The 54329-nt window shown below is 66.9% G+C and carries 55 protein-coding genes and 1 tRNA gene (1 of these 56 only partly in view); 27 read left to right on the plus strand and 29 right to left on the minus strand.

Annotation, left to right across the window (positions count from 1 at the left end):
- A protein-coding gene (locus QQZ18_RS22100; protein WP_284543160.1) for an ABC transporter permease crosses the window boundary here: on the minus strand, positions 1–769 show its 5' portion. Its footprint begins 11 nt before the window's first position; 769 of the gene's 780 nt are visible here — the first part of the coding sequence; its start codon is at positions 767–769; its stop codon lies beyond the left edge, outside the window.
- Positions 770–784: 15 nt separating this feature from the next.
- Here QQZ18_RS22100 and QQZ18_RS22105 point away from each other — a divergent pair, with 15 nt between their 5' ends.
- Positions 785–1120, plus strand: coding sequence for a hypothetical protein (locus QQZ18_RS22105; protein WP_284543161.1), 336 nt, complete (start codon positions 785–787; stop codon positions 1118–1120).
- Between the two features lie 263 nt (positions 1121–1383).
- Positions 1384–1710, plus strand: coding sequence for a hypothetical protein (locus QQZ18_RS22110; protein ID WP_284543162.1), 327 nt, complete (start codon positions 1384–1386; stop codon positions 1708–1710).
- A gap of 134 nt (positions 1711–1844) precedes the next feature.
- On the opposite strand, the gene darG is transcribed toward QQZ18_RS22110, so the two are convergent.
- The 8 genes from darG to uxaC form a co-directional block, all read right to left on the minus strand.
- Positions 1845–2879 (minus strand): type II toxin-antitoxin system antitoxin DNA ADP-ribosyl glycohydrolase DarG, encoded by a 1035-nt coding sequence (darG, locus tag QQZ18_RS22115; protein WP_284543163.1) that lies wholly within the window; start codon positions 2877–2879, stop codon positions 1845–1847.
- Between the two features lie 12 nt (positions 2880–2891).
- Positions 2892–3533 (minus strand): type II toxin-antitoxin system toxin DNA ADP-ribosyl transferase DarT, encoded by a 642-nt coding sequence (gene darT / locus QQZ18_RS22120; protein WP_342398942.1) that lies wholly within the window; start codon positions 3531–3533, stop codon positions 2892–2894.
- A 329-nt stretch (positions 3534–3862) separates the two neighbouring features.
- Entirely contained in the window at positions 3863–4555 is a 693-nt protein-coding gene (locus tag QQZ18_RS22125) for a GntR family transcriptional regulator (protein WP_284543164.1), read from the minus strand.
- A 205-nt stretch (positions 4556–4760) separates the two neighbouring features.
- Positions 4761–5672 carry an SRPBCC family protein gene (locus QQZ18_RS22130; protein WP_284543165.1) on the minus strand — a complete coding sequence of 304 codons (912 nt, stop codon included), beginning with the start codon at positions 5670–5672 and terminating at the stop codon, positions 4761–4763.
- Positions 5669–6010, minus strand: coding sequence for an ArsR/SmtB family transcription factor (locus tag QQZ18_RS22135; protein ID WP_284543166.1), 342 nt, complete (start codon positions 6008–6010; stop codon positions 5669–5671). The genes QQZ18_RS22130 and QQZ18_RS22135 overlap by 4 nt, the downstream gene beginning before the upstream one ends.
- A 149-nt stretch (positions 6011–6159) precedes the next feature.
- Positions 6160–7350, minus strand: coding sequence for a mannonate dehydratase (gene uxuA / locus QQZ18_RS22140; protein ID WP_284543167.1), 1191 nt, complete (start codon positions 7348–7350; stop codon positions 6160–6162).
- A gap of 34 nt (positions 7351–7384) precedes the next feature.
- The gene (locus QQZ18_RS22145; protein ID WP_284543168.1) at positions 7385–8884 is read right to left on the minus strand and encodes a mannitol dehydrogenase family protein; all 1500 of its coding nucleotides are present in this window, start codon (positions 8882–8884) and stop codon (positions 7385–7387) included.
- A gap of 17 nt (positions 8885–8901) precedes the next feature.
- Complete coding sequence (gene uxaC, locus QQZ18_RS22150; protein ID WP_284543169.1) at positions 8902–10329, minus strand: glucuronate isomerase; 1428 nt, start codon at positions 10327–10329, stop codon at positions 8902–8904.
- 281 nt (positions 10330–10610) lie between these two features.
- Between uxaC and QQZ18_RS22155 the strand changes: the two genes are divergently transcribed.
- The 3 genes from QQZ18_RS22155 (at position 10611) to QQZ18_RS22165 (ending at position 13540) form a co-directional block, all read left to right on the plus strand.
- The gene (locus QQZ18_RS22155) at positions 10611–11597 is read left to right on the plus strand and encodes a C4-dicarboxylate TRAP transporter substrate-binding protein (RefSeq protein ID WP_284543170.1); all 987 of its coding nucleotides are present in this window, start codon (positions 10611–10613) and stop codon (positions 11595–11597) included.
- A gap of 126 nt (positions 11598–11723) precedes the next feature.
- Entirely contained in the window at positions 11724–12254 is a 531-nt protein-coding gene (locus QQZ18_RS22160) for a TRAP transporter small permease (protein ID WP_284543171.1), read from the plus strand.
- On the plus strand, positions 12251–13540 hold the full coding sequence (locus tag QQZ18_RS22165; protein WP_284543172.1) for a TRAP transporter large permease: 1290 nt from the start codon (positions 12251–12253) through the stop codon (positions 13538–13540). Before QQZ18_RS22160 ends, QQZ18_RS22165 begins: the two co-directional genes overlap by 4 nt.
- A gap of 158 nt (positions 13541–13698) precedes the next feature.
- Here QQZ18_RS22165 and QQZ18_RS22170 read toward each other — a convergent pair whose 3' ends face one another.
- Positions 13699–15162: a sodium:proton antiporter gene (locus QQZ18_RS22170; RefSeq protein WP_284543173.1), complete on the minus strand. Its 1464-nt coding sequence runs from the start codon at positions 15160–15162 to the stop codon at positions 13699–13701.
- A gap of 266 nt (positions 15163–15428) precedes the next feature.
- Between QQZ18_RS22170 and QQZ18_RS22175 the strand changes: the two genes are divergently transcribed.
- Positions 15429–16448: a nucleotidyltransferase family protein gene (locus tag QQZ18_RS22175; protein ID WP_284543174.1), complete on the plus strand. Its 1020-nt coding sequence runs from the start codon at positions 15429–15431 to the stop codon at positions 16446–16448.
- Positions 16449–16504: 56 nt separating this feature from the next.
- On the opposite strand, the gene QQZ18_RS22180 is transcribed toward QQZ18_RS22175, so the two are convergent.
- Positions 16505–16795 carry a PepSY domain-containing protein gene (locus tag QQZ18_RS22180; RefSeq protein WP_284543175.1) on the minus strand — a complete coding sequence of 97 codons (291 nt, stop codon included), beginning with the start codon at positions 16793–16795 and terminating at the stop codon, positions 16505–16507.
- A 234-nt stretch (positions 16796–17029) separates the two neighbouring features.
- On the opposite strand from QQZ18_RS22180, the gene QQZ18_RS22185 reads away from it, so the two are divergent.
- The 7 genes from QQZ18_RS22185 to queF all read left to right on the plus strand — a co-directional run bounded on the left by QQZ18_RS22185 (position 17030) and on the right by queF (position 25159).
- On the plus strand, positions 17030–17701 hold the full coding sequence (locus tag QQZ18_RS22185) for a response regulator transcription factor (RefSeq protein ID WP_284543176.1): 672 nt from the start codon (positions 17030–17032) through the stop codon (positions 17699–17701).
- A complete protein-coding gene (locus QQZ18_RS22190; RefSeq protein WP_284543177.1) occupies positions 17701–19047 on the plus strand; it encodes a sensor histidine kinase in 1347 nt (448 codons plus the stop codon). The genes QQZ18_RS22185 and QQZ18_RS22190 overlap by 1 nt, the downstream gene beginning before the upstream one ends.
- 101 nt (positions 19048–19148) lie before the next feature.
- Positions 19149–19613: a DUF2271 domain-containing protein gene (locus tag QQZ18_RS22195; protein ID WP_284543178.1), complete on the plus strand. Its 465-nt coding sequence runs from the start codon at positions 19149–19151 to the stop codon at positions 19611–19613.
- 26 nt (positions 19614–19639) lie between these two features.
- Positions 19640–21814: a PepSY domain-containing protein gene (locus QQZ18_RS22200; RefSeq protein WP_284543179.1), complete on the plus strand. Its 2175-nt coding sequence runs from the start codon at positions 19640–19642 to the stop codon at positions 21812–21814.
- On the plus strand, positions 21795–22721 hold the full coding sequence (locus QQZ18_RS22205; RefSeq protein WP_284543180.1) for an FAD:protein FMN transferase: 927 nt from the start codon (positions 21795–21797) through the stop codon (positions 22719–22721). Before QQZ18_RS22200 ends, QQZ18_RS22205 begins: the two co-directional genes overlap by 20 nt.
- 248 nt (positions 22722–22969) lie before the next feature.
- Complete coding sequence (locus tag QQZ18_RS22210; protein ID WP_284543181.1) at positions 22970–24559, plus strand: diguanylate cyclase domain-containing protein; 1590 nt, start codon at positions 22970–22972, stop codon at positions 24557–24559.
- A 138-nt stretch (positions 24560–24697) separates the two neighbouring features.
- Positions 24698–25159, plus strand: a complete 462-nt coding sequence (queF, locus tag QQZ18_RS22215) for a preQ(1) synthase (RefSeq protein WP_284543182.1) — start codon at positions 24698–24700, stop codon at positions 25157–25159.
- Between the two features lie 7 nt (positions 25160–25166).
- Here the strand turns inward: queF and QQZ18_RS22220 are convergent, their stop codons facing one another.
- Both QQZ18_RS22220 and QQZ18_RS22225 read right to left on the minus strand, forming a co-directional pair.
- Positions 25167–25649: a group III truncated hemoglobin gene (locus QQZ18_RS22220; protein ID WP_284543183.1), complete on the minus strand. Its 483-nt coding sequence runs from the start codon at positions 25647–25649 to the stop codon at positions 25167–25169.
- 95 nt (positions 25650–25744) lie between these two features.
- A complete protein-coding gene (locus tag QQZ18_RS22225) occupies positions 25745–26338 on the minus strand; it encodes a TetR/AcrR family transcriptional regulator (RefSeq protein WP_284543184.1) in 594 nt (197 codons plus the stop codon).
- A 99-nt stretch (positions 26339–26437) separates the two neighbouring features.
- Here QQZ18_RS22225 and QQZ18_RS22230 point away from each other — a divergent pair, with 99 nt between their 5' ends.
- The 4 genes from QQZ18_RS22230 to QQZ18_RS22245 are packed head-to-tail and all read left to right on the plus strand — an operon-like array spanning position 26438 to position 30891.
- Positions 26438–27886 carry an efflux transporter outer membrane subunit gene (locus QQZ18_RS22230; protein WP_284543185.1) on the plus strand — a complete coding sequence of 483 codons (1449 nt, stop codon included), beginning with the start codon at positions 26438–26440 and terminating at the stop codon, positions 27884–27886.
- A gap of 5 nt (positions 27887–27891) precedes the next feature.
- Positions 27892–29037: an HlyD family secretion protein gene (locus QQZ18_RS22235; RefSeq protein WP_284543298.1), complete on the plus strand. Its 1146-nt coding sequence runs from the start codon at positions 27892–27894 to the stop codon at positions 29035–29037.
- A 4-nt stretch (positions 29038–29041) separates the two neighbouring features.
- Positions 29042–30577 carry a DHA2 family efflux MFS transporter permease subunit gene (locus tag QQZ18_RS22240; protein WP_284543186.1) on the plus strand — a complete coding sequence of 512 codons (1536 nt, stop codon included), beginning with the start codon at positions 29042–29044 and terminating at the stop codon, positions 30575–30577.
- Positions 30577–30891, plus strand: a complete 315-nt coding sequence (locus tag QQZ18_RS22245; RefSeq protein WP_284543187.1) for a hypothetical protein — start codon at positions 30577–30579, stop codon at positions 30889–30891. The genes QQZ18_RS22240 and QQZ18_RS22245 overlap by 1 nt, the downstream gene beginning before the upstream one ends.
- 57 nt (positions 30892–30948) lie before the next feature.
- Here the strand turns inward: QQZ18_RS22245 and QQZ18_RS22250 are convergent, their stop codons facing one another.
- Positions 30949–31134, minus strand: coding sequence for a hypothetical protein (locus QQZ18_RS22250; protein WP_284543188.1), 186 nt, complete (start codon positions 31132–31134; stop codon positions 30949–30951).
- Between the two features lie 196 nt (positions 31135–31330).
- Here QQZ18_RS22250 and QQZ18_RS22255 point away from each other — a divergent pair, with 196 nt between their 5' ends.
- Together QQZ18_RS22255 and QQZ18_RS22260 are read left to right on the plus strand one after the other, a co-directional pair.
- Entirely contained in the window at positions 31331–32131 is an 801-nt protein-coding gene (locus tag QQZ18_RS22255; protein WP_284543189.1) for an SDR family NAD(P)-dependent oxidoreductase, read from the plus strand.
- A 61-nt stretch (positions 32132–32192) separates the two neighbouring features.
- Positions 32193–32597, plus strand: a complete 405-nt coding sequence (locus tag QQZ18_RS22260; protein ID WP_284543190.1) for a DUF2177 family protein — start codon at positions 32193–32195, stop codon at positions 32595–32597.
- Here the strand turns inward: QQZ18_RS22260 and QQZ18_RS22265 are convergent.
- The 3 genes from QQZ18_RS22265 to QQZ18_RS22275 are packed head-to-tail and all read right to left on the minus strand — an operon-like array spanning position 32564 to position 34598.
- A complete protein-coding gene (locus QQZ18_RS22265; protein ID WP_284543191.1) occupies positions 32564–33373 on the minus strand; it encodes a DUF1295 domain-containing protein in 810 nt (269 codons plus the stop codon). The two genes, QQZ18_RS22260 and QQZ18_RS22265, sit on opposite strands and share 34 nt — an antisense overlap.
- A gap of 2 nt (positions 33374–33375) precedes the next feature.
- Positions 33376–34026: a ChrR family anti-sigma-E factor gene (locus tag QQZ18_RS22270; protein ID WP_284543192.1), complete on the minus strand. Its 651-nt coding sequence runs from the start codon at positions 34024–34026 to the stop codon at positions 33376–33378.
- A complete protein-coding gene (locus QQZ18_RS22275; RefSeq protein WP_284543193.1) occupies positions 34023–34598 on the minus strand; it encodes a sigma-70 family RNA polymerase sigma factor in 576 nt (191 codons plus the stop codon). The genes QQZ18_RS22270 and QQZ18_RS22275 overlap by 4 nt, the downstream gene beginning before the upstream one ends.
- Before the next feature lie 207 nt (positions 34599–34805).
- Here QQZ18_RS22275 and QQZ18_RS22280 point away from each other — a divergent pair, with 207 nt between their 5' ends.
- The 4 genes from QQZ18_RS22280 to QQZ18_RS22295 are packed head-to-tail and all read left to right on the plus strand — an operon-like array spanning position 34806 to position 38331.
- On the plus strand, positions 34806–36146 hold the full coding sequence (locus QQZ18_RS22280) for an NAD(P)/FAD-dependent oxidoreductase (protein WP_284543194.1): 1341 nt from the start codon (positions 34806–34808) through the stop codon (positions 36144–36146).
- Positions 36143–36919, plus strand: coding sequence for a DUF1365 domain-containing protein (locus QQZ18_RS22285; protein WP_284543195.1), 777 nt, complete (start codon positions 36143–36145; stop codon positions 36917–36919). Before QQZ18_RS22280 ends, QQZ18_RS22285 begins: the two co-directional genes overlap by 4 nt.
- Complete coding sequence (locus QQZ18_RS22290; RefSeq protein WP_284543196.1) at positions 36916–38151, plus strand: SAM-dependent methyltransferase; 1236 nt, start codon at positions 36916–36918, stop codon at positions 38149–38151. Before QQZ18_RS22285 ends, QQZ18_RS22290 begins: the two co-directional genes overlap by 4 nt.
- Positions 38152–38175: 24 nt before the next feature.
- Positions 38176–38331 carry a hypothetical protein gene (locus QQZ18_RS22295; RefSeq protein WP_284543197.1) on the plus strand — a complete coding sequence of 52 codons (156 nt, stop codon included), beginning with the start codon at positions 38176–38178 and terminating at the stop codon, positions 38329–38331.
- 11 nt (positions 38332–38342) lie between these two features.
- On the opposite strand, the gene QQZ18_RS22300 is transcribed toward QQZ18_RS22295, so the two are convergent.
- From QQZ18_RS22300 to QQZ18_RS22310, 3 genes are all read right to left on the minus strand, one after another.
- Positions 38343–38522: a hypothetical protein gene (locus tag QQZ18_RS22300; RefSeq protein WP_284543198.1), complete on the minus strand. Its 180-nt coding sequence runs from the start codon at positions 38520–38522 to the stop codon at positions 38343–38345.
- Between the two features lie 13 nt (positions 38523–38535).
- A complete protein-coding gene (locus tag QQZ18_RS22305) occupies positions 38536–39315 on the minus strand; it encodes a class I SAM-dependent methyltransferase (protein WP_284543199.1) in 780 nt (259 codons plus the stop codon).
- Positions 39316–39436: 121 nt separating this feature from the next.
- Positions 39437–39709: a hypothetical protein gene (locus QQZ18_RS22310; RefSeq protein ID WP_284543200.1), complete on the minus strand. Its 273-nt coding sequence runs from the start codon at positions 39707–39709 to the stop codon at positions 39437–39439.
- A gap of 366 nt (positions 39710–40075) precedes the next feature.
- Between QQZ18_RS22310 and QQZ18_RS22315 the strand changes: the two genes are divergently transcribed.
- The 3 genes from QQZ18_RS22315 to QQZ18_RS22325 all read left to right on the plus strand — a co-directional run bounded on the left by QQZ18_RS22315 (position 40076) and on the right by QQZ18_RS22325 (position 44886).
- Positions 40076–41932: an ABC transporter ATP-binding protein gene (locus QQZ18_RS22315; protein ID WP_284543201.1), complete on the plus strand. Its 1857-nt coding sequence runs from the start codon at positions 40076–40078 to the stop codon at positions 41930–41932.
- A complete protein-coding gene (locus QQZ18_RS22320) occupies positions 41929–43728 on the plus strand; it encodes an ABC transporter ATP-binding protein (protein WP_284543202.1) in 1800 nt (599 codons plus the stop codon). The genes QQZ18_RS22315 and QQZ18_RS22320 overlap by 4 nt, the downstream gene beginning before the upstream one ends.
- A 477-nt stretch (positions 43729–44205) precedes the next feature.
- Positions 44206–44886 carry a TetR/AcrR family transcriptional regulator gene (locus QQZ18_RS22325; protein WP_284543203.1) on the plus strand — a complete coding sequence of 227 codons (681 nt, stop codon included), beginning with the start codon at positions 44206–44208 and terminating at the stop codon, positions 44884–44886.
- A gap of 97 nt (positions 44887–44983) precedes the next feature.
- Here QQZ18_RS22325 and QQZ18_RS22330 read toward each other — a convergent pair.
- Positions 44984–45060, minus strand: a tRNA-Met gene (locus QQZ18_RS22330).
- A 183-nt stretch (positions 45061–45243) separates the two neighbouring features.
- Between QQZ18_RS22330 and QQZ18_RS22335 the strand changes: the two genes are divergently transcribed.
- Positions 45244–46449, plus strand: a complete 1206-nt coding sequence (locus QQZ18_RS22335) for a lytic murein transglycosylase (protein WP_284543204.1) — start codon at positions 45244–45246, stop codon at positions 46447–46449.
- Positions 46450–46529: 80 nt separating this feature from the next.
- On the opposite strand, the gene QQZ18_RS22340 is transcribed toward QQZ18_RS22335, so the two are convergent.
- From QQZ18_RS22340 to QQZ18_RS22375, 8 genes are all read right to left on the minus strand, one after another.
- Positions 46530–47027 (minus strand): Hsp20/alpha crystallin family protein, encoded by a 498-nt coding sequence (locus QQZ18_RS22340; RefSeq protein ID WP_284543205.1) that lies wholly within the window; start codon positions 47025–47027, stop codon positions 46530–46532.
- A 146-nt stretch (positions 47028–47173) separates the two neighbouring features.
- Entirely contained in the window at positions 47174–47644 is a 471-nt protein-coding gene (locus QQZ18_RS22345) for a RidA family protein (RefSeq protein ID WP_284543206.1), read from the minus strand.
- Positions 47645–47718: 74 nt separating this feature from the next.
- Positions 47719–49119 carry an amino acid permease gene (locus tag QQZ18_RS22350; RefSeq protein ID WP_284543207.1) on the minus strand — a complete coding sequence of 467 codons (1401 nt, stop codon included), beginning with the start codon at positions 49117–49119 and terminating at the stop codon, positions 47719–47721.
- 171 nt (positions 49120–49290) lie between these two features.
- Positions 49291–50670 (minus strand): tyrosine phenol-lyase, encoded by a 1380-nt coding sequence (locus tag QQZ18_RS22355; RefSeq protein WP_284543208.1) that lies wholly within the window; start codon positions 50668–50670, stop codon positions 49291–49293.
- Between the two features lie 131 nt (positions 50671–50801).
- Positions 50802–51488 carry a Crp/Fnr family transcriptional regulator gene (locus QQZ18_RS22360; RefSeq protein ID WP_284543209.1) on the minus strand — a complete coding sequence of 229 codons (687 nt, stop codon included), beginning with the start codon at positions 51486–51488 and terminating at the stop codon, positions 50802–50804.
- Between the two features lie 364 nt (positions 51489–51852).
- A complete protein-coding gene (locus QQZ18_RS22365; RefSeq protein WP_284543210.1) occupies positions 51853–53115 on the minus strand; it encodes a multidrug effflux MFS transporter in 1263 nt (420 codons plus the stop codon).
- Positions 53116–53327: 212 nt separating this feature from the next.
- The gene (locus QQZ18_RS22370) at positions 53328–53552 is read right to left on the minus strand and encodes a hypothetical protein (protein ID WP_284543211.1); all 225 of its coding nucleotides are present in this window, start codon (positions 53550–53552) and stop codon (positions 53328–53330) included.
- A 51-nt stretch (positions 53553–53603) separates the two neighbouring features.
- Positions 53604–54146 carry a T4SS efffector SepA family protein gene (locus QQZ18_RS22375; RefSeq protein ID WP_284543212.1) on the minus strand — a complete coding sequence of 181 codons (543 nt, stop codon included), beginning with the start codon at positions 54144–54146 and terminating at the stop codon, positions 53604–53606.
- Between the last annotated feature and the right edge of the window lie 183 nt (positions 54147–54329).

Genomic DNA, 54329 nt, shown 5'->3' on the forward strand with positions numbered 1-54329 from the left:
GTCCGCTGACGCGGCCGGCGTCGGCGCGCCAGGGCATCAGCCGGGCGGCGGCGCGGCGGAACAGCCAGTCGGTCAGGGCGCCGAGCGCGGCGATGGCGAAGATGCCGACGAAGACGCGGTCGGTGCGGGCCATTTCGCTGGCGTCGATGATCAGGTAGCCGAGGCCGGCCGAGGCGGCGACCAGTTCGGCGCCGACCAGCGCCCGCCAGCTGTAGCCGAAGCCGAGCCGGAGACCGTTGACGATGCCGGGCAGCGCCGACGGCAGCAGCACGTGCAGCGCCGTCTCGCGGCGGGTGAGGTCGAGGGTACGGGCAAGTTCGATCAGCTTGCCGTCGGCCTCGCGGATGCCGGCGAGGGCGTTCATGTAAACGGGGAAGAAGCTCGCCAGCACGACGATGGTCAGCTTCGACGCCTCGCCGATGCCGAGCCAGAGAATCAGGAGCGGCACCAGCGCCAAGGGCGGCGTGACGCGCAGCGCCTCGAGAATCCAGCTGAGATAGCCGCCGAGTGGCGCGAAGATGCCGGTGAGAAAGGCCAGCGGCAGCGCGAGGAGGGCGGTGAGGGCAAAGCCGAACAGCACGCGCCACAGGCTGGCGGCAATGTGCCGGAGCAGCTCGCCGTCGGCCAGAAGCTCGCCGGCCGCCTCGGCGATACGCCCCGGCGAGGGCAGCAGGTAGGCGTTGGTCAAACCGGCCGAGGAGGCGATCAGCCAGACCGCCAGAACAGACAACGGCAGGATGGCCGGCCGCAGATCATTTTTGCATCTCATTCGCATGTTCAATGCATGGTGGATGGCGGGCAGGCGAGTCAACTACGCGCTTACGCGGATGACGCGCCGATAACCGTTTGGGAAGTCTGGTTTCTCGACGTCGGTTCCCATGATGAGCCGTCGCATCGGCCGCAATGCGGCCTTTCGTCCTCATGCAATACCACCGTCGTCCACGAAGCGGAGCAGCTTGGCTGCAGCACCATCACCCTTTCGATCATCCTCACCAACAGCGGCGCGCCGCCGTTGCCCCAGATCGCCAACGTCGTCCCGTGTTTCACCGCGCGGGGCTCGCCGCCGATTGGCGAGAGCGCCGCCGCCTGGCTGGTGTCGACGCCCGAAAGCGAGCGCTGACGAAGGGTCCAAGTGGCGCTTGCCCGCCTTGGGTGGCGGGGTAGGGGCACCTTGCAGTGCCGACCGAAATTTACCGCATCCCCTCGCTCACCGGCCTTGGCGTGCTACTATATCCGCCCGGTCGCTTGAGCCGTGGCGGCGCTTGCCCTGGCTTTCATGGCGGTCCTCCGGTATCCGAACGACCAACCCGCCAGACTCCTGCTCGACCGCACTCGCGCCGAATGGGCGCGGCACCAAGCCGGCGACAGCCAGGAAGACAGAGCATGCCCGTTTACGAGAGCCAGCTGACCGAGGGGAACCTCAAGAATTTCCACATCTACATCACGGCCGTTCTCGGGCGTTTGACGGAGGAGGTGGAGGGCGTGCCGGCCAAGCCGCCGAGGGCGATCCGCCTCGACTACAAGAGCCTCAAGGTCACGGCGGAGATTCCCAAGTCGCGCCATGGGCGCCCGCGCAAGTTCATTCGCGAACGGGACTTCGTGAAGAGCTTCTTCGAGAGCACCGGCGCCGCCGTCGGCGATACCGTGCTGTTCGACGAGGTCGGCCCGGGGCATTTCCGCCTGGACCTCAGGAAAGCCGTCGCCGCGTAGCCGGCGCCAGTCGTGCATCCGGCGAGCGGCTCTGGCTTATTGGGGAAATCTCGTGGCCATGCAGTCCCCGCCCAGCGGTTCGTCATCATCGGCGATGATTAAGGTCTCAGGGCCCTTTTCCGAGGCGCCGCTGCTCACGCGGCGGCAATCCAGCCCTTGGCGCTGAGGGTGTCGAAGGCGATGCCGATCTGGCGGGGCGAGAACCGCTTTTTGCGGTCGTTCCAGGCGTGGACCCGAATCGTCGCCTCGTCGGCGGTGGCAGCTTGCTCGTTCTTCACCACCCAATGAACTGTCGCGAGCAGTTCGAGGCCGAATGGCGTTTCGAAGCCCTCGACAAGGTCGGCGACGCGGTCGAACCGGGCAACCGTCTCGCCTTTGTCGGCGAGGAAGGCTTCCGCATCCTTTACCGCTCCGGGCACCAGTTCGATCTGCTTGTCGGGAGCATCTCCGCCATCGGCATAGCCCGTTACGAGATGGCCTTCGACGGCGCGCAGAACGTGACGCAGGTTCTCGGCATAGGGGCCGTAGGGCGCCTTGGCATATCTGAGGCGGAGCGGTTCGCCCGCTTCCTGCATGAAATACATGAGCTTGTGGATTTCGAGCAGCGTCACAAACGGATCCATCAAGCCGCCGAGATAGCGCTGCACCAGCGCGACGAGGGCGGCGCGACCCGGTGTCATGTCGGGCACGTCGCGCGACTTCGTGGCGACCGGCCCGCTGTTCGGTTCGAAGATGATCACGTCGAGATCGTCGAGGTCGCGCAGGGCTTCGATGATGCGTGGGCGCACCTCCGACCAGTCGAGGCCTCCGAGGCCGCTGCCGAGCGGCGGGATGGCGATCGAACGAATGCCGCGACCACGGATTTCCGCGACGAGGGCCTTCAGGCCGGAATCGATATCCTCCATCCGGCTTTTGCCGCGCCAATGACGCTTGGTCGGAAAATTGATGATGAACTTCGGATTGGTCATGGTCCGCGTCTCGAACACGAACATCCGGCCCGGCTGCACTTCATTGCGCGCGCAGGCGGCCTCGTAGGCCCTGAAGTTCTCAGGGAAATCGTTCTTGAACTGCAGGGCGATGCCTCGCCCCATGACGCCGACGCAATTCACCGTGTTGACGAGCGCTTCCACGTCCGCCTGGAGAATGTCGCCTGTCTTGAACTCAATCATCGCCATCCTCCCTCAATAGTACCAGTCCGGTTTTACCTTCACCGTCGGTCGATGCGCTGCCTTGCCAATTGTCGCGACAACCAGCGCTCCCACTCTCTCCGAATGAACTCCGATACCCTTGACGAGCTCCCACGGGAAGCTCTGGTGCATCAGAAACTCAGCCATCTTGTGATCGCGGCAGGAAACCCAACTCTGCGCATGGATGGCGTCCCAGTTCAGTTGGTCGAGCATCGCCAGGTCGCCGTAAAAATCCGCAGCGCGGTTGGCCGCGTTGATGTCGGTGAACGCCCAGCGCCGCCTGTTTTCCTCAGCCCACTCGACCACCTCGCGCATGTCGGCCATCAGATGCACGACCGAACCTTGCCCATCCTGATAGGCAACATTGGGATGATTCCGCTTCGAAATGACATAGAGCATTACGGAGCGAGGGCAGAAGTAGAAGGGCACGTAATCGCCGACACTGGTGCCGGCGTGACACGCGACGGGCAAGTGCAGCCGATCGGCCTTGATCTCGCCATTGCCGATAACGGCGGTATCCGCCCGCTTTGCCATCACCGAGTCCGGCCACACGCATCCGTCGGCGACAATCGAGGCAAGATTGTCGACGTGGGTGATGTGGTAGATCTTCGGATTGGCGGGAACCGGCGTCGTCAGGCGGCTATCTCCTCGTCATCAGTCCTGGCCGCGAACATGGAGGCCTCGCAACACGTCATCGGCGATGCTCCTATGAAGTTGCCGATCCAGTTGAGCTCGCCGCTAGCCATTCCCGTTTTGCTTGTCTCACCTCGGCATAAATCGCAGTGCCGCCGCCGACTATCGAGCAAGCGGACATACTCTTCGATCATCAGCATCGCGACAATCGGGCGCGCGCGCTTATCAACCGCAACCCGTTCCTGAGCGGGTATTCGGTTATGCTCCGCCGATCGTCGCCCAGATGGACGAACTCAGACGTTTCGGCGCGAACCGAGACAGCCTCCATCCCCTCACGCGAAGATCGCCGGCATTTCCGCGGCCAGTTCGTGGATGGTCTTCAGGACTTCCTTGAGGTGGTGGCGCATGGCGGCTTCGGCGCGGTTGGGGTCGTGGGTTTCGATGGCCTTGAAGATTTCGGCGTGCTGTTCGGTGAGCAGCAGCATGTGCGCCTTGTTGGGCAGGCTCAGGAAGCGGACGCGGTCCATCTGGCCCTTGACGCTCTGGATGAGACGCCAGGAACGGGGCAGGCCGGTGCCTTCGCTGATCGCCCGGTGGAAGGCCTCGTCGAGCGGCATGTAGTCTTCCGGCGAGCCGGCGTTGGCGGCGCGGTGCTGGTCGTCGATCAGGCGCGAGAGGTCGCGGATCAGGGTGGCCGAGGGCTGTTCGGCGGCGCGGCGGGCGACGGCGGCTTCCAGCGCCTCGCGCAGGAACTGCGCCTCCATCACCTCGGCGACGCGAATGGGAGAGACGACGGTGCCGCGCTGGGGGAAGACGTCGACCAGCGTTTCGTCGGCGAGGCGGATCAAGGCCTCGCGCACCGGGGTGCGGCTGACGCCGAGGCGGACGGCCAGTTCCTTCTCGCTCAGGGCCTCGTTGGGCTTGAAGACGAGGCCGATGATCATCCGCTTCAAGAGGCCATAGACCTGGGCGCCGATGGGCAGCTTGGGGTCGAGCTCATAACCGGCGGCGGCAGTTGGCGGCACGTTCGTATCTCCGAGTGAGATACTACCATGGCATACCTCCGCGCCGGCTGTCCAGCCATATTCAGGTGAAACGGGGGCGTGCCCGGCCGTTCTATCTCCTTGTTTTCACGAAAGTCTTTTTGCAACGTTGCCATTGTGCAGGCAAGGGGCGGCGCCGGTTCGCCACCGGCACCAATCTCGGGCGATAGGGTGGCGTCGGGCGCCGTCAGCGGGAGGCGATGAAGCGGTCCAGCTTGCCCAGCGTCTGCAATCCCAGCTCGATGGCGCCGAAGCCCTTGGCCTCCTGGAACTCGGCGGCAGTGGTGAAGACCATGCCGAGCGTCACTCTGGTCGCCCCGTCCTCGTCCTCGAACGAGGCCCAGGCGTCGGCGTGCTTGGGGCCGTTCTCGCCCCAGAGCAACGTGTAGCCGAACCGCTCCTCGCGGCGGACGTCGTGATAGAGATGGTGGTTGGGGTAGACGTGGCCGTCCGGCCCGATCATGTCGAACACCCACTCGCCGCCGGTCCTGAGGTCGATCCGCTTGGTGCGGCAGGAAAAGCCGTCCGGCCCCCACCATTGCGGCAGCGCCTCCACGTTCATCCAGGCGCCCCAGACGACGCTGCGCGGCGCCTTGATCACCCGCTGGAGGATCATGGTGCGCTGGGCGACGCCGACGAGATTGTCGAGGCCGGCGCCGAAGCCCTGCCGGTAGCCGGCCTCCATGTCTTCGGCCAGCGAGGACAGTTGCACGGTGACCACCAGACGGCTGTTATCGTTGGTGCCCGATATCTCGGCCGTCACCAGCGCCGCCGACTGCGTGACGCCCTCCGAGGAGATCACCTCGTAGTTGACGCTGCGCGCCGCCGGCCGCAGCTCCAGCCAGCCGGACTCGCAGCGAATGTCCGGCTGTCCCGCCACCTTGCAGAGCGATATCTCGCGCCCGCCCACCCGGGTGTCGGCCTCGATGAACTCCACGGTGACCGTCGGTGACGGGGCGGCCCAGACGGCCCGCGCCGCCGGGGCCGTCCAGGCCTGCCAGAGGATCGAGGGCGGCGCGGCCACCTGACGCTCGAAGGTCAGCGTCGCGAAGCGTCCCTTCGTCGCGTCGTGCATTGCATGATCGGTGCTCGGTGTCATTCTGCGCGCTCCTTCATCACGTTCATCACATAGGCGTTCAGCCGGTCGAGGCGGCCTTCCCAGATGGCTCGCTGGTCGTCCATCCATGTCCGGGCCGGTTCCATGGCCTCGGGCACGATGGCGCAGGTGCGGATGCGACCGTCCTTGGAGGTGACGATCAGCCCGGCTTCCTCCAGCACGGCAAGGTGCCGCATCACCGTGGGCAGCCTGAGGCCGGTGGGCCCGGCGAGGTCGGTGACCCGTGCCGGCGTTTCGGCGAGGCGGGTCAGGATCGACCGGCGGGTGGCGTCGGCCAGCGCATGGAAGAGCAGGGAGAGATCGGGATCATGCTTAGTCATGTTGCTAACTATTGCCGATCGCCGATGTGGGTGCAAGTGAAAACTTAGTCGATTCGCTAAGTTTCGACCGGTTACGAAAAAGGGGCGGATGCCAGCGAGGTTGCCGGGCATCCGCCCCGATCAGGAAGGCTCGAATCGGCGGCTCAGCGTCAGGAGACGCGGCCGCTCCGGAAGGCTTCGATGGTCTTGATGGCGCCGCGCAGTTCAGCGAGGCCCTTGAGGCGGCCGACGAAGGAATAGCCGGGGTTGGATTTCTGGCCGATGTCGTCGCCCATCAGGTGGCCGTGGTCGGGCCGGAAGGGAATCTCGGCATCGGCGCGGCCGATGGAGCGGCGCCGCTCTTCCTCGGTCAGGATCGCCGCTGCCACGCCGATCAGGTCGGTGTCGCCGCCGAGATGGTCGGCCTCGTAGAACGAGCCGTCCGCCTCGTGGGTGACGTTGCGGAGGTGGACGAAGTGGATGCGCGGTCCGAACTCGTTCGCCATGGCGACGAGGTCGTTCCTGGTGTTGGAGCCGAAGGAGCCGGTGCAGAGCGTCAGGCCGCAGGCCTCCTGAGGCACTGCCGCGAACATCTTCCTCACGTCGTCGGCCGTCGACATGACGCGCGGCAGGCCGAAGATCGGGAAGGACGGGTCGTCGGCATGGATGCAGAGGCGGGCGCCTTCCTCCTCGGCCACCGGGGTGATTTCGCTGAGGAACTCCACGAGGTTGGCGCGCAGATCCTCGACGCCGATCTCCGAATAGAGACCGAGCATGTCGCGGAAGCTGTCGCGGGTGTAGGCGAAGTCGCGGGCCGGCAGCCAGTCGATCAGGTTGCGTTCGAGCTCGGCCACCTCGGCCTCGCTCTTGGCGGCGAGCCGCGCCTTGGCGGCGGCGATCTCGGCCTCGGTGTAGTCCACCTCCGCCCCGCGCCGCTTCAGCACGAACAGGTCGTAGGCGGCGAAATCCACCTTGTCGTAGCGGAGCGCGTAGCCGCCGTTCGGCAGGCGGAACATCAGGTTGGTGCGGCTCCAGTCGGTGATGACCATGAAGTTGTAGCAGATGGTCTTGACGCCGGAGCGGGCGACGTTGCGGATCGACTGCTTGTAGTTGTCGATCTTCTCCCGGTAGTTGCCGGTGCGGGTCTTGATCTCCTCGCCGACGCCGATGCTCTCGACCACCGACCAGGTGAGGCCGGCGGCCTCCACCTCGGCCTTGCGCTTCTCGATCTCGTCCACCGTCCAAACCTGGCCCTGGTTCATGTGATGAAGGGCGGTGACGATGCCGGTGGCGCCGGCCTGCCGGGCCTTCTGAAGGCTGACGGGATCATCGGGGCCGAACCAGCGCCAGGTCTCTTTCATTGTGGGAATCCTCCAGGGAAACGGTGGGCCGAAATCATCGGAACAGGAAGGCGGTGAGCGTGGCGGCGAGGCCGCGGTCGAGCAGGCTTCTGAGGTGCTGCGTCGTCGCCTTGCGGAACGGCGCGTCGCCGGCAATGACGGGCGGGAAGATCTCGCCGACCGCGAACAGCGCGTCGGCCAGCGCCGCCGGGTCGTCCTTGTGCTCCCGGGCGATGGCCGTCAGGCGGGCGGCCATCGGGTCGGCCACCAGCCATGCGCGGCCCTGGTCGTCGCCCTGGCGCAGGAAGGCCATCCAGGCGGCCACCGTCAGCGGCACCACCCTTGGCGCGTTCTTCACGGCGATGCGCTCGGCGGCCGGCGCAAGCAGGCGCGGACCGAGCTTCTGCGACCCGTCGGACGAGATCTGCAAGGTGAGGTGGCGGATGCCCGGATTGCGGAAGCGCGCTTCGAGGTCGCGGGTGTAGGCGGCCACGTCGGTGCCCGGTACCGGCGGCACGGTGGGGATGATGTCGTCGTCCCACAGCTGGCGGATCACCTTGGGCAACAGCGGATCGGCCATGGCCTCGGCCACCGTCTCGATGCCGCCGAGCACCGAGAGGTAGGCGAGCGTCGAATGGGCGCCGTTGAGGCAGCGCAGCTTCATCGTCTCGAAGGGATGGACGTCGTCAGTCAGGATGGCGCCGGCGCTCTCCCAGGCCGGTCGGCCGGTCGGGAAGCGGTCCTCGATCACCCATTGGCGGAAGGGTTCGGCCACCACCGGCCAGGCATCATTGAGGCCGAGGCCGGCGGCGACGGTGGCCCGGTCCGCGTCCTTGGTGGCCGGCGTGATGCGATCGACCATGGAGGAGGGGAAGGCGACTCCATCGGCGACGTAGCGGCCGAGGTCGGCGTCGCGCAACTGGGCGAAGCGGGCGACCACGGCCCGCGTGATCCTGCCATTCTGTGGCAGGTTGTCGCAGGAGAGCACGGTGAACGGCGGCACGCCGGCATCCCGTCGCCGACGCAGCGCCTCGACGATCAGGCCCGGCAGGCTGCGGGGACGCATGGGGTCGGCAAGGTCTGCCGTCACCATCGGATGCGCCTCGTTGAGGCGGCCCGTGGCGGGATCGTGGCAGTAGCCCTTCTCGGTGACGGTGATGGTGACGACCCGGATCTCGGGCTTTGCCATCGCCTCGAGCACGGCGTCGAGCTCGGTGGCGGCATTCATCACGTCGAGGAAGGCGCCGATCACGCGGAGCCTGTCGTCGCCGTTCTCGCGGCAGAGCAGGGTGTAGAGCCCATCCTGCGGCTTCAGGGCGTCGACGATGGCGGGCGAGCGCAAGTTGACGCCGACGATGCCCCAGTCGGTGGCGCCGGACGCCAGCACGTCGTCGGTGTAGACGCCGAGGTGGGCGCGGGAAAAGGCGCCGAGCCCCAGGTGAACGATGCCGGGCGTCACCTTGGAGCGGTCGTAGCCGGGGCGGGCGACGGCGGCGGGCAGGGTGGCGAGGCGGGCGGTGCCGAGGCGGTCGGCGGCGGGTGTCGGATCGGACATGTCGTTCATCTCCCCGGTCAGAGCCGATAGGCCGTCTTGGCGAGGCGATAGGCGAGGTCGTGGGCCACCGCGTGCGCGTCGTCGAGGCCGAGGCGATGCTCGGCGACGAGGCGGGCGAGGAAGGCGCAGTCGACGCGGCGGGCGACGTCATGGCGGGCGGGAATCGACAGGAAGGCGCGGGTGTCGTCGTTGAAACCGACGGTGTTGTAGAAGCCGGCCGTCTCCGTCATTTGCTCGCGATAGCGGCGCATGCCCTCGGGGCTGTCGTGGAACCACCAGGCCGGGCCGAGCTTCAGCGCGGGGTAGTGGCCGGCGAGCGGCGCCAGCTCGCGCGCATAGACCGTCTCGTCGAGCGTGAACACGATGATGGTGAGGTCGGCGCGGTTGCCGAAGCGGGCGAGCAGCGGCCGCAGCTCCTCGACATAGCCGGTGGGGCCGGGAATGTCGGCGCCCTTGTCCTTGCCGAAGGCGCGGAAGATTTCCGGGTTGTGGTCGCGGCGGGCGCCGGGGTGGATCTGCATGACCAACCCGTCGACGGTGGACATCTCTGCCATTTCCGTCAGCATCTGGGCGCGGAACAGCTCGGCCTCCTCGGCCGAAGCGCCGCCCGTGCGGACGCGGGCGTAGAGGGCGGCGGCGTCTTCCGCCCGGAGGTCGGCGGTGCGGGCGGTCGGGTGGCCGTGGTCGGTCGACGTGGCGCCGCCCACCTCCATGAAGTAGCGGCGACGGTCGGCGAGCGCGGCGAGATAGCCCTTGTAGGTCGCGGTGTCGTGGCCGGTGAGGCGGCCGAGCACCTCAAGATTGTCGGCAAAGCCGGGGAAGGCTGGGTCGACGACGGCGTCGGGCCGGAAGGCGGTGACGACGCGGCCCTTCCAGCCGCTCTCGCGGATCTTGCGGTGGTGGCGCAGGTCGTCGAGCGGGCTTTCGGTGGTGGCGATCACCTCGATGTTGAAGCGCTCGAAGAGGGCGCGCGGCCGGAACTCCGGCGTCTTCAGCGCGGCGTCGATGGTGTCGTAGAGCCGGTCAGCGTTGTCTTTCGATGGCGCCTCAGCGATGCCGAACACCGTCTGCAAGGCGTGGGTCAGCCACAGATAGGACGGGGTGCCGCGATAGAGGTGGAAGTTCTCGGCGAGGAGGCGCCAGATCTTGCGCTTGTCGGTTTCCGCCGGGCCGCCGTCGAGCCGGGGCACGCCCACCTGTTCGGGCCGGATGCCCTGTGAATAGAGCATTCGGTGGACGTAGTGGTCGGGGATGACGAACAGGCTGGCGGGATCGGAAAAGGGCTGGTCGTCGGCGAACCAGGCGGGGTCGGTGTGGCCGTGCGGGCTGATGATCGGCAGCGTCGCCACGCCGGCATAGAGGTCGCGGGCGATGGCGCGCGTCGTCGGATCGGCCGGAAACAGCCGGTCGGGGTGCAGGGTGAACTGGCCTATCGCCTCGGACATTCGAAATACCTCCCATAGGGTCCCGCCCCGTCGATCGAGGCGAGACACTCGCTTTGCCGATTGACAGCAAACACGGTTTTCACCTCGCCGCCCAGTATCCAATGGACCGGCGATGTCGTTTGCTGGCTGCGAGCGCCTCTCCACCCGGCAATCCACGTTGTTTCCATCGGGCCGCTGCCGGCCTCAGTTTTTGATTGCCGATGCCATTCTAGACGTCTACCATACTACTCGTCAACGAGGCGCATGGAGGAATGGCGCCCTCGTCTTCTTGGGAGGAACCCATGGGATTTCTGTCTCGGGCCGCATTGACGGCTGCCTGCGGGATGGCCCTTGCCGTCTCGTCGCTCGGCGTTGCCTCGGCTGCCGACTACACGCTCAACGTCAACACCGCGCTGACCACCTCCGACCCGCTCTACAAGGGCCTCGAGGAGTTGCAGAAGAACGTCGAGGCGCGGTCGGAAGGCCGGCTCGCCATCCGCCTGTTCCCCGGCTCGCAGCTCGGCAAGGACGAGGACGTGCTGGAGCAGGCGCGCGCCGGCGCCGGCAATGCCGTGGTGGTCGACGGCGGTCGCCTCGCCGTGTTCGTCAAGGATTTCGGCGTCCTGTCCGGTCCCTATCTCGCCTCGGGCTACGACGGCATCCGCAAGGTGGTGACCTCACCGTTGCTCGACGACATGGCCAAGAAGCTGCACGACGGCGCCCAGTTGCAGGTGCTGTCGTTCAATTGGTGGCAGGGGGAACGGCATCTGCTCACCAACAAGCCGATCAAGGTGCCGGCCGATCTTGAGGGCATCCGCATGCGCACGCCGGGCGCGCCCGTCTGGACCGAAACCGTCAAGGCGATGGGCGCGACGCCGGCGCCGATGGCCTGGGCCGACGTCTACTCGGCCTTGCAGACGCAGGTGATCGACGCCGTCGAGGCGCAGGATCCCGCCGCCTACGGCTCGCGCCTCTACGAGGTGACCAAGTACCTGACCAAGACCGGCCACTTCAACCTGATCACCGGTCTCGTCACCTCGGCCGCCTGGTTCGACGCGCTGCCGGCCGACCTGCAGACCATCCTCAAGGAAGAATCGCTGAAGGCCGGCGATGTCGCCTCGCACGGCACCGAGGCGGCGCTGGTCGACCTTGAGGCCAAGATGGCGGCCGCCGGCATGACCATCAACGAAATCGACGTCACGCCGTTCAAGGAAGCGACGGCGGGCGTCTACGAGAAGCTCGGCTACACCGATCTCAAGAAGCAGGTCGACGCCATTCTCGCCGAGTAATGCCCGGATCGCTGCGTGTCCTGACGGAGGCGCGGCGATCCTGCCCCCTCGTTGCCGCATCGGATTTTCCAAAGCCCGATTTCGTCCTTTCGGGTCCGATGCCCTGACCTTTCCGGAGCCTGCGTCATGTCCTCAGCGATCATGCGCGTGGAGTCCGTCGTGGCGCGAGTTCTGCTCGCGGCCATGGTCGGACTCGTCTTCATGGCCGGCGTCATGCGCTGGTTCGGATATCCGCTCGTATGGTCGATGGACGTGGCGCAGCTGCTGTTCGTCTGGGCCTCGTTCATCGGCGCCGACATGGCGATGCGCAAGCGCGGCCTGATCGCCGTCGACCTGTTCGTGCGCTGGATTCCGCCCCGCCAGCGGGTCTACCTCGACATCGCCACCGGCGCGGTGATCCTCGTCTTTCTGCTGTCGCTCAGCTACCTCGGCTACAAGCTGGTGATGCTGAACCTGGAACGGCAGTTCGGCGACAGCGGCATCAGCTATGCCTATGTCACGGCCGCCGTTCCCATCGGCTGCCTGCTCCTGGCCATCACGCTGTCGGGCCAGCTCATCGAGGCGATCCGCACCGCCACCGGCCGGCCCGTTCTCGTGTTCACGCCCACCCGATCCAAGGACGAGGCGCTGGCCGCCGCCGGGGAGAGCGAACTATGACCGGCGAAATGCTGCTTCTGATCGGCCTGTTCTTCGGGCTTCTCATCGTCGGGGCGCCGGTGGCCTTTGCCATCGGCATCTCCGGCTTTTCCTTCTTCGCCATATCCCAGGTGATGCCGGCGTCGATCGGCGTGCAGCAGGTGGCCTCGGCTTCGCAGAGCTTCCCGCTGCTCGCCGTGCCCTTCTTCGTGCTGGCCGGGCACATGATGAACAAGACGGGCATCACCTCGCGGCTGATCCGATGTTCGGAGGTGCTGGTCTCCTGGATGTCGGGCGGCATGGCGCAGGTGTGCATCGTGCTGTCGACGCTGATGGGCGGCGTCTCCGGTTCGGCCGTCGCCGATGCCGCCATGGAAGCGCGCATCCTCGGCCCGGATCTGGTGCGCAACGGCTATTCCAAGGGCTTCACCGCCGCCACCATCGCCGTGGGCTCGCTGATCACCGCCACCATCCCGCCGAGCCTCGGGCTGATCCTCTACGGCTTCGTCGGCAACGTCTCCATCGGCCGGCTGTTCCTGGCCGGCGTCATTCCCGGCCTGATGATGATGGCCGGCCTGATGTTCACGGTGTGGATGGTGTCGCGCAAGCGCGGCTACCGCTCGGCCACCGCCAGCCGGCCGAGCTGGAAGGCCGTCGGCAGCGCCGTTTGGGACGCCAAGTGGGCGCTGTTCTTCCCGGTGGCGCTGCTCGTCTCCATCCGCAGCGGCGTGTTCACGCCGTCGGAAGTCGGCGCCTTCGCCGTCGTCTACGCGGTGGTGGTGGGCGTGCTGTTCCACCGCGAGCTGACGTGGCAGGGCGCCATGGAGGCGCTGCTGCACGGGGTGATCGACAACGGCCTGATCGTGCTGATCATCATGTTCTCGGGCATGGTGGGCTATGCGATCATCTTCGATCAGGCGCCGCAGGCCATAGCCGGCGGCATGCTCAGCCTGACGCAGAACCCGACGGTGATCCTGCTGCTGATCGTCGTCTTCCTCTTGATCGCCGGCTGCTTCATCGAGGCGACGGTGCTGGTGCTGCTGCTCACGCCGATCTTCCTGCCCATCGTGCTGCAGCTCGGCGTCGACCCGGTGCATTTCGGCATCGTCATGATGACCATGGTCACCTTCGGTGGCATGACGCCGCCGGTCGGCGTCGCCATGTTCACCGTCTGCGGCCTTCTCGACTGCACCATCGACGAGTATCTCGTCGAGGCGCTGCCGCACATCGCGACCATCCTGATCCTCGTCGCGATCCTGATCCTGTTCCCGCAGATATCTCTCTTCCTGCCCAACCTCCTGATGTAGGCGTAAATTCTACTCCGGCGGCCGTCTGACGCGACTTTCTGCGCTTCCGGTGCTCACGGACCTCAATGTCCGCTCCGCTCCGGTTCTCAAAAGCCACGCCAGCCGACTCGCCGGAGCGAATTTCCGGGGTGACTTCTGGAGCGGTGTCTCACTGGCAATCAGGCGAAGAACAGCCAGGTCATGATCAGGAACAGCGGCACCAGGATGCCGAAGGACCAGGCGAGGTAGCCGAAGAAGGAGGGCATCTTGACGCCCGATCCCTCGGCGATCGACTTGACCATGAAGTTGGGCGCATTGCCGATGTAGCTGTTGGCGCCCATGAACACGGCGCCGGCCGAGATCGCCACCAGCGTCGTCGACATCTCGCCCATCAGGTGCTGCGGGTCGCCGCCGGCCAGGTTGAAGAAGACGAGGTAGGTCGGCGCGTTGTCGAGGAAGGACGACAGAAGGCCGGTCGCCCAGAAGTACATGGCGTTGACCGGCGTGCCGTCGGCGGCGGTGACGAGGCTGACCAGCGGCGCGAAGGCGCCCTCATGGGCGGCCCTCAGCATGGCGAGCACCGGAATGATCGTCACGAAGATGCCGGCGAACAGCTTGGCCACTTCCAGGATCGGCCCCCATTCGAAGCCGTTGCGGATGCGCAGCGCCTTCGGCGTCAGCCTTAGCGAGGCGGCGGCGGCGGCGATCAGGATCACGTCGCGGGAGAGGTTCTGCAGCTCCACCTCGACGCCGAACACGTGGAAGCCGATGCCCGGCTTCCACGAGCCCGACAGCAGCACGGCGGCGACCACCACCATCAGAAGCGCGATGTTGAACCGCCCTTCGACACCGACGCGGCCGGTGTCGGGCGTCGGGTCGAACTTGCCGCGGAAGTCGGCGTCGTTGCGGTAGAGCCTGCTGTCGATCAGGTAGAACAGCGCCAGCAGGATCACGGCGGCAAAGCCCGTTTCCTTCAGCATGTGCACCGTGGTCCAGAAGAAGCCGACGCCGCGCAGGTAGCCGAGGAACAGCGGCGGATCGCCGAGCGGGGTGAGCGAGCCGCCGATGTTGGACACCAGGAAGATGAAGAAGATGACGACGTGGACGTTGTGCCGCCGGCCGTCGTTGGCGCGCAGCAGCGGCCGGATCATCACCATGGAGGCGCCGGTGGTGCCGACCAACGAGGCGAGCAGCGTGCCGATGGCGAGGAGAGCCAGATTGGTCTTCGGCGAGCCGTGCAGGTTGCCGGTGATGAGAATGCCGCCGGCAATTGTGAACAGCGCCCCGAGCAGGATGACGAAGGGCAGGTAGTCGAGCAGCACCGTCTCGGCCAGCGGCTCGACGACGGCCCCGCCATGGAGAAGCGTGAAGGGAGCCACGAAGGCCAGCGCCCAGGCGGCGGCGATCTTGCCGAAGTGGTGGTGCCAGACATGCGGCGCCAGAAGCGGGAACAGGGCGATCGACAGGAGTATGCCGACGAAGGGCACCGCCCAGATCACCCCGAGCGAGGCGCCGTCAAGGCCGTGGCCGCCGGTGGAGGCGAAAGCGGGGGAGGCGAGGAGGAGGAGGGAAGCCGGCAGCAGGGCCGAAAAGGTTTTGGATGCACGCCCAAGCGCGACGCGGAACACTCGAAAGCTCGTCAAAAGACCGTCCTCACACCACTGTTCAAAACCACGACGGTGGTCGACAAAACCACCGTCAAGCGCGTCTCGCAATCTCGCGGTGGTCAGCAATCGCACGGAAGCGGAGAGGGCATCAAGTCCGCATGGCCATGGCGAAGGATGTGGATCCTCTAGGAGCCAGGTCCCCACATTTGGGATGGCCGGTTTGTGTGCATCAAAATTTTTATTGCTGCACACTTGCTCTCTGTGTGCAGCAAAATCATAATTGATGCACACAGAGGTGCCCGATGACCGTCGTATCCCATTCCCGAGCCGCGCAAGTCGCCTATCAGGATTTGCTGCGGCTTCATCTCGATGAGTTCGCTTCGGAGCTGATCGGCAGCATCGAAGAGCGGTCGCGCAATGGGCGGATCTACCTTTACGACAAGTTCCGGATCGGCACCGAGATGAAGAGCCGATACCTCGGGGAGGGGACGCCCGAGTTGCGCGCGCGCCTGAGCCGTGCCGCCGAGCTGAGGGCCGAGGGGGAGGAACGCCGCAAGACGATGGCGCGGCTGGCCCGTGTATTGCGCGCCGAAGGGTTCATGGCCACCGACCGCGACACCGGTTCCTTGCTTCTGGCTTTTGCCCGTGCCGGAGTCTTCCGGCTGGGCGGTACGCTCGTGGGCACCGCCGCCTATGCCCTCCTGCAGGGCGACCTGGGGGTTCGTTTCGATTCCGAAGAGCTGGCACAGACCGGCGATATCGACTTTGCAAGTTTCGAGCGGCTTTCGGTGGCGCTAGGTGACGAGGTCGAAGAGAACCCGGGCGACATCTTGCAGGCGTTGAAGTTCGACCCGGTGCCGGGGGTGGCGGATCGGCAGGTGTGGAAATGGCGGCAAAGTCGCGGCGCGGCGATGGTCGAGTTTCTGACGCCGGCCTTTGGTGACGAGAGGGTCAAGCCGCTGCCGGCTTTGGGGGTGAGTGCGCAGGCCCTCAACTATCTGAACTTTCTGATCGCCGAGCCCATCCCCGCGGTCGCGCTCTATCGATCGGGTGTGCTGGTGCAGATTCCGCGACCCGAGCGCTTCGCGATCCACAAATTGATCGTCGCCGACCGCCGCCAGGGCGGCCCCGATCAAGCCAAATCCCGCAAGGACCGTGGGCAGGCGGCGTTCCTGATCGAAATCCTTGCCGAAGACCGGCCTGAGGATCTGCGCGAAGCCTATGAAGATGCGCTTTCGCGTGGCCCCCGCTGGCGGGAGCGGCTGGAGGCGAGCCTTGCGCGCATGCCGAGGGCCGCCGAGATTCTTCGCGCGCTGGGGTGACGCGGACTGTCGAAAACGTCCCGCAAATCCCTCGAGGGTTGGAGATGGGCTGCCGCTCAGTCTTCCTCGTCCACCGGTTCCAGCGTCTTTGGGTCGAGCTGGACGCGGCGCTTTTCGCCCGTCTCGGTCCTGACCTTCACCTTGTAGCAGCCGTCGTCGGAGCGGACCGACAGAACGGTCCAGCCCTTGAGCTGAAGCGCCGCCTCGACGGCGGCGCGCGGTTGCCAGTCGCCGAGCGGCACGTTGCAGCGCGCGGGATGGTCGTCGTCGGCGCGCGCCGCTGCCGAGCCGAGGGCGACGAGCAGGCAGGCGGCAAGGGTCGCGGCGAGACCTGGGCGGTGGAACATCGGCCGGTTTCCTCGTTCGATGGCAGGATTTACTTTTTCCTGTCCTAGAGCGCGTCCGGCGAACTTTGGTTCGCCAACGTGCTCTATCTCTTTATTCTTACGCAACTCCGGACGCAAAACCGGTTCCCACTTTTGCTGGAGTTGCTCTAGATTATCCCATGTCCATCTGACGGCAACCTGAACGGCGCGACGGCGCCCCACTCGTTTGGCGCCCGTGCGACAGGAAAGGTGGCGATGCGGATATTGCTCGTTGAGGATGACGCCGTGCTGGGCATGGCGGTGCGCGACCAGATCGTCGCCGACGGCCATTCGGTCGACTGGGCGCAGCGCATCGCCGAGGCGGGGGACGCCGTGCTCGCCGCCGCCTACGACCTGATCCTGCTCGACCTGATGCTGCCGGACGGGCGCGGCCTCGACTTCCTGAAGGCCCGCCGGGTGGCCGGCGACGTGACGCCGGTGATCATCCTGACGGCGCGCGACCAGATTTCCGACCGCATCGCCGGCCTCAACGCCGGGGCCGACGACTATCTCGTCAAGCCGTTCGACCTGTTCGAACTGTCCGCCCGCATCCGCGCCGTCGGCCGGCGCTACGGCGGCAATCCCAATCCGCTGGTCAGGATCGGCGACCTCGACATCGATCTCGCCGCCCGTACGGTGCGCCGGGCCGGCAAGCCGGTGCGGCTCACCGCCCGCGAGTGGGCGCTGTTCGAGGCCTTCGTGCAGCGGCCGAACGTGCTGCTCTCCAAGGCGCAGATCGAAGAGCATCTCTATTCCTTCTCGGACGAGGTCGAGAGCAACACCATCGAGGTCTATGTCGCCCGGTTGCGCAAGAAGCTGGGGTCCGACGTCATCGAGACGGTGCGCGGCCTCGGCTACCGGCTGGGCGTGCCGGCGGGGGGCAACTGATGGCCAAGCGCCTTCTGCCGAGAAGCCTGCGAGCCCGGCTGGCCATCGGCCTGTCCGTCAGCCTGACGCTGTTGTGGATCGGTGCCTCGCTGTTCGCCGCCCATGTGTTCCGCCACGAAACCGACGAGGTGTTCGACAGCACCCTGCGCGAGGTGGCAGAGCGGATCCTGCCGCTGGCCTACGAGCAGATGCTGGCCGACGAGGATGGCGGCGACGGCGGGCTGCGCCTGCCGCCGGTCGGCGGCCACGAGTTCATTTCCTACGTGGTGCGCGATGGCGCCGGCCGGGAGTTGCTGCGGTCGAGCGCCGCCGACAACATGCACATTCCCGCCGGCCTCGCGCCCGGCTTTGCCACCACCGAGACGCTGCGCACCTATACCGAGACGGCGGTGCAGGGCACCATCGTCGTCACCACCGCCGAGTATCTCGATCACCGCCGCCATGTGTTCGGCGGCGCCCTGTGGGCTTTCGTCTGGCCGCTGGTCGCCCTGCTGCCGCTCACCGCGCTGGTGGTCTGGCTGGCCATTCTCCTGTCCTTCCGGCCGGTCATCGCCTTTCGCGGCGCGATCGAACAGCGCGGACGCGGCAACCTGACGCCGGTGGACGGGGGAGGGCTGCCGAGCGAGCTGTCGCCGGTGGCTGCCGCTGTCAACGCGCTCTTGGCCCGCCTGCGCAGCGCGCTGGAGGCCGAGCGCAGCTTCACCGCAAACAGCGCCCACGAACTCAGGACGCCGATCGCCGCCGCGCTGGCCCAGACGCAACGCCTCATCGCCGAGATGCCGGACGCCAACCGCGAGCGCGCCCGCTCCATCGAAAGCGCGCTGCGCCGCCTGACGCGTCTGTCGGAAAAGCTGTTGCAGCTCGCCAAGGCGGAAGGCGGCGGCCTGCTGGCCGAGCAGCCGTCCGATCTCGCCGCCGTGCTGGGGCTGGTGGTCGACGAGGCCACCCGGTCGAGCGATGAGGACGACCGTATCGACCTCGTGACGCCGGACGACGGTGTGCCGTCCGACGTCGACCCCGACGCCTTCGCCGTGCTCGCCCGCAACCTGATCGAGAATGCCCTGAAGCACGGTGCGCCGGACGCCTCGATCGAAGTGTTCCTCGATGCCGACAGTCTCACCGTCCGCAACCACGGGCCGGTCGTGGCGGCGAGCGAGGTGGAGCGGCTGATGCGGCCGTTCGAGCGCGGGTCCAGCCGGTCGGACGGGTCCGGTCTCGGCCTCGCCATCGTCGCGGCCGTCTGCCGGGGCGCCGGGCTGGAGCTCAGCATCGCCTCGCCGGTGGAAGGCTGGGCTGATGGGGTGTCGGCGCGCGTCACGGGGCTTGCCGTGGCCAAAGGCGCTTAACGAAGCTGACGGCAAGCTGAACGGCTTTCCGCATGGTTGTCAGGTGGCTGTCAGGTGACCCAGCCATTGATCTCCTGTCGCAAAAGCACAGGAGTTGCCCCATGAAACCCTTTTACGCGCTGCCGCTCGGGTTCGCCGCCGCCGTCGCGCTGCCGGCGCTGGCCATCGCCAAGCCCGTCACCGTCACGGCGCAGTTCGCCGACTACGGCGGCTACGGCGCCTATGCGGCGGTCTACGTCACCGATGCCCAGGGCAAGGTGGTGCAGACGCTGCACGTGGCTGGCAAGAAGGCCAAGTACTATCGCAACCTCTCGGGCTGGGCGCGCGGCGCCAGCGGCTCGATCGACGGGCTGACCGGCGCCAGCATCGGTTCGGGCGGCACGCTGGAGGTGACCGCCGACATCGCCGACGCCATGCTCGACGCCGGCTATCAGGTGCGCGTCGACACCGCCGTCGAGGACGGCAACGCCTATGTGGCGGATGGCGCCGTTCCGCTGGCCGCCGGCTCGGTCGGCAAGCCCACACCCGGCAACGGCTACCTCCAGTCGCTCACCGTTTCCTACTGAGCCGTCCAGACCTCGGGATGTCCGCCATGCTGCGCCGTATCCACTCCCTGCCCGGTGTCGTCCTCGCCGTTCTCCTGACGGTGCTTGCCGTGACCGGCGCGTTCCTGTCGGTCAATCCGGCGCTCGACCGGCTGGCGAATCCGGCCGTCAGCTCCGGCGTCAGCGTCGCCGCCCTGGCAGAGGCCGTCAGCGCCCGCCACCAGGAGATCGACAAGATCGCCGTGCGCCCGAGCGGCGCGGTCACGGTCACCTATGCCGACAACGGCGTGACCGGCACCGAGCAGGTCGATCCGGCGACCGGCACCGCGCTCGGCGCGCCGCAGGGGCAATCGGCGCTGGTGCGCTGGATGACCGAGCTGCACCGCTCGCTGTTCCTCGGCGACGCCGGCAAGATCGGAACCGGCATCGCCGCCGCGGCCATGCTGGCGCTCAGCCTGTCCGGCATCGTCCTGCTGATGCGCTCTCTCGGTGGCTGGCGTGGCTACTTCGCGCCGGTGCGCGGCGACCTCCTGACGCGCTTGCACGGCGAGGTCAGCCGCTTCGCCGTCGTCGGCCTGATGCTGTCGTCGCTGACCGGCCTCTACATGTCGGCCGACACCTTCGGCCTGCTCCCCGACCCGTCCGCCGACGCCATGCCGCCGATGGCCCAAAGCAGCGGCGGCCCGGTGGCGCCGGTCGGCAGCCTGTCCGGCTTGCAGTCGGTCTCCGTCGCCGATCTGCGCCAGCTGACCTTCCCGGCCAAGGACGACCCCACCGACGTCTACATGGTCACCACTGCCAAGGGCGATACCTGCGTCGATGCCTCGACCGGCGCCGTGCTGAGCGTCATGCCGGCGAGCATCTGGGACCGCATCCGCCAGACCGTCGTCATGCTGCACACCGGCCGTGGCGCCTGGGCGCTCGGCCTGCTGCTCGGCGCCGCCTCCGGCTCGGTGCCGCTCTTAGGCGTCACCGGCGTTCTGATGTGGTGGCGCCGCCGCTCCAGCCGGCCGGCCATTGCCGCCAACGTCTCGGCACGCTCGGCCGACACGGTGATCCTGGTCGGCAGCGAGGGCAACACCACCTGGGGCTTCGCCGCCACGCTGCACGACGCGCTGACCGCGTCGGGCCATCGCGTCCACACGGCGCCGATGAATGCGCTGTCCTCGGCCCACCTCTCGGCCGAGCGGCTGCTGGTCCTGACGGCCACCTATGGCGACGGCGGCGCGCCGGCCTCGGCCAACGCCTTCCTCGCCCGCCTTGCCGGCCTCGACGGCGCGGTGCCGGTGGCGGTGCTTGGCTTCGGCGACCGCAGCTTCCCGCAGTTCTGCCGCTTCGCGCAGGATGTGTCGGAGGCGGTGGCCGCCAAGGGCTGGCCTCTGATGATGGGCCTGAAGCGCGTCGACCGCCAGTCGGCACAGGAATTCGCCGCCTGGGGCCGCGACCTCGGCGAATTGCTCGGCCACGAATTGACGCTCGCCCATCGCGCGCGTCTGCCGAAGACCGAGCCGCTGGAACTTCTGTCGAGCGAGCTCTACGGCGAGGCCGTCGGCGCGCCCGTCGCCATCATGCGCTTCAGCGCCGGCAGCAAGTCGCCGGCGTTCGAGGCCGGCGACATTCTCGGCGTGCTGCCGCCGGGCGAGACCATGCCGCGCTTCTATTCGCTGGCCTCCTCGGCGCGCGATGGCTTCCTGGAAATCTGCGTGCGCCTGCGGCAAGGCGGCGTCTGCTCGACCTACCTGCACGGGCTGGCGCCGGGCGAGAGCGTCGCAGCGTTCGTCCGCACCAATCCGCGCTTCCGGCCGATCGAGGGCAGGGCGCCGCTGATCCTGATCGGCGCCGGAGCCGGCATCGGGCCGCTCACCGGCTTCGTGCGGGCCAACGACGATCACCGGCCGGTTCACCTCTACTGGGGTGGCCGTAGCCCGTCGTCGGACTTCCTCTACGAGCACGAACTGGCCGAACATATCGCCGAGAAGCGGCTGACCTCGCTCACCACCGCCTTCTCGCGCGGCCCCGACGGCGGCTACATCCAGGACCGGCTCGCCGCCGACGCGCCCAAGCTGCGCGAGCTGATCCGCCACGGCGCCCAGGTGCTGGTGTGCGGTGGCCGCGACATGGCTGACGCCGTCACCTCGGCGCTCGGCGGTGTGGTGCGGCCGCTCGGCCTCGACCTTGCCACTCTCAAGTCGGATGGACGCTATGTCGAAGATGTCTACTGATACGTCCGTGAAGCTCACGCTGAGCGGCCCCACCATGGGCGCCCGCTGGTCTGCCGTGTTCCATGGCGAGCCCCTCGGCTGGCACGACGATCTCCGGTCCGCTCTTCAGGCGTCGGTGGACGAGGTCGACCGGCAGATGTCGACCTACCGGCGGGACTCCGATCTCAGCCGGCTCAACGCGGCGCCGGTCGGCGCCTGGACCCAGCTGCCGGCCGAGACCGTCGCGGTGATCGAGGCGGCTCTCGCCATCGGCGAAGCCTCGGACGGCGCCTTCGACGTCGGCGTCGGCGATCTGGTGGCCGCCTGGGGCTTCGGCGCCGACGCCCGGAGCGGCGCGCCGGCCGGCAAAGCTTCGCATGGCCTCGCCCTCAAGACCCTCGAACTCGATGCGGCCGGCCGGCGGGCGCGCAAATGGGCGCCGCTCCGGCTCGACCTGTCGGGCATCGCCAAGGGCTATGGCGTCGACCGCCTCGGCGAGACGATGGACCGGTTCGGCATCGCCTCCTGGCTGGTCGGCATCGACGGCGAGATGCGGGCGCGCGGCGGCAAGCCCGACGGCAGCGCCTGGGCCGTCGGGCACGAACGATCCGTCATCGGCCGGCGGGACCTGATGGGCGTCCTGGAGCTGGAAGACGTGGCCGTGGCGACCTCCGGCGGCTACCGGCATTGCCACGAGGTGGCCGGGCGCATGGTGTCGCACACCATGGACCCGCGCACCGGCGAGCCGCTCGACAACGGCCTTGCCGCCGTCACCGTGCTCGCCGAGACCTGCATGGCGGCGGATGCCTGGGCGACGGCGCTGCTGGTGCGCGGCCTCGACGACGGTGTGGCGCTGGCCCGCCGCCTCGGCATGTCGGCGCTGTTCGTCGACGGGCAGGACAACGTCATCTCGACCCTTGCCGCCTGAGCCGGCTTTCGGGACGCCTGACATGCGCCGGCTCGCCGGCGCCCGAAGGGGCGGCTTTCGATGTCTCCGCGCGCCATCGGCGTCGGCAATGATTACATGAATATTGGAGTTATTTTATGGATATCGTCGGGTACGTGTTTTTGTGTTACCTCGATATAGTGTAGAGGCGCGTTTCCTACGCAAGATATTAGAGGTTTATATATACATTGCGAACTAAGTTGAGCCCGTAACCTTTGTTTCGGACTCCTATGTTCGGTCTTCTCAAGATCCGTATCGTCATCCTGGCCGCGGTGTTCGTCGGTCTCGTTCCCTTCGTGGCGAGCGAGATCATGCGTACGCGCGCCGACATGGCGCAGCGTCTCGAAGACATCAACAAGAGCATGTTGACCTCACTGGCTCGTAGTCAGAGAGGCTTCATCGAGGCGCGTCTCGAGGTCGAGAGATTGTCCGAGACCATCGCGCTGTCCGACACCCTCAGGACCGTCTCTCCCGAGCATTGCAACGAGAGCTTGGCGCATGTTCTCCACATCCAGGAAAAGGTCGAACGCATCACCCTCCTGACGGCGAATGGCGTCGGATATTGCTCGACCGACCCGAAGGCCATCGGCCTCTACTTTGGCGACAGGGATTACTTCACAGCCGCGCTGTCCTCCGACAAGGTCGTCTGGAGCGATTTCATCCTGAGCCGTGTCACCGGCAGAAGAGTCCTGCAGTCGGCCATGGCTATCCGTACCGGCGGCCGGGTCGACTTCGTGCTGACGATCGCCCTCGACTCGGCCTATCTGCGGCAGGCATCGCTCGACCAGTTCTCGCTGCCCCTGACCTATGGCATGCTGCTCGATGCCGACGGCAACGTGCTGGACGGCGGAGCGATGCCCGGCGTGACGGATCATCTGTCACGGGAGACGACCAAACGCATGGCCGCGCTCGGAACCGGGCTGGTGCTGCCCGGCACCTACGGGGCGGGCGACGAGGTGTTCGGCGTGGCGACGCTGCCGGGCACGTCCAACCGGATCGGTTTCGGCGTATCGACCGAGGAGGTGCGGTCCGTCGCCACCCACGAAATGGTCGAGCGGTTGGCGCTGGTCGGCCTCGTGGCGCTGGGATTGGTGGCGGTGGTGCTCGGCCTGTTGGAATGGCTGGTGTTGCGCGGGCTCAGGCAGGTGGTCCACGTGGCCGAGCGCGTCGCGGCCGGCGACTGGACGTCGCGGATCACCCAGAAGCCCCTGTTGCCCGACCTGGCCCTGGTCGGCCGGTCCGTCAACATGATGCTCGACAGCCTGGAGGCGTCCGTCAACACCGACGCGCTGACCGGGCTCGCCAACCGTCGGGCGCTCGACCGGTTCCTCCTTGCGAGCCTCAACAGGCTGAAGCGCCACGGCGTCGGCTTCACCGTCGTCATGATCGACATCGACGCCTTCAAGCCGTTCAACGACCACTACGGCCACGGCACGGGCGACGACGTGTTGCAGATGGTGGGCGCGGCCATCCAGCGTTTCGCCCGCCGGACCGACGAAATCGCCGCGCGTTATGGCGGCGAAGAGTTCACGCTCATCCTGGCGGAGACCGATCCGGAAAAGCTGGCGCTGCATCTTGAGGCGCTGCGGCAGGCCGTCGAGGCCATCGCCATTCCGCACCTCCATTCGCCGCATGCCGTCTGCACCGTCAGCGTCGGCTACGCGGCCGCCGAGCCCGACGACAGCCCGCTGACGGCGATCTCGCGCGCCGACGGCTGCCTGTATCTTGCCAAGAACAAGGGGCGCAACCGGGTCGAGGGCGTGCCGAGGGACGAACAGGATTTTGAACTGTTCTCCAGTTTCATGACGCAGGTGGCGTGAGCCGGCTTTCTGGCTCTATCTCCTTGTCGAGACGCAGGTCCGGACGCAAACCGGTACCCACTTTTGCTGGAACTGCGCTAATGCTCGGCTGAGCTTCGGGCGCTCTGCGCCCCGCGTTCTCGATCTGGGGTTTTCGACATGACAAGTGATGCCACCGGCGCCCACCAGCTCGGCAAGGCGACCGCGACGCCCGCCTCACCCGACGAGGCTGTGCTCGACCGCGTGCCCAATCCGCATCCGGACATCGACTATCTCGCCCGCTTCACCGCGCCGGAGTTCACCTCGCTCTGCCCGGTGACCGGCCAGCCGGATTTCGCGCATATCGTCATCGACTACGTGCCCGCCGAGTGGCTCGTCGAATCCAAGTCGCTGAAGCTGTTCCTGACGTCGTTCCGCAACCACGGCTCCTTCCATGAGGATTGCACCATCATGATCGCCCGGCGGCTGGTGGATCGCCTGGCGCCGCGCTGGCTCCGGATCGGCGGCTACTGGTATCCGCGTGGCGGCATCCCCATCGACGTCTTCTGGCAGACCGGCGCGCCGCCAAAGGACCTCTGGCTGCCGGATCAGGGCGTGGCGACCTATCGCGGCCGGGGATAAGCCGGGTCTATTGCGGCGGTGTCCAGACGGCCGGCTCACGCGGGCCGTCCGGCTCGGCGCGGATCATCTCCATGCGCGTGCTGTCGAGCCCCCGGTTCTGGGCGCGGGCGAGGCGGAAGTTGTGGCCGATGCGTTCGGCGGTGGCGATGACGCCGTTGGCGTCGGCATCGTCGAACACCTGGCGGGCCGTCTCGGCGAACAGCGTCAGCCAGCGCTCGAAATGTCGGTCCTCGATGCCTGTGATGATGAGGTGCGGCCGCATCGGCCGGCCCTCGTAGCGGCCCGATCGCAAGAGCACCGACGACCAGAAGGCGCACATCTTGTCGAGGTGGGCCGGCCACTCGTGTTTTTCGATCTCGCGGCCGAAGATGGCGGCGAGGTCCGGATCGTCCATCACCTTGCCGTAGAAGCCGTGGACCAGCGCGTGGATGCTGTCCTCGTCGATCGATCCCATGGGAATGCCGCGTCGCGGCGCGTCCGTTGCGGTCATGTTGCCCTGGTGTCTCCGGTCGCCGTCCTCAGCGGAATGCGAAAGCCTCGCAGATGTAGTCACTCGGCGGTCGTCAGGCAACGGACGCCGGCCCGTCACGGCTTGCCATAGATTTTCATGAAGGCGGCGACGGCTGTCTCGACGGCTTCGCTCTTGTCCCTGATCTCGTCGAGGCCATAGAGGAGCGGCTCCGAGACGCCGGCTTCCAGGAGGCTCTTGAAATAGAGGGCGCCGAGCCGAGGCGAGGGGACGTCGATTTCCCCCCTTGCCGCCCGTTCGGAGAAGAAGTCGGTCAGGGCGTCGATGCCGCGCTGGGGACCGAGCAGATAGACCTCGCGCCCGAGGCCGGTGGTCTGGCTCTCGCTCAGAACGGTGCGCTGGATCGCCAGGATTTCCGGCCGCGTGATCAGATCGAGGTAAAGCCGGCTGAAGCGGGTGAGAACCGTCACGATGTCGCCGTCCGCGCGGAGGGAGGCCAGCATTTCATCGCCGATCTCATCCAGCGCCGACGTCACGGCGGTGGCGAACAACTGCTCCTTGGAGTGGAAGTAACCGTAGAGCGTCGCCTTGGAGCCGCCGAGCCGGGCCGCGATCATCGCCATGCTGGCGCCCCGGTAGCCCACCTCCTCGAACACGGCCGTGGCCGCGGCGATGATGGCGTTTCGCTTCTCATCGGTCTTCGCGCGCATCAAGGTCTCCTGTTTGTGATCGGCAGGGTAGGTTTCGCACTTGACCGTCGCAAGTGGCTTTTATAACTAAACCGTACCGTACGGTTATAAAGGTGCCGCATGCGTTCCAGCATCGTCAAAACAGGCTATTCCGCCAGCTTTCTTCTATTCATATCAGCGCTTTATGGCGGATGCGCCATGCTGCCCGAGAACGCCGCGCTGTCGTCCGTCAAGCCGATGGATGCCTATGCGTCGGACAGGAGTCTTGCGCCCGCCAAGGATGCGGCGTGGCCGGCGGACGACTGGTGGACGGCCTATGGCGACCCGCAGCTCGCCACCCTGATCGGCGAGGGGCTAACGGGTGCCTCCGACATGCGGATCGCCGAGGCGCGGGTGGCGCTGGCCCAGGCCGGCGTCGCCGTGTCGGGCGCCTCGCTGCTGCCCACCGTCGGCGCATCGGCCAAGGCCGACAGCGAGAAGCAGTCCTACAACTACCTGATCGGAAAGGACTTCGCCCCCAAGGGGTGGAACGACGCCGGCATGGGGACGCTATCCCTCGACTGGGAAATCGACTTCTGGGGCAAGAACCGGGCGCAACTGGCCGCTGCCAGGGGTAGGGTCGCCGCCGCCGAGGGCGAGGCCGCCGCCACGCGCCTCGCGTTGTCCACCGGCATCGCCGATGCCTATGGCCGCCTCGCCGCGCTGCACGCCGACCGCGACAGCGTGGTCAGCGCCATCGGCGTGCGCAAGCAGACGCTGTCGCTGATGAGCGACCGCTATGGCAAGGGGCTCGAAAACGAAGGGGCGCTGGAGCGCTCCCGCGCGGCGGAGGCTTCCGCCGAGGCCGAGCTGGCCCAGGTCGACGAACAGATCGGCCTTGCGCGGAACCAGCTTGCCGCTCTCGTCGGCGCCGGGCCGGATCGCGGCCTCGCCATCGCCCGCCCCAAGGTAAGGGGTGGCCGTTTCACCGGCGTTCCTCAGAGCCTGCCGGCGGATCTTCTCGGCCGACGCCCGGATATCGTGGCCGCCCGCGCCACCGCCGAGGCCGGCCTCAAGGATATCGACGCCGCCAAGGCCGCCTACTATCCCAACGTCAACCTCGCCGCGATGATCGGCAAGCAGGCGCTCGGCCTCAACATGCTCGCCGACCCCGGCTCGACGCTCGGTTCGGTCGGCCCGGCCGTCTCGCTGCCGATCTTCGACGGAGGCCGCCTCCGGGCCGGCGAACGCAGCGCCGTGTCGCAATATGAGATCGCCGTCGCCGGCTACGACAGGACGCTGACGGAGGCCCTGCGCCAGGTGGCGGATGCCGTGGTGAGCAAACGCCAGCTTGCCAGCCAGCTTGCCAATACCCGACGTTCGGCGGCCGCCGCCGAGAAGGCGTGGCGCGTCGTCAGCGACCGCTACAACGGCGGCCTTGCCACCTATCTCGAAGTGCTGACGGCCGAAGACGCGCTGATCGGCGCCCGCCGCGCCACGGCCGCCCTGCAGGCCCGCGCCTTTACCCTTGATATCGCGATGGTCCGCGCCCTCGGCGGCGGGTTCCGCAGCACGGAGAAGCAGTCGTGAACGACATGAGCAAGATCGACCTCGACGCCGAGGAGAGCCCGCTGGCCGCCAAGGCCGCCGTCAACCCCAAGAAGCGCGGCCCGCTGTTTCTCGGCCTCATCCTGGCCGTGGCGGCCTCGGGCGGCGCCTACTACGCCTATGACACGCTCTATGCGTCGAGGCACGCCATCACCGACAACGCCTATGTCGGCGCCGACGTGGCCCAGATCACGCCGCTGGTGGCGGCGCCGGTGGTCGAGGTTCTCGCCAGCGACACGGAAATGGTGAGGAAGGGCGATGTGCTCGTTCGCCTCGACGACACCGACGCCAAGCTGGCGCTCGCCATGGCCGAGGCGGCCTATCAGAACGCCATCCGCCGCGTGACGGCGCTGGTCGCCAACGACAAGGGGCTGGCGGCCCAGATCGTCGGGCGTGAGGCCGATCAGGCGCAGGCGGCGGCCCAGCTCGCCTCCGCCGAAGCGGGATACGCCAAGGCCAGGATCGACCTCGACCGCCGCAAGACGCTGGCCGGCAACGGCTCGGTGTCGGGCGACGAGATCACTGCCGTCGAGACCTTGCTGAAAACCGCCGAGGCCAGCCTGTCGTCGGCGCGGGCCGGCGCGGCCGGCGCCGACGCCGCCCATGACGCCGCCGTGGCCGCCAAGGAGGCCAACGCCGCCATGATCTCCGGCGTCGGCATCGACGACAATCCGGAGGTGCTGGCCGCCCGCTCGGCGCGCGATCAGGCCCAGGTCAATCTCGACCGCACGGTGATGCGGGCGCCGGTCGACGGCGTCATCTCCCGCCGTCAGGTTCAGGTGGGCCAGCGCGTCCAGCCGGGCATGACGCTGATGGTGGTGGTGCCGCTTCAGGCCGCCTATGTCGACGCCAACTACAAGGAAGTGCAGCTCGCCCACGTCAAGCCCGGCCAGACGGTGACGCTCACCTCCGACCTCTACGGCAGCGACGTGCCGTTCACCGGCACGGTGGTGGGCTTCTCCGGCGGCACCGGCGCCGCCTTCTCGGTGGTGCCGGCCCAGAACGCCACCGGCAACTGGATCAAGGTGGTGCAGCGCCTGCCGGTGCGCATCGCGCTCGATCCGGCGGAACTGGCGGCCCATCCGTTGCAGGTCGGCCTGTCGATGACCGCCGACATCGCGATCGCCGAGTGACGCCATGACCGCGCCCGCCCTGCAAACCGCCGCCCCGCTGACGGGCGCCCGGCTGATGGTCGCCGCCCTGGCCATCGGCACCGGCAACTTCCTGGTGGTGCTCGACAGCACCATCGCCAACGTGTCGGTGCCGACGATCGCCGGCTCGGTCGGCGTTTCCGTGTCGCAGGGCTCGTGGGTGATCACCTCCTACGCGGTGGCGGAGGCGATCACCGTGCCGCTGACCGGCTGGCTCAGCCGGCGCTTCGGGGCGATGCGCGTCTTCCTGACCTGCTATTTCGCCTTCGCCGCCATTTCGCTGCTGTGCGGCCTGTCGCAATCCCTAGGCATGCTGATCGGCGGGCGCGTGCTGCTCGGCCTGTTCGGCGGCCCGATCATGCCGCTGTCGCAGATGCTGCTGATGCGGATCTTCCCGCCCAAGCAGGCCACCATCGCCTCTGTCATCTGGGCGATGACGACGCTGATCGGCCCGATCGCCGGCCCCATCCTCGGCGGCATCATCTGCGACGGCGCCGGCTGGCAGTGGATCTTCTTCATGAAGGTGCCGATTGCCATTCTCGGCGGCATCGTCGTGATTCTGGCGACGATGGGGCAGCCCGACCCGACCGGCAAGGCGCGCATCGACGCCATCGGCCTCGCTCTCCTCGTGCTGTGGGTCGCCGCCCTTCAGATCGTGCTCGACGAGGGGCGCAATCACGACTGGTTCGCTTCCACCGAAATCCTTGTGCTCGCCGTGGTCGCGGCGGTCGGCTTCCTCGCCTTCGTCATCTACGAGCTCACCGAGGCGCAGCCGATCGTCGATCTCAGGATCTTCCGCCATCGCGGTTTCACGGCGGCGGCGGTCACCTTCGCCGGGGGATTCGCGGCCTTCTTCGCCTCGATCGTCATCCTGCCGCTGTGGCTGCAGCAGAACATGGGCTACACCGCCACCTGGGCGGGGTATGCCACCGGCATCATGGGGCTCCTGGCCTTCGTGTCGGCGCCGATCGTCGGCAAGGCCACCGAGAGGTTCGATCCCCGCGCCATCCTGTCGATCGGCATCCTCGGCCTCGGGGCGATGACGGCCTGGCGCATGACCTTCAACTCGGACGTGACGTTCCTGCAGATGGCCTGGCCAACGCTGCTCACCGGGCCGTTCATGGTGATGTTCTTCGTGCCCGTCACCGGCCTTGCCATCGCCAGCGTCGCTCCCGAGGAACAGGCCAACGCCGCCGGCCTCTCCAACTTCATGCGCACGCTGGCGGGCGCCTTCGCCACCTCGCTGGTCCAGACGGGATGGGCGAACTCGGCGCGCGTCAACCAGACCGAACTGGTCAGCGCCATGCAGAACGGCGACAGGACGATCGCCGGCATGATGGAAGGGGGCGCCTCGCACGAGGTGGCGGTTGCCAGCCTCAGCCGTATCGTCGAGCAGCAGAGCGTGTTACTTGCCACGCTCGACATGTTCGCGATCATTACCGTGGTCTTCGTCTTCGCCGCCATGCTGCCCTGGCTGGCGCCCAAGCCGAAGGGTCCGATCGACACCAGTGGAGCGCATTGATGGGACGGCTCACCAACGAGCGAAAATACCGCTACAAGCTGCATCTCACCTCGGAACAGACCGAGGTGGCGCGGCCGAGCATTCTCATCAATCGTCTGAAGCTCCTGGAAGCCGACTCGACCACTTCGCCTGAGATCAGCACGCTCGCCGACTTCTCCCGCGAACACGTGCAGATGAGCGAGAAGGATCGCTACATCCTGGCCTTCTCGCTGACCACGGCGCGCCAGCTTCTCGGAGGGGCGACCCAGGTGTCGTCGCGGTTCGAGGAACTCAGGGCCTGTCTTGATGAGCTCAGCCGCGACATGACGGCCTGAGCGCGACCGGCCCGGAGCGCAACGATCCGGGCCGCATCCAGTCGCGGGGGGAATCGGTCATTTCTTCTGGTTGATCTGCGGGCGCTCTTCGAGCGGCAGCGGCGTCGGGTCGATCGGCTTGCCGGCCGCGGCTCGCCGTCCGGCTTCGTCGTCCTGCCGCTTCAGCTCGCGGTCGACGATGTCGCGCGCGCCTTCCACCGGGTCCTGCTCGCGATGCTCGGTGTTCTTGCCGTTGTCGTTCATGACGGCCTCCTTGGGAATGCCGGGGGAGTGTCTGGAGCGGACCGGCATCGCCGGCCGCGCGAGGTCAACCGGCCGTATGGCCGATTGTTCCCGCCGGCACCCGCCCGGCCTTTCGGGAACATCGTCGCCCGCGCAGGGTTTCCTCCCGACACGCTCGCCGGCTGGCCGGCCGGGCAGGAGAACCGAGGAGGTTTCCATGGGCCAGATGTATCCCGACCGCGGCATCGCGGTGATCACCGGCGCCTCGACCGGCATCGGTTTCGAACTCGCCCGTTGCGCTGCCGCCGACGGCTATGACCTCGTCATCGCTGCCGACGAACCGGAAATCCATGATGCCGCCGATCTTCTCGGCGAGTATGGCGTCTCCATTCGTGCGGTCGAGGCGGATCTCTCGACGCCCGAGGGCATCGCCCGGCTGGTCGACGTCATCTCGGACGACGGCCGTCCGGTGGAGCTGCTGATGGCCAACGCCGGACGCGGCCTCGGCCATGGCTTCCTCGACCAGTCGTTCGACGACATCCGCCGGGTGGTGGAGACCAACGTCATGGGCACGCTGGACCTCGTCCACCGGGTCGGCCGGCAGATGCGCGAGCAGGGCTTCGGCCGCATCCTGTTCACCGGCTCGATCGCCGGCTACATGCCGGGCGCCTTCCAGGCGGTCTACAACGGCACCAAGGCCTTCGTGGACAGCTTCGCCTACGCGCTGCGCGAGGAGCTGACCGACACCGGCGTCCACGTGACGGTGCTGATGCCTGGGCCGACGGAGACCGAGTTCTTCGAGCGCGCCAACCTCATGGACACCGAGATGGGCCAGGGCGAGAAGGACGACGCGGGCTATGTGGCGCACGCCGGCTACCGGGCGTTGATGGCGGGCGAGGCCGACATCGTCACCGGCTGGAGCAACAAGCTGCAGACGGCGATGGCCGGCTTCATGTCGCCGGAAACTTTGGCCCGCCGCCATCGCAAGCTGGCCGAGCCGGGGTCGGGCTTAAGCTGAAACCGCATATGATCTGAAGCGCGACCTCGAACGTATCAAGGCGGACACAACGGAGGTCGTCATGCACGCCATCGCCATCTACGCATCCGGATTGATCAGCTTTCTCGTTCTCGACGCCATCTGGCTCGGCGCCATGGTGCCGCGCCTCTACAAGCCGGCCATGGGCGACCTCGTCGCCGATCCCTTCCAGCCGTTGCCGGCGGCGATCTTCTATCTGATCTACGCCGGAGGTCTCGCCTATTTCGCCATCCAGCCGGCGCTGGCCTCGGGCAAGTGGTCGACGGCGCTCATCGCCGGCGCGGCGCTGGGCTTCGTCGCCTATTCCACCTACGACCTCACCAATCAGGCGACGCTGCGCGGCTGGCCTCTGACGGTGACCCTCGTCGACATCGCCTGGGGAACCATCGCCAGCGGCCTTGCCGCCACCATCAGCTATCTGGCGCTGTCGCGCTGGCTGTCGGCCTGATCGGATCTCGGCGGCCGGGGAAAGAAGGCCGGGACGCGCCGCTGATAGGCGCGGAACGCCTCGCCCCGGCTTTCCACCATGTGGCGCTCAAGCGGCGGAATGCCTGACACGTGGACCAGCAGCCAGTAGATGGAGACCGGCGCGACCAGAACCAGCGCGGTCCGCCAGTCGAAGCCGGAGAGGCCGAGGACCGCGAGGCCGACCCAGAACAGCCACTCGAAGAAATAGTTCGGGTGGCGCGACCAGCCCCATAGACCGCGATCGCAGATCTCGCCCGGCCGGTCGTGCCGGAAGGCGGCAAGCGTGCGGTCGGCGCTCCATTCACCCGCGAGCGCCGCCACGACGATGGCAAGCCCGAGAAGGTCTTGCCAGCCGAGCGGACCGGGCCGGGACGCGGCGGCGGCCGCCGAGATCGCCAGAAGCCAGCCGGCGATGGCCTGCATTTGCAGGAACATGAACAGCTTGCGCGGCGCCGCGTCGCCCCACTCGCGACGGAGCGCGGCGTAACGCGGATCGTCGGCGCCGCCGCCCTTGAGCGTGCGGGTGACGAGATGACGGCCGAGCCGGACGGCCCAAACCGCGACCAGCGCCGCGACGATGAGCGGCCGTTCGACCGGGACGGACAGCGTGAGGATCAGCGCCAGAGTGGCGACGCCGGTCGACAGCGCCCAGATGCCGTCGATGAAACCCGACCGGCGCGTGCGCTCGGCGATGACGGCCGCCGCCCCCATCGCCACCACCAGGATCAACAGGGAGAGGACGGCGCCGTTCAGCATGGCTAGAGACCTATGAGTGGGCTGACGAGGCGGCCGATCAGGCCGTGCGGCCGGAGCCGCCCCTCGATGGAGGCGAGGCAGATGCAGGTCTCCTCGCCGGTGACGACGGGCGTGTGGTGCGTGTCGTCGTCCTCCTCGGCAAGGTCGCCGACGGCGCAGCGCCCGTGCTCGTCCTCGAAGGCGCCTTGCAGCACCAGCGTCAGTTCCTCGCCGGAGTGGCCGTGGGTGGGCATGCGTCGGTTGGCGGCGATCTTCAGAAGCACCAGCTGGGTCGTACGGTCCTCCGGTACGTCGAGGCGGGCGTAGGCCATGCCCGGCCCCATCCAGCGCCAGCCGGACGTCGCCCGGTCGGCGATCGGGGCGGGCAGGCGGATGCCGAGGTCGCGCGCCGGGCGTCGCGCCGGGGATGGCGCGGCGACGGGACGCTTTTCGTCGAGGCGGGCCAGCGTCCGCTCGAACAGGCGGGCGTCGAGTTCGGACGGCGACTGGCGTTCGAGGAGCACGCCGGCCACCGCCAGCATGTCGCGATGGCTGGCGGCGCAGTCGTCGCAGAGGGCGAGGTGGCTTTCCACCACCAGCGCGGCGGCGGGCGACAGCGTTCCGGCCACGTAGCGGGCCATGAGTTCGGGGCTTGGGTGGCGGCTCATGGTCATGACGTTTCGTCGAGCAGGTGGCGCAGGCGGTTCATGGCGAGGCGGACGCGCGACTTGACGGTGCCGAGCGGTATGCCGAGCGCTCTCGCGATTTCGGTCTGCGGCGATTGGGAAAAGAAGGACAGGGCGATCACCTCGGCCTGTTCGGCCGGCAGGTGCTGGAGGGCGCGGCGGACCCGCGTTTCCTCCTCGCGGGTGATGATCTCGCCCTCGGCCGACGGGCTGGGGTCGATCTCGCTCACCGGCTCGTCGTCCTGAAGGCGGCGGGCCAGCCGGCGGCGGCGGTCGATGCCGAGGTTGCGGCAGATGGTGAAGATCCAGGTGGAGACGGCGCCGGCCTCGGCGTCGAACAGCCCGGCCTTGCGCCAGACGGCCAGCATGGTGTCCTGGATCAGGTCGTCGCAGTCGCTGGCGCCGAAGCCCTGGCGGACGAGAAAGGTCTTGAGACGGGGCGCGTAGAAGGCGAACAGCCGGGCAAAGGCCTGCCGGTCGCCGTCGCGGGCGATGGCCGCGACAAGGCGCGCCGCCTCCCTGCCATCGAGCGGTTCAAGCGTCGCATCGGCCGGTCTCACGGAACTGACCGTCCGTTCGGCAGTTGCTGTGAGGAGAAAAGAGTTCGCCCGTTCACGTCTCATGCCTCTTCTACGCTTGCCCCGGACCGACGGATCACCGGGGCGCCACCGAATTACGACCAAAATCGCTGACCGACCGGTGATCCTTTACGGGAGGACCATCGTAGAATGGAACGTACAGCAATTTCAGCGGCAAGCGGAGTTCACATGAGCGAGGCGACCAAGGAAGCCGACAAGCGGTTGGAGATCGCGGTGATCGGGTCGGGCATCTCCGGCCTGTCGGCGGCCTGGCTGCTGTCGAGCCGCCACGACGTGACCCTCTACGAGACCGACCGGCGGCTCGGCGGCCACAGCAACACCGTGCTGGCGCCGACGAGTGGCGCGTCGATCCCCGTCGACACCGGCTTCATCGTCTACAACGAGACGACTTATCCCAACCTCACGGCGCTGTTCGCCCATCTCGGCGTCGCGACCGAGGCGACCGAGATGTCTTTCGCCGTGTCGATGGATGGCGGGCGCCTCGAATATGCCGGTTCCAATCTTGCCGGCCTGCTGGCCCAGCCGTCCAATCTGGCGCGGCCGCGCTTCTACGCCATGATGGCCGACCTCCTGCGCTTCTACCGGCAGGCGCCACGCGACCTCGGCCGGCTCGAGGGTGTGACGCTCGCCGACTATCTCGACGACAACCGCTACGGCCGCGCCTTCCGCGAGGATCACCTCTACCCGATGGCGGCGGCCATCTGGTCGACGCCGGCCACCGAGGTGGGCGCCTATCCGGCCGAGGCCTTCATCCGCTTTTGCGACAACCACGGCCTCCTGCAGCTCAGCGGCCGGCCGCTGTGGCGCACGGTGAAGGGCGGCAGCCGCTCCTATGTCGCCCGACTCGCCGAACCGCTGGCGGCGGGCGTGATGATCGGCCGCTGCGTCAAGATCGTCGAACGGTCGGCGGCCGGCGTGGTGATCGAGGACGGCCTCAGCCAGCGCCGGTTCGACAAGGTGCTGGTCGCCTGCCATGCCGATCAGGCGCTCGAGGTGATCAAGGCGCCGACCGATGCGGAGCGCCACCTGCTCGGCGCCTTCCGCTACAGCCGCAACCACGCGGTGCTGCACGGCGACGAGCGGCTGATGCCCCGGCGGCGGAAGGCCTGGGCTGCCTGGAACTATCTCGCCACCCGCGACCGGTCGTCCGGCCCGTCGGTCACCTACTGGATGAACCGGCTGCAGCACCTCGACCCGTCGGTGCCGCTGTTCGTGACGCTGAATCCGCTCGTCGAGCCGCGTCTCGACCGCGTCTACAGCCATTTCACCTACGAGCATCCGCTGTTCGACCAGCCGGCCATCGAGGCGCAGCGGCAGCTCTGGAGCCTTCAGGGCGTCGGCAACGTCTGGTTCGCCGGTGCCTATTTCGGGGCCGGCTTCCACGAGGACGGCCTGCAGGCCGGGCTCGCCGCCGCCGAGGCGATGGGTCGGGTGCGCCGGCCGTGGTCGGTTGCCAATGAATCCGGCCGCATCCATCTCGGTCCGGACGTCTGGGGCAAGGCCGAATGACCCCCGCGCTCTATTCCGGTGACGTTCTGCACCGCCGCCTCAGACCCGCCGGCCACAGCCTGAAATACGGCATCTACATGCTGCATGCCGATCTCGATCGGCTGGACGAACTCCAGCGGACGAGCCGCTTTCTGTCGGTGAACCGCTGGAACCTCCTGTCCTTTCACGAGGCGGACCATGGACCGGCGGGCGAGGGCACGCTCGCCTCGCGCATCCGCCGCCTTGCCGGCGAGCGCGGCCTTGCCTGGGACGGCGCCGAGGTGACGCTGATCGCCATGCCGCGCCTGTTCGGCTTCGTCTTCAACCCGCTCAGCGTCTATTTCTGCCGCAACGCCGACGGCCGCCTCGCCGCCATCGTCTACGAGGTGCGCAACACCTTCGGCGGCATGCACCACTACGCCGCCGACGTCGCGGCGGAGACGGTCGGCACCATCCATCAGGCGGCGGAGAAGGACTTCTACGTCTCGCCCTTCCTGCCGATGGACATGCGCTACCGCTTCCACGTCAAGCCGCCGGCCGAGCGCTTCACCATCGCCATCGAGGACCACGACCGCGACGGCCTGATGCTGACGGCCTCGATGTCGCTGACGCGGACAACGCTGTCTGACCGGGCCATTGTCGGCCTTTTCGCCCGCTTCCCGCTGATGACGCTGAAGGTGGTGGCCGGCATTCACTGGGAGGCACTGAAGCTGTGGCTGAAGCGCATCCCCTTCCATTCCCGCCCCGGTGGCGGCCCCAAGGGCTTCAATCCAACGGAAAGGTCTTCCGGATGACGTCGCTGTCGATCTCAACGCTCATCCCCTCGATCGTCGGACTGGCGCTGCCGGCCCGGCTGCGCGTGTCCCTGGTGGAGCGCATGCTGGGTCATGTGGAGCGCGGGCGCCTGTCGGTGACGCTGCCGGACGGAACGCAGCTTTCCGCCACCGGGCGCGAGCCCGGCGCGGTGGCCGACCTGCACATCCTGCGCTGGCGGGCGGTGAGCCGGCTTCTGACCGGCGGCGACGTCGGCTTTGCCGAGGCCTATGTCGACGGCGACTGGGACACACCCGATCTCGTCGCCTTCCTGACCCTCTGCGCCGACAACCTCGACAAGCTGACCGACGTTTCCAAGGCGTCTTTGCCGGTGCGGCTCGCGCAGCGGCTCCTGATGCTGATGCGGCGCAACTCGAAGGCGGGCAGCCGCCGCAACATCATGGCCCATTACGACCTCGGCAACGCCTTCTTCGCCGAGTGGTTGGACCGCGAGATGATCTACTCCTCGGCACTCTACGAGGAGGGCGACGACCTGGAAGCCGCTCAGCGGCGCAAGCTGCAGCGCATCGCCGCCATGCTCGGCCTCGACGGCGATCCCTCGGTGTTGGAGATCGGCTGCGGCTGGGGCGGCCTTGCCGCCTATCTCGCCGACGCCGGGGCGCGATCGGTGCGCGGCATCACCCTGTCGCCGGCCCAGCTTGCCGTGGGCGAGCAGAAGATGCGGGCGCGGGGGATCGACGGGCAGGTGTCGCTGGAGCTCTGCGACTATCGCGACGTCGAGGGACAGTATGACCGCGTCGTGTCGATCGAGATGTTCGAGGCGGTGGGCGAGGCCTACTGGCGCGGCTATTTCGACAAGCTCCGGCAGGTGCTGAAGCCCGAGGGGCGGGCGGTGTTGCAGGTGATCACCATCGCCGACGACCGTTTCGAGCACTACCGCATGCACCCCGACATGATCCAGACCATGGTGTTTCCCGGCGGCATGCTGCCGAGCAAGGCGATCTTCGCCGAGGTGGCGGCCAAGGCGGGCTTTGCGCTGACCGAAAGCCTCGACTTCGGCCTCTCCTATGCCCGGACGCTCGCCGACTGGCGCCAGCACTTCGAGGCGGCCTGGCCGAGGATTTCCGAACTCGGCTACTCCGCCGCCTTCAAGCGCCTGTGGTCCTACTACCTCGCCTACTGCGAGGCGGGCTTCCGCACGGGCCGCATCGACGTCAGCCTTTACACGCTGGAGCCGGTGGGGAGCTCTTAAACTTGCTGTGCCGATGGCTGTATAGTGAACGCCTACGCAGAGGAGGGCGACCCTGTGCCGATCCATCGCGACGACGAGATGCTTCTACAGGTTCTCGCCGAGCTTCAGCCGCTCGCCGAGGCAGACCAGTTTCCGGAGATCGACGACACGCTGCTGCCGGTCGAGGACGTCGATCTTTGATTCAAGCGTGATCAGGTTTTTGCCGCCAGCCGCTTGCGGCCTTCAACCCTGATGGCGTCAAGGTTCAGCGGGCCATAATCTCCGCTGTTGACGCCATCGTTCCAAGCCTGCTGAAGCCATTGGAGCCCGTCGGTTTCTTGGGGCTCACGTATCTCGGGCAAGCGGAGCATTGACTGTTTATCGAGTGGCACGGATAGGTCTCCTTCACTTCGCCTTGCCTGCCGACACCAGCAGATACAGCGACCCGCGATAGATAGGCTCCTGGCGGAGCATGCCGTATTTCTCGTCCCAGGCGCCGGACTTGAGGTCGGCGGCGAGGCGGGCGACGGCGGCGTTGGCCTCGTCGGGCGTGACGAAGCTCCAGGCCGAGCAGGAGAGGCGGGCCGAAGGCTCCAGCAGCGTTTCCGGCCGGCCGTAATAGGCCTCGTTGAAGCCGTCGCGGCAGTCGAAGGGGATGGGCACGGAGATGCGTTCGATGGGCGTGCCGAGGCCCTCGGCCACCCGCTCGAACGATGGGTAGCGCCGCGCCTCGGTGGCGAGCACCGTCGGCGCGTAGTCGTTCAGCCAGAAGGCTTCGACCTCCCGGGGATCGCAGGTGAGGATGACCACCGGCCCGCGCGTGACGCGGCGCACTTCCCTGAGGCCGGCGGCAAGGTCCGCCCACTGGTGGATGGTGAAGCTCGCCATGGCCGCGTCGAAGCTGTCGTCGGCGAACGGCAGGCGCTCGGCGGTGGCGTCGACGGCGGGCGAGAGATGTGCCGGCCGCTGCGCCCGCATCGACGCCGATGGCTCGACGGCGGTGACCTCGCGGTCGAGCGGCTCGTAGGAGCCGGCGCCGGCGCCGACGTTGAGCACCGTCCTCGCCGGCCCGAGCGCGTCGGCGATCATGGCGGCGATGCGCGGATCGGGCTGACGCCAGGCGCTGTAGGAGTGACCGATCCGGCCGTAATCGGCATCGCCGGCACTTCCGTCTTCGTGGCGCATGGCATTCTCCCTCCTCTCGCATTGGTCATGTCAACAACAACATGACCATAAGTGAGCATTTCCGGAACTATAAGCCGGATCGGGTCCTGCGCACCATTTGCATTCGTCTTGCTATCTCACGCTAATGCGCCCAAGCCGGCGTGATACAGCCGTTTTGTCCGCCCGTTACTATCTTGACGATTTTTCGGGAGGAGTTTGTCGTCACGTCTGCCGTGCACTGAAATCCTGAGCGATATGTTTCAAATTGAACGAAGTAACCGCCGTCGCTTTTCGGGGCGATCCCTATCGGTACACCGTATTCGTCGTAAAGTGCGTCAATATTCTTGCCGATGTATGTAGATTCCGCCGCCGCTTGATGCGCTTTCCAGTCGGCGCAACCGGCGACAAGGGACATTGTCGCCAGGGAAAGTGCAACTCGGATCCATCTGTAACTGTGTCTCATAGTGCGCCTCTTTTTGCCCTTATCGCAACCTTAGCGGACGACGACAGGGTGGTCACCCGCAAAAATGGTCAGCACTATCCACAATACGACCTAGGCGCTCGGACTTGATGGCTGGCATTCATGCGGTTTTGGTGGCCGCAGCGATCCAAGGAACCGCAGGGCTCCGCACCAGCCTCTTCTGTTCAACTCCAGCACTCCGAGTGCGCAGTTCCTGGTAGCAATACTTAATTTGCAACATCGTGTTGCTAATGAATGTCGTGAGCAATAGCGTTGCGCGGTGGCCGCCCGTCAGACGGTCGTTTCCCTCAGAGTATTCCCATGACGGACATTCCCGCCGAGGGCGCGCTGCCAGAGGACGCCGGCGAAAGCCGCGCGTCCGGGACCGGCGGCCCCGACTATCTCGCCAGCCTGAAGCTGCTCGGCCGCTTCCTGCCGGGATCGAGGCTTGCCATGGGCGGGGCGATTCTTCTCGCCACCGCCGCCGTCGCCTGTGAGCTGGCGCCGATCGTCGTGGTCTGCAAGGTGGTCACGCCGGCGCTGTCCGGCACGCTCGGCCCGGCCTATCTCCTCGGCGCGGCCGGTCTCGCCCTTCTCGCGGTGGTCGTCGGCTACGGGCTGATGGGGCTGGCGGTCGGCCTGTCGCACGTCGTCGCCTTCGACGTGCTCTGCCGCCTGCGTCTGGCCCTGGCCCGCCATCTGGCGCGGTTGCCGATCGGCTGGTTCGCCGACCGCAAGAGCGGCGACGCCAAGAAGCTGATCATCGACGAACCCGAGAGCATGGAGCTCATCTTCGCCCATGGCATCCCCGAAGGGGTCAGCGCGCTCGCCACATGGGTTGCGGTGTCGGTCTGGCTGTTCGCCGTCGACTGGCGCATGGCGCTGGCCACGGTGGCGGTGACGCCGGTGGCCTTCGTGCTGATCTCCACCGGCATGGCGCGCGGCGCCCGCCGGGCCGCTGACTACCAGCGCGCCGGCGCCCGCATGAATGCCTCGGTCGTCGAGTTCCTGGCCGGCATGGCCGTGGTCAAGATCTTCAACCGGACCGGTGAGAGCTTCGCCGAGACCGCTCGCGCCGTGCGGGCCTACGCGGAGGTGGAAACCGCCTGGGCCGAGGACTACCTGCCGTTCGGCGGCACCTTCTTCTCGCTGGTGCTCGCCAATGTGGTGGTCATCCTGCCCGTCGGGGCCTTCCTGATGGCGGCGGGCTCGCTCGACCTCTCGACGCTCGTCCTGTTCGTCATCCTGGGCGCCAACTACAGCCAGCCGCTGATGAAGCTGTTCAACCAGTTTCACACGCTGGCCCACATTTCCATGGGCTCGACGCGGATCGCCGACGCGCTGGCCGCCGAGCCGCAGGCCGACAGCGCCCGCACCGTGGCGCTGGCCTCGCACGACGTCGTCTTCGACGAGGTCTCCTTCGGCTATGGCAAGGAAGAAGTGCTGCACCGCGTCAGCTTCACCGCCCCGGCCGGTTCGGTCACCGCGCTGGTCGGCCCATCCGGCGCCGGCAAGAGCACGGTGGCGAGCCTCGTCGCCCGCTTCTGGGATCCGCGGTCGGGTCGCGTCACGCTCGGCGGCGTCGATCTCCGCGAGATCGGCCTCGCCCAGCTGATGGACATGGTGGCCTTCGTCTTCCAGGACAGCTTCCTGTTCTCCGACACCATCGCCGCCAACATCCGCTTCGGCAATCCCAAGGCCAGCGATGCCGAGGTGGAGGCGGCGGCCCGCGCCGCCAGGGCGCACGACTTCATCATGGCCTTCCCCGACGGCTACGCCACCCGCCTCGGCGACCGGGGGCAACTGCTCTCCGGCGGCGAGCGCCAGCGCATCGCCATCGCCAGGGCCATCCTGAAGGACGCGCCGGTCATCGTGCTGGACGAAGCGACCGCTTTCGCCGACCCGGACAACGAGGCCGCCATCCAGGAGGCCATCGGCGAACTTACGGCGGGGCGGACGCTGCTGGTCGTCGCCCATCGCCTCCACACCATCATGTCCGCCGACCAGATCCTGGTCGTCGACGGCGGACGCATCGCCGAAGCCGGCCGTCACGACGACCTCGTGGCGAAGGGCGGCCTCTATGCCCGCCTGTGGCGCGACTACACCGAAGCGCGCGACGTCGTGCTCAAGCCGGCCGGCGTCTCCGGCCAGATCGCCAGCGAGGAGCGCCCGTCATGACCGCCATCGATCCTCTCGTTCCGGTCGGCGAAGCCGCCGATGCCGACATTCATTCCGACCTCGACAGTCTCCGGCGCGTCTGGCGGCTTGCCGGCCCGCTGCGCGGCAAGGTGGCGCGCGGCGTCGCCTTCCGCTTCCTGCAATCGATCAGTCTCGGCCTTGCCTTCGGCGGCGTCATCTGGACGGTGACCGGCCTTGCCGAGGGGCGGACGATGGATGTCGGCTGGGCCTGGCAGTTGACCGGCCTGATGGCCGCCTCGCTCTGCGGGCAGCTGCTGTTCGGCTATCTCGCCGCGCACGACAGCTGGCTCGCCAGCTTCGAGCTGGCCGGCGATCTCCGCCTCTCCATCCTCGATCATCTGCGCCGGCTGCCGATGGGCTTCCACCTGTCGCGCCATCGCGGCGACACGGTGACGGCGCTCACCTCCGACATGCAGATGCTGGAAACCTTCCTGTCCGACGCGCTCGGGCGCATCGCCCAGGCCTTCGCATTGCCGCTCGTCGCCGTCCTGTGGTTCCTGAGCCGGGACTGGGCGGTCGGGCTGGCCATGCTGGCGTCGATGGCGGCGGCGCTGCCGGTGTTCATGTGGTCGAGCCGGCGGCTCGCCCGCCTCGGCGTCGTTCGGCAGGATCTTCAAGCGGCGGCCGGCGCCCGCATGATCGAGTTCGTGCAGGGCATCGCCACCATCCGCGCCTTCAACCGCCTCGCCAAAGGCGAGGAGAGCTTCCGCGCCGCGCTGGAGGCGTTCCGCGATCTCTCCATCCGCATGGTGGCGCGCCTGTCCCTGCCGATGGCCCTGTTCGGCGCCACCGTCATGGCCGGTGTGCCCATCGTGCTGGTGGTCTCCGGCCTCCGGCATGGCGCGGGGGCCATCGACATGGCGACGCTGATCGCCGCCCTGGTGCTGGTGTTCGCCGTCTACTCGCCGCTGCTCGGGCTCAGCCAGGTGATGGAGCTGGTCCGCATGGCCGACGCCTCGCTGACGCGCATGGACCGTATCCTGACCGCCAGACCGCTGCCGGCGGTGGTGCGACCGGCGGAACCACAAGGCTTCGCCCTCCGCTTCGAGGCCGTCGACTTCTCCTACCGGGCGGACCGGCCGGTGCTGTCGTCGGTCGGCTTCGAGGTTCCCGAACGGTCGATGACGGCGATCGTCGGCCCTTCCGGTTCGGGCAAGAGCACCATTCTCAACCTGATCGCCCGCTTCTGGGACGTGTCGGGCGGGGCGATCTCCATCGGCGGCGCCGACATCCGGACCATGTCGGAGGAGAGGCTGGCGTCGCTGATCACCGTGGTGTTCCAGGACGTCTACCTGTTCGCCGGCACCATCTTCGACAACATCGCCTTCGGCCGCTCGGGTGCGTCGCGGGAGGAGGTCGAGGCTGCCGCCCGCGCCGCCCAGGCGCATACGTTCATTTCGGCGCTGCCGGACGGCTACGACACGCGCGTCGGCGAGGGCGGGGCGACGCTGTCGGGCGGCGAACGCCAGCGGATTTCCATCGCCCGTGCCATCCTGAAGGACGCGCCGATCGTGCTGCTCGACGAGGCGACGGCGGCGATCGACCCGACGAACGAACTGGCCATCCAGAAGGCGCTGGCCCGCCTCGTCGCCGAGAAGACGCTGGTGGTCGTCGCCCACAAGCTCTCGACCATCCGCGCCGCCGACCAGATCCTGGTGCTCGACGGCGGCCGCATCGTCGAACGGGGCAATCACGACCAACTGCTGGAAGGAGAGGGGCTCTACCACCGGCTCTGGCAGTCCCGCAGTCACGCGGCGGGCTGGCGCATCAAGTGATCGCTTGACGAAGCCGGGCCGGTGGCCGAACGGTGCTGCCATTCACAATCCGCTCGTTATGGCATGCACATATCTACAGCGAGAGGATCCAAGGACTCTGAAGCGCTGAGGATCATGCTGGCTTGGCTTTTGGAGCGCGATATCGGCGTCGCGTTTCGTTCTGCCCGAGGTCCTCGCTTTCGCAAGGATGACAACTTGATAGAAAGGGGAAACAGCTGGAGTGCCCGCCATACAGCTTGATGTCGCATGAGCGGCAAGCGTTGCAGATGACAGCGCGAGCCCTCCACCTAACCGATTGTCATCCCTGTATATAATTCTGTCATCCTTGCGAAAGCGAGGACCTCGGGCAGAACGAAACGCGACGCCGATATCGCGTTCCCTAAACCGAGTCAGCCTGATACATCCCTTCGTTCCACCGTTCTGAGGTTTCATAGCCACAGATGTGTGAATGCCGTAGCATCCGCCCCGGGGGAGCCCATGACGGACAACAGCCCCTCCGGCCGGCGCGGCGCCGGACGCCCGCCCCGCGTCAGCCGGGCGACCATCGCCGAGGCGGCGCTGCGCATCGGCCTCGACAAGGCGACGCTGGTGCTGATCGGCCGCGAGCTCGGCGTCGATCACTCCTCGCTCTACCGGCACGTCCGCAGCCGCGACGACCTGATGACGGCTGCCGTCGACGAGGCGCTCGCCGGCATTTCCTGGCGGCGCGACGCGGAGGAGGACTGGCGGGCCTATCTCGTCCGCGTCGCCGAGGCGGTGTGGACCGTCTACGAGGCCAATCCGGGCGTTGCCGAGACGATCCGCTCGCTGGGCGTCATTCCGCCATCGGTGATCGGCGCCTTCGTCGCCATCTGCGGCGAGCTGCGCATGGCCGGCTTTTCCGCTTCCGACGCCGTGCTGGCCGTCGACAGCGTCATGGACATGACCATCGATTCCGCCGTTGGCTGGCGCCGCCTGACGGCCCCGACGCCCGATGGACCGGTGGTGGCCGACAGGATGCGGCACGCGCTGGAATCGGAGTTCGCCGCCCATGCCGACTGGGCCGAGTTCGGCAGCCTGATGGCCGGCGCCCTGACGGGTTCGCCGGGGGCGTGGTGGCGCAGCAAGCTCGACCTGATCCTCGACGGCATCGCCGTGCGCCATCGCCGGGCGACGTGACCGCCCGGATGTCGGGCTGAAACGGCTGCCGAGACGCGCCAGACCGCACGACGCATCGCCGCGTTCGCAACCAACCACCAATTTCAAAAGAGAGAAGTGGTAGCAGCGGGCGGAATCGAACCGCCGACCTACGGGTTATGAGTCCGTCGCTCTAACCAACTGAGCTACACTGCCACGACCCACCGGCTGGCCGGCGGAAAGTGCGCCGATATAAGGGCGGTGGAGGGGGGCTGTCAAGCGCCATTGCCCCCGTAATGACCCTTTGCCGGCGAGGTCCGGCGGGGCGCAAAAAACCGGGCTCGCCGAGCGGCGTCCATCGGGCTTGACCCCTGACCGCCGGCGCGATTCCATCCGGTGATGAAACGAATCGCATTCCTTCTTGCCGGCGCGCTGGCACTTGCTCCGATCGGCGCGGCGGCGGCCGACGCCGCCTTTTCCCGCTGGCTGGATGCCAAGGTATGGCCGGCGGCGAAAGCCTCCGGCGTCAGCCGCGCCACCTTCGAGGCGGCGGTTGCCGGCCTCGATCCCGATCTCAGCCTGCCCGACCTCAAGCCGACCGGTGGCGGCAATGCCTTCCAGGCCGAGTTCCGCAGCCCGGCCGCCTACCTCGCCGACCGCAAGCTCGACGCGTTGGCGGCCGGGGCGCGCAAGCGCTATGCGGCCAACCGCGCCATTCTCGACAAGGTGGCGCGGGTGACCGGCGTGCCGGCCGGCGTCGTTCTGGCCGTCTGGGGCAAGGAGTCGGCCTTCGGCACCGCCAAGATCGAGAAGGACGCCGTGCGCACGCTGGCGACGCAGGCCTACATGGGCTCGCGCCGCGCCGAGTTCTTCCCCGAACTGGTGGCGGCGCTGGTCATCCTGGAAGAGGAGCATATCTCCCGCGCCGCCATGAAAAGCTCGTGGGCCGGCGCGTTGGGCCAGCCGCAGTTCATGCCGACCAAGTTCCTGACCGATGCCGTCGACGGCAACGGAGACGGCCGCCGCGACATCTGGGACACCACGTCGGACGTCCTGGCCTCCATCGGCCATTACCTGAAGTCGCGCGGCTGGAAGGCGGGGCTGCCCTGGGGCGTCGAGGTGCGGCTGCCCGCGTCGGTGCCGTGCAGCCTGGAAGGTCCCGATCAGGGCCAGCCGCTCGCCGCCTGGGTCAGGGCGGGCGTGACGCGGGCCGATGGCCGGCCGCTCGCCCTCGGCGACGTCGGGCCGACCGGACACCTGCTGATGCCGGCCGGGCGGATGGGGCCGGCCTTTCTGGTGTCGGACAATTTCTATGTGCTGAAGGCCTATAACGAATCCGACGTCTACGCGCTGACCATCGGCACGGTGGGCGACCGGGTGAGCGGGCCGCAGTCGATCCGGGGTGGCTGGGGCAAGATCGGCAGCTTCAGCCGTGGCGACGTCAGGGCCGTGCAGCGGCGGCTCGAGGGCATGGGGCACGATGTCGGTACCGCCGACGGCCTCGTCGGCTTCCGCACCCGCGTCGCCATGGGCCGCTGGCAGGAGAAGAACGGGCTGCCGGTCACCTGCTATCCCGATAAGGCGGTGATCTCCGCCCTGAAATGAGGCTGACATGACAGGGGGCGCCGAAGCGCCCCCACCGACGTTGCTTATCTGAAAAAGTCCCAGACCTTCCGGGCGGAGGCTCAGGCGGCCGGATGGATCTCGATCCGCTTGGTCGCCTTGGGCTGGTCCGGCGAACGCGGCACCTTCACCTTCAGGACGCCCTTGTCGAAGTCGGCCGTGATCTTGTCGCGGTCCGGCGTGAAGGGCAGCGTGAAGGCGCGCATGTAGGTGCCGGTCGACCGTTCCGTCAGGTGATAGCGGCGCTTGTCGTCCTTCTCCTCGTGCTCGGACTTGCGTTCGGCCCGGAGGGTCAGGACGTCGTCGTCAAGCTCCAGCTCGATCGCCTTCGGGTCGATGCCCGGCAGATCGGCGGTCATCTCCAGGCCGGCGTCGGTCTCGGCGATGTCGACGCGCGGGCTCAGGAACGTATCGCCCGAGGCGAGCGTCGGCAGGCCCCAGCCGCGGGTGAAACTGTCGAACAGCTGGTCCATCTCGCGACGCAGCGACAGGAACGTATCCTCGTGCGAGCGCGAAGGAGCCGAACCGCGCCCGAAGGGCATCAGGGTCTTCTTGTCCATGGCTAACTCCTCATGTCTCGCGGAGTACCCTGGACGAACGCCTGATCGGCGTCCGCCAGGGACCCCGTAACGTGGCTCCTCATATATGGGGAGGGGAGGTCGCCTGTTGAAGGGCTGGAAGACGGATCGCCGGGCTTTCGTGGCGATCAGGGATGGCCGTCGACCTCGACGACGGCATCGACTTCGACGCCGGCGCCGAACGGCAGCGACGGGCAGGCGACCGCCGAGCGCGCGTGCCGCCCCGCGTCGCCGAACACCTCGACGAACAGGTCGGAGGCGCCGTTGATCACCTTGGGCTGGTCGACGAAGGACGGCGTGCTGTTGACGAAGCCGCCGAGGCGGACGATGCGGCGCACGCGGGCGAGATCGCCGACCGCCGCCTTGATCTGAACCATCAGGTTGATGGCGCACAGCCTGGCCCCGGCATAGCCGTCCTCGATCGCGAGTTCGCCGCCGAGCTTGCCGACGCAGGCGAGCTTGCCGTCCTTCATCGGCAGCTGGCCGGAAAGGTAGAGAAGGTTGCCACTGGCGACATAGGGCACATAGTTGGCGGCCGGCGCCGTCGCTGCGGGCAGGACGATGTTGAGCGCGGCAAGGCGCCGTTCGATCTCCGTCATGGCCGGATCTCCTTGAAGATGGTGGGAATGAGAGACGCCGGGCCTCGTTTGGGGCGAGGCCCGGCGATGTTGCCTCAGGCCGGCAGCTTGCCTTCGGCCTTGGGGGCGAGGCGGCTGTTGCGGGCGCCGTAGACGGCGTAGATGGCGAGGCCGATCAGGCTCCAGACCGCGAAGCGGACCCAGGTTGCGGCCGGCAGGCCGGACATGATGTAGAGGCTCGACAGCATGGCCAGCGGCACGATGATCTTCGGCGCCGGGCAGCGGAACGGTCGCTTCAGGTTCGGCTTCGTCTTGCGCAGCACCAGCACGCAGGCCGTCGCCACGGTGAAGGCGAACAGCGTGCCGATGTTGCACATCTCGGCAACCAGTCCGATCGGCGTGAAGCCGGCGATACCCGCCACGGTGAGGCCGACGATCAGCGTGATGATGTGCGGCGAACCATATTTCGGATGCACCTTGCACAGTGCGGGCGGGATCAGGCCGTCGCGCGACATGGCGAAGAAGGCGCGCGTCTGGGCGTACATCATCACCAGGCAGACGGTGGTCAGGCCGGCGATGGCACCGGTGCCGACGATGGCGGAGCCGAAGTTGTAGCCGAGCTTGCGCAGCACGAAGGTGACGGGTTCGGCGGTGTTCAGTTCGGTGTAGGGAACGACGCCGGTCAGCACGCACGACACGGCGATGTAGAGCACGGTGCAGATCAGCAGTGACACGATGATGCCGATCGGCATGTCGCGCTGCGGGTTGCGGGTCTCCTCGGCGGCGGTGGCCAGCGAGTCGATGCCGAGATAGGCGAAGAAGATGATCGAGGCGCCCGCCGAGATGCCGGCGACGCCGTAGGGCAGGAACGGCGTCCAGTTGGTGGCGTCGACCTTCGGCCCGGCCAGCAGCAGGAACAGGAAGATGGCGCCGAGCTTGACGGCCACCAGCCAGCGGTTGACCGTGGCGCTTTCCTTGACGCCGCGCACCAGCACGAAAGTGATGAACAGCACGATCAGCACGGCCGGCAGGTTGACGATGCCGCCGTCGTAGGGAACGGCGGTTATGGCCTGCGGCAGCTCGATGCCGGCCGATTTCAGGATGCCGACGAAATAGGCCGACCAGCCGCCGGCGACGGCGCTGGCCCCGACCGAGTACTCGAGAATGAGATTCCAGCCGACCAGCCAGGCCAGAAGCTCGCCACCGGCGACGTAGGTGTAGGTGTAGGCGCTGCCCGCCGCCGGAATGGACGACGCCAGTTCCGAATAGGCGAGGCAGATGAAGATGCAGGCGAGCGAAGACAGGCCAAACGACAGCATGATGCCGGGGCCGGCGAAATTCGCCGCCGCCACGCCGGTCAGCACGAAGATGCCGGTGCCGATGATGACGCCGATGCCCATCATGACGATGTCGACGGCGCTGAGAGCCCGCTTCAGCGAGTGGTTCTCCACCTCTCGATGCAAGAGGCCGATGTCCTTGGTGCGGAATATGTTCATGGTTCCTCCCGATGACACCGCGCCGCTCGTCCTCTTCGGGCGACGGGTGCCCTTTGTTTGTCGTCGTCGATAAGCGGATCCTTCTCTCGCCCGCCGGTGGTCGTGCGGGCTATCCGTGAATCCAGATAGAAAAAGGCCCGGAAGGAGGTTCCCCCTTCCGGGCGCGGCTGCTTAGGCCTTGGGCTGGAAGCGCGCCGTGAAGAAGCGCAACAGCTTGGGCTCGTAGACCATCTCAAGGCCCTTGATCGTCTCCCGGCGCTTGTACAGCGACTTTGCCGCCTCGGCCACGATGTCGAGATGAGCGTAGGTGTAGACGCGCCGCGGAATGGTGAGACGCACCAGCTCGAGCTTGGGGTGGTAGTTCTCGCCGGTCTTCTTGTCGCGTCCGGCGGAGACGATGCCGCGTTCCATCGACCGGACGCCGCTCTCGATGTAGAGCTCGGCGGCCAGCGCCTGGGCCGGGAACTGGTCCTGCGGGATATGCGACAGGAAGGCGCGGGCATCGAGGAACACCGCGTGGCCACCCGTCGGCCGGACGACCGGCACGCCACCTTCCTTGAGCTTCTCGGCCAGATATTCGCACTGGCTGATGCGGTGGTGGATGTAGTTGTAGTCGACCGACTCGACGATGCCGCGCGCCATGGCCTCCATGTCGCGGCCGGCGAGGCCGCCGTAGCTCGGCATGCCCTCGAACAGCACGACCATCTCGCAGGCCTTCTGGTAGAGCTCGTCGTCGTTCATGCAGAGGAAGCCGCCGATGTTGACGAGGCAGTCCTTCTTGCCGCTCATGGTGCAGCCGTCGGCGTAGCTCATCATCTCCTTCAGGATCGCGGCGATGGTCGCGTCGGCGTATTCGGTCTCGCGCGTCTTGATGAAGTAGGCGTTCTCGACGCAGCGGGTGGCGTCGAACATCACCTTGATGCCGTTCTTCGAGCACAGCTCGTGGACGGCGCGCATGTTGGCCATGCTGACCGGCTGGCCGCCGGCGAGGTTGACCGTCACGGCAAGGCAGACATAGGGGATCTTGTCGGCGCCGACCTCGTCGATCAGGCGGCTGAGCTTGCCGATGTCGATGTTGCCCTTGAACGGCAGCTCGCGCTGGGAGTCATGGGCTTCGTCGACGATGATGTCGACGAAGGTGGCGCCGTTGCGCTCCTGATGGGCGCGCGTCGTCGTGAAGTACATGTTGCCCGGAACATAGTCGCCCGGCTTGATGCAGATCGACGACAGAAGGTTCTCGGCGCCGCGACCCTGGTGGGTCGGAACGACGTGCTTGAAGCCGTAGTACTCGCGGACGACTTCCTGCAGATGGATGAAGTTGCGGCTGCCGGCGTAGGCCTCGTCGCCCAGCATCATGCCGGCCCACTGGTTGTCGCTCATCGCCGAGGTGCCGCTGTCGGTCAGAAGGTCGATGTAGCACTGGTCGGAGCGCAGCAGGAAGGTGTTGTAGCCGGCCTCGGCCATGAAGCGCTCGCGCTCGGCGCGGGTGGTAACGGCGATCGGCTCGACGACCTTGATCTTGTAGGGTTCGGCAACGTAGGTCTTGTCCATCTTGGTTCTCCTGTGTGTGCTGATGGGCAGTGGTCTGCGGAAATTCGGGCACGCAGGTGCCCGGCCCGGGCCGTGACGGTCCAGGGGAAAGGCTTGCTTCACATCGGCCCGCCGCGTTGCGGATCGGGCCTTCAGATGTCGGAGTTGATGATCGCGCCGATGGCCTCGACGTCGGCGACCACCAGGTCGTGGCCGCGTTCTTCCAGCAGCCCCCTTCGCTTGAGGTCGCCGATGGCGTTGGACACGGTGACGCGGTGCAGGCCGAGCAACTCGGCGATCACGCTGTGCGACAGCGAGATCTGCCGGGATTTGCGCGACAGGCAGAGGCCGTAGAAGAAGCGGCAGATCCGGCGGTAGGCGCTGAGGAAGGTGCTTTCCTCGACCTGCGTCGACATGATGTAGCTCTTGGTGGCGAGGTTGGTCAGCAGCGCCTCGCCAAGGTCGGGGTGATCGACCAGCAGTCTCTCGACCACGTTGCCGTGGGAGAACTCGTAGGCCACGCAGTCCTCGACCGCGTCGATGTAGTGGGTGTTCTTCTGTCCGGCGAACAGGGCCGCCTCGCCGAGGATGCTGCCGGGGCCCATGAACCACAGCGTGCGCTGCACGCCTTCGGCGCTGGTGGCGGAGACCTTGATGGTGCCTTCGCGGATCAGGAAGATGCTGGTGACCTCGTCGCCCGGACGCTGAACGCAGGTCTTGCCCTTCCAGATCACCTTGCGCCCGAGGTGCAAGGCTTTTTCCCACATGTCCTGGTTCTGGAATTCCATCCAGGGCACGATGGGCGGCGGTGGCATGGCGTCGGGGGCAACGTTTGTCATGTCTCTGGCTCGAACTGGATGGCGTTGTTTCGATCCGTGTTAAAGCCTGTTTAACGCCGGGGTCCGCCCGGTTCAGTAGCGGCCGCTACAACAGAGCCGCCTTTTTAAGGATTTGCGACCAAGGTCGATAGGGAATGGCGCGTATAGTGGGCAAGCCCGGTGGAAAACCTTCCCCGAGTGCTTCCGTTTTTCTGTCTGTTGTCAAGAAACAGAGCGGCGACGGTGCGCCGGAGACGGCGTTCGTCTTCGATAGCGCAATCTCCGGAAATATTGAGGGGCGGTGGATACGAACCACAAGTTCGCAGCCACCGCCCCCGGATCCCGTTCGCTTGCCTGCGGGGCTTGTGGCGCCCGCCGGCCATCGTCATTCGGCGGCGGCCGGAACGATGTTGCCGTGGTGCGGCTGGAACAACCGGCCGCGCTCGGTCCAGAAGACGATCACGAGCGTCAGGGCCGAGAGGCCGAAGTAGCCGGCCGTCAGCGGCATGATGGTGCCGTCGAAGGCCTGGCCGATCATCGCGCCGCCGACGGCGCCGATCAGCGTGGTGAAGGCGCCGATCAGCGACGAGGCGGTGCCGGCCACTTCGCCGAGGGGGTCGAGGGCGAGCGCGTTGTAGTTGGACATGGCGATCGAGAAGAAGAACTGCATCGCCACCATCATGGCGATGAACAGCCAGAGTGGCGGCAGTCCGTCCCACAGATAGGCGGCGGCAAGGAAGATGGCCGCCAGGGCGACGTGGAAGACGTGGCCGCCGTGCGACAGGCGGCGCATGCCCCAGGTGCGCACCAGGCGGCTGTTGACGAAGGCGGCGATGCCGCCGGTGATCGCCACCGACGCGAAGACCGCCGGGAACAGCGCACCGAGACGATAGCCGTCGGAGCCGAGGATCTGCTCGGCCGAGCCGATGAAGCCCATCAGCGTGGCAAAGAGCAGGCCGATGGCCAGCGAGTAGCCGACCGCCTCGCGATTGGTGACGCAGATGCGGGCGGCCTCGACGATCGACCGCACCGACAGGGCGCGACGGAACTCGGGATGCAGCGTCTCGGGCATGCGGATGTAGAACCAGATGCCGACGGCGACCGACAGGGCGGCCATGACGGCGAAGATGGAGCGCCAGCCGGCCAGCGCCAGCAGCAAGCCGCCGAAGCTGGGCGCCAGCACCGGGATGATCATGAACACCATCATGGTGAAGCTCATGACGCGGGCCATCTCGCGGCCCTCGTAGCGATCGCGGACGATGGACACGGCGATGACGCGGGCGGCGGCGGCGCCGACGCCTTGCAGGACGCGGGCGACCAGCAGGCCGACGAAGCCCGTTGCCAGCGCCGATACGATGGCGCCGACGATCAGGATGACGAGGCCGGCGATCACCAGCGGGCGGCGCCCCCAGACGTCGGACAGAGGTCCGTAGACGATCTGGGCGATGCCGAAGCCGACCATGTAGGAGAAGACGACGAGCTGCAGTTCGTTGGCCTCGGCAAGGCCGAAGCTGTCGCCGATGGCGGGCAACGCCGGCAACATCGTGTCGATGGCCAGAGCCGTAAGGCCCATCAGGGCGGCGATAAGGGCGACGGTCTCGGCAAAGCCGGGACCCTGGCGAGCCGGCAAGCCGGTCGTGGTAGTCATGACGAAACCTAAAATGCTGAAAGCAGGGCCCGGAGAATGCCGGGACGCGCAAACACATACTGCTGCGGCCTGCCTGGGCCTGTCTTGTAGCGGTTCAGAGACATTTTTTCCAGCCCGGACGGCCGGAGTCAGCAAAATGTGATCGGGGAAACGCTTAAGACGAAGGGAGGGGCTATTCGGCAGTTGCGAACAAGGCGAAGCGGTTGGGTCGTTCAGTCGGTCAGCTTTCGATGAAGCGGTGCGAACTTTTGCCAGCCCGTTTGATAGGCGTCCATCACGTTGGTTCGTGGCTTGTCGCCTCGGCGTTTGGCAATCAGATCCTCCAGTGCCTCACCGAAAAGATCCTCAAGTTCGACGCCCTCTCTCCTTGCCAGATCGCGTAAGAGCGCCAAGGTCTTGGCGCTGATCTCAACTGCCAGCTTTTCACGGAGCGCCATAGTACACCTCCATTCGCCGGTGGAGTGTATAGTGATGAAATTCGGTATTTTCTATTTCGTTGAAATGACAAATTTGCCAATCTCTCCGGGCGTTTTAACTACTTCTTTTTCTTGCCACCTGAATGTAACTTCAATACTAATCCCAGTTACGGTGCACAAAAAGTATATAGCTTTCCAAGCGTTGTTTGCGTCAAGGCCTTGGACTGAGATCCCGGCTTCTTCTATGAATTTATACCCTTCATCCGATTTACTTCCGACAACCTTGTTTGACGTTATGCAAGCTGCGAGATTTTCTCCGAGAATTCCTTTCTGAGCAACGGTCTTAATGGCTGCGCGATAGATGTTGTTCCAGTAAGTATCTGCTGGCTTTAGGGCTGCACCATTTAATCTTGCCGAAATAACGGTTGTATGGCTCAGGTCTGGAGGCGAGGCGGGATCAAACAAGTGTCCCGTCGTTTCATTGCTCACAGCCTTAATAGCCTCTAGTTCGTCTATAAGGCGTACAATCGTGGTCTCTATGGTGTCAACAAGCGGGATAGCATGCTTCTGGATCTTTGCAAATGTCTTATCTGACAATGAAACTTGGTGTGTCATCGCTTCCTCCATGGTGCCAGGAATCGTATATCATCACCCCGTACGTTACTCAATGCATAATACGGCTTATATGGACCATACGGATCATACGGATTGGACGGTCGCAATTTGGAGGGAGGTTGTTGCGCTTCCGCGAACTCCCCAGCTTGGGGAGCGCTGTGCAGTTGAAGCAAGAAAGTGCAA

It is taken from the genome of Pleomorphomonas sp. T1.2MG-36, from assembly GCF_950100655.1.
In the GTDB taxonomy this organism is placed as follows: domain Bacteria; phylum Pseudomonadota; class Alphaproteobacteria; order Rhizobiales; family Pleomorphomonadaceae; genus Pleomorphomonas.

Excerpts from the sequence above, each read along its gene's own strand:
- QQZ18_RS22105 (WP_284543161.1), top strand. The coding sequence starts at position 785 with ATGGTGGATGGCGGGCAGGCGAGTCAACTACGCGCTTACGCGGATGAC.
- QQZ18_RS22110 (WP_284543162.1), top strand. The coding sequence starts at position 1,384 with ATGCCCGTTTACGAGAGCCAGCTGACCGAGGGGAACCTCAAGAATTTC.
- darG (WP_284543163.1), bottom strand. The coding sequence starts at position 2,879 with ATGATTGAGTTCAAGACAGGCGACATTCTCCAGGCGGACGTGGAAGCG.
- QQZ18_RS22130 (WP_284543165.1), bottom strand. The coding sequence starts at position 5,672 with ATGACACCGAGCACCGATCATGCAATGCACGACGCGACGAAGGGACGC.
- QQZ18_RS22135 (WP_284543166.1), bottom strand. The coding sequence starts at position 6,010 with ATGACTAAGCATGATCCCGATCTCTCCCTGCTCTTCCATGCGCTGGCC.
- uxuA (WP_284543167.1), bottom strand. The coding sequence starts at position 7,350 with ATGAAAGAGACCTGGCGCTGGTTCGGCCCCGATGATCCCGTCAGCCTT.
- QQZ18_RS22145 (WP_284543168.1), bottom strand. The coding sequence starts at position 8,884 with ATGTCCGATCCGACACCCGCCGCCGACCGCCTCGGCACCGCCCGCCTC.
- uxaC (WP_284543169.1), bottom strand. The coding sequence starts at position 10,329 with ATGTCCGAGGCGATAGGCCAGTTCACCCTGCACCCCGACCGGCTGTTT.
- QQZ18_RS22155 (WP_284543170.1), top strand. The coding sequence starts at position 10,611 with ATGGGATTTCTGTCTCGGGCCGCATTGACGGCTGCCTGCGGGATGGCC.
- QQZ18_RS22160 (WP_284543171.1), top strand. The coding sequence starts at position 11,724 with ATGTCCTCAGCGATCATGCGCGTGGAGTCCGTCGTGGCGCGAGTTCTG.
- QQZ18_RS22165 (WP_284543172.1), top strand. The coding sequence starts at position 12,251 with ATGACCGGCGAAATGCTGCTTCTGATCGGCCTGTTCTTCGGGCTTCTC.
- QQZ18_RS22175 (WP_284543174.1), top strand. The coding sequence starts at position 15,429 with ATGACCGTCGTATCCCATTCCCGAGCCGCGCAAGTCGCCTATCAGGAT.
- QQZ18_RS22180 (WP_284543175.1), bottom strand. The coding sequence starts at position 16,795 with ATGTTCCACCGCCCAGGTCTCGCCGCGACCCTTGCCGCCTGCCTGCTC.
- QQZ18_RS22185 (WP_284543176.1), top strand. The coding sequence starts at position 17,030 with ATGCGGATATTGCTCGTTGAGGATGACGCCGTGCTGGGCATGGCGGTG.
- QQZ18_RS22190 (WP_284543177.1), top strand. The coding sequence starts at position 17,701 with ATGGCCAAGCGCCTTCTGCCGAGAAGCCTGCGAGCCCGGCTGGCCATC.
- QQZ18_RS22195 (WP_284543178.1), top strand. The coding sequence starts at position 19,149 with ATGAAACCCTTTTACGCGCTGCCGCTCGGGTTCGCCGCCGCCGTCGCG.
- QQZ18_RS22200 (WP_284543179.1), top strand. The coding sequence starts at position 19,640 with ATGCTGCGCCGTATCCACTCCCTGCCCGGTGTCGTCCTCGCCGTTCTC.
- QQZ18_RS22205 (WP_284543180.1), top strand. The coding sequence starts at position 21,795 with ATGTCGAAGATGTCTACTGATACGTCCGTGAAGCTCACGCTGAGCGGC.
- QQZ18_RS22210 (WP_284543181.1), top strand. The coding sequence starts at position 22,970 with ATGTTCGGTCTTCTCAAGATCCGTATCGTCATCCTGGCCGCGGTGTTC.
- queF (WP_284543182.1), top strand. The coding sequence starts at position 24,698 with ATGACAAGTGATGCCACCGGCGCCCACCAGCTCGGCAAGGCGACCGCG.
- QQZ18_RS22220 (WP_284543183.1), bottom strand. The coding sequence starts at position 25,649 with ATGACCGCAACGGACGCGCCGCGACGCGGCATTCCCATGGGATCGATC.
- QQZ18_RS22225 (WP_284543184.1), bottom strand. The coding sequence starts at position 26,338 with ATGCGCGCGAAGACCGATGAGAAGCGAAACGCCATCATCGCCGCGGCC.
- QQZ18_RS22230 (WP_284543185.1), top strand. The coding sequence starts at position 26,438 with ATGCGTTCCAGCATCGTCAAAACAGGCTATTCCGCCAGCTTTCTTCTA.
- QQZ18_RS22235 (WP_284543298.1), top strand. The coding sequence starts at position 27,892 with ATGAGCAAGATCGACCTCGACGCCGAGGAGAGCCCGCTGGCCGCCAAG.
- QQZ18_RS22240 (WP_284543186.1), top strand. The coding sequence starts at position 29,042 with ATGACCGCGCCCGCCCTGCAAACCGCCGCCCCGCTGACGGGCGCCCGG.
- QQZ18_RS22245 (WP_284543187.1), top strand. The coding sequence starts at position 30,577 with ATGGGACGGCTCACCAACGAGCGAAAATACCGCTACAAGCTGCATCTC.
- QQZ18_RS22250 (WP_284543188.1), bottom strand. The coding sequence starts at position 31,134 with ATGAACGACAACGGCAAGAACACCGAGCATCGCGAGCAGGACCCGGTG.
- QQZ18_RS22255 (WP_284543189.1), top strand. The coding sequence starts at position 31,331 with ATGGGCCAGATGTATCCCGACCGCGGCATCGCGGTGATCACCGGCGCC.
- QQZ18_RS22260 (WP_284543190.1), top strand. The coding sequence starts at position 32,193 with ATGCACGCCATCGCCATCTACGCATCCGGATTGATCAGCTTTCTCGTT.
- QQZ18_RS22265 (WP_284543191.1), bottom strand. The coding sequence starts at position 33,373 with ATGCTGAACGGCGCCGTCCTCTCCCTGTTGATCCTGGTGGTGGCGATG.
- QQZ18_RS22270 (WP_284543192.1), bottom strand. The coding sequence starts at position 34,026 with ATGACCATGAGCCGCCACCCAAGCCCCGAACTCATGGCCCGCTACGTG.
- QQZ18_RS22280 (WP_284543194.1), top strand. The coding sequence starts at position 34,806 with ATGAGCGAGGCGACCAAGGAAGCCGACAAGCGGTTGGAGATCGCGGTG.
- QQZ18_RS22285 (WP_284543195.1), top strand. The coding sequence starts at position 36,143 with ATGACCCCCGCGCTCTATTCCGGTGACGTTCTGCACCGCCGCCTCAGA.
- QQZ18_RS22290 (WP_284543196.1), top strand. The coding sequence starts at position 36,916 with ATGACGTCGCTGTCGATCTCAACGCTCATCCCCTCGATCGTCGGACTG.
- QQZ18_RS22305 (WP_284543199.1), bottom strand. The coding sequence starts at position 39,315 with ATGCGCCACGAAGACGGAAGTGCCGGCGATGCCGATTACGGCCGGATC.
- QQZ18_RS22310 (WP_284543200.1), bottom strand. The coding sequence starts at position 39,709 with ATGTCCCTTGTCGCCGGTTGCGCCGACTGGAAAGCGCATCAAGCGGCG.
- QQZ18_RS22315 (WP_284543201.1), top strand. The coding sequence starts at position 40,076 with ATGACGGACATTCCCGCCGAGGGCGCGCTGCCAGAGGACGCCGGCGAA.
- QQZ18_RS22320 (WP_284543202.1), top strand. The coding sequence starts at position 41,929 with ATGACCGCCATCGATCCTCTCGTTCCGGTCGGCGAAGCCGCCGATGCC.
- QQZ18_RS22325 (WP_284543203.1), top strand. The coding sequence starts at position 44,206 with ATGACGGACAACAGCCCCTCCGGCCGGCGCGGCGCCGGACGCCCGCCC.
- QQZ18_RS22335 (WP_284543204.1), top strand. The coding sequence starts at position 45,244 with ATGAAACGAATCGCATTCCTTCTTGCCGGCGCGCTGGCACTTGCTCCG.
- QQZ18_RS22340 (WP_284543205.1), bottom strand. The coding sequence starts at position 47,027 with ATGGACAAGAAGACCCTGATGCCCTTCGGGCGCGGTTCGGCTCCTTCG.
- QQZ18_RS22345 (WP_284543206.1), bottom strand. The coding sequence starts at position 47,644 with ATGACGGAGATCGAACGGCGCCTTGCCGCGCTCAACATCGTCCTGCCC.
- QQZ18_RS22350 (WP_284543207.1), bottom strand. The coding sequence starts at position 49,119 with ATGAACATATTCCGCACCAAGGACATCGGCCTCTTGCATCGAGAGGTG.
- QQZ18_RS22355 (WP_284543208.1), bottom strand. The coding sequence starts at position 50,670 with ATGGACAAGACCTACGTTGCCGAACCCTACAAGATCAAGGTCGTCGAG.
- QQZ18_RS22360 (WP_284543209.1), bottom strand. The coding sequence starts at position 51,488 with ATGACAAACGTTGCCCCCGACGCCATGCCACCGCCGCCCATCGTGCCC.
- QQZ18_RS22365 (WP_284543210.1), bottom strand. The coding sequence starts at position 53,115 with ATGACTACCACGACCGGCTTGCCGGCTCGCCAGGGTCCCGGCTTTGCC.
- QQZ18_RS22370 (WP_284543211.1), bottom strand. The coding sequence starts at position 53,552 with ATGGCGCTCCGTGAAAAGCTGGCAGTTGAGATCAGCGCCAAGACCTTG.
- QQZ18_RS22375 (WP_284543212.1), bottom strand. The coding sequence starts at position 54,146 with ATGACACACCAAGTTTCATTGTCAGATAAGACATTTGCAAAGATCCAG.